Origin of the sequence: Thiovibrio frasassiensis (assembly GCF_029607905.1) — a bacterium.
In the GTDB taxonomy this organism is placed as follows: domain Bacteria; phylum Desulfobacterota; class Desulfobulbia; order Desulfobulbales; family Desulfurivibrionaceae; genus Thiovibrio; species Thiovibrio frasassiensis.
This window is the reverse complement of sequence record NZ_JAPHEH010000001.1, coordinates 2,680,889-2,738,559: the sequence shown is the minus strand read 5'-3', so window position 1 is coordinate 2,738,559 and position 57,671 is coordinate 2,680,889. Positions and strand designations below refer to the sequence as shown.

General features: G+C 57.3%; 52 protein-coding genes, 1 tRNA gene and 1 pseudogene (2 of these 54 running past the window's edge). 51 read left to right on the top strand and 3 right to left on the bottom strand.

The annotated features are described in order from the left end of the window. The 16 genes from OLX77_RS12780 to OLX77_RS12705 form a co-directional block, all read left to right on the top strand. Positions 1-229: the end of a sigma-54 interaction domain-containing protein gene (locus tag OLX77_RS12780; RefSeq protein ID WP_307633997.1), read on the top strand. 1,154 nt of this gene lie to the left of the window's left edge; only the last 229 of its 1,383 coding nucleotides appear in the window; its start codon lies off the left edge, out of view; the stop codon is at positions 227-229. 81 nt (positions 230-310) lie between these two features. After that, a complete protein-coding gene (locus OLX77_RS12775) occupies positions 311-2,398 on the top strand; it encodes a tetratricopeptide repeat protein (RefSeq protein WP_307633996.1) in 2,088 nt (695 codons plus the stop codon). After that, positions 2,388-3,572, top strand: a complete 1,185-nt coding sequence (locus OLX77_RS12770; RefSeq protein ID WP_307633995.1) for a two-component system sensor histidine kinase NtrB — start codon at positions 2,388-2,390, stop codon at positions 3,570-3,572. The genes OLX77_RS12775 and OLX77_RS12770 overlap by 11 nt, the downstream gene beginning before the upstream one ends. Further along, positions 3,565-5,004: a sigma-54-dependent transcriptional regulator gene (locus OLX77_RS12765; protein WP_307633994.1), complete on the top strand. Its 1,440-nt coding sequence runs from the start codon at positions 3,565-3,567 to the stop codon at positions 5,002-5,004. Before OLX77_RS12770 ends, OLX77_RS12765 begins: the two co-directional genes overlap by 8 nt. Before the next feature lie 260 nt (positions 5,005-5,264). Further along, positions 5,265-5,651, top strand: coding sequence for a flagellar basal body rod protein FlgB (flgB, locus tag OLX77_RS12760; protein WP_307633993.1), 387 nt, complete (start codon positions 5,265-5,267; stop codon positions 5,649-5,651). A gap of 3 nt (positions 5,652-5,654) precedes the next feature. Continuing rightward, positions 5,655-6,092 carry a flagellar basal body rod protein FlgC gene (flgC, locus tag OLX77_RS12755; RefSeq protein ID WP_307633992.1) on the top strand — a complete coding sequence of 146 codons (438 nt, stop codon included), beginning with the start codon at positions 5,655-5,657 and terminating at the stop codon, positions 6,090-6,092. A 62-nt stretch (positions 6,093-6,154) separates the two neighbouring features. Then, positions 6,155-6,454: a flagellar hook-basal body complex protein FliE gene (gene fliE / locus OLX77_RS12750; RefSeq protein ID WP_307633991.1), complete on the top strand. Its 300-nt coding sequence runs from the start codon at positions 6,155-6,157 to the stop codon at positions 6,452-6,454. Between the two features lie 137 nt (positions 6,455-6,591). Next, positions 6,592-8,205 (top strand): flagellar basal-body MS-ring/collar protein FliF, encoded by a 1,614-nt coding sequence (gene fliF, locus OLX77_RS12745; RefSeq protein WP_307633990.1) that lies wholly within the window; start codon positions 6,592-6,594, stop codon positions 8,203-8,205. Positions 8,206-8,208: 3 nt separating this feature from the next. Further along, positions 8,209-9,234 carry a flagellar motor switch protein FliG gene (gene fliG / locus OLX77_RS12740; protein ID WP_307633989.1) on the top strand — a complete coding sequence of 342 codons (1,026 nt, stop codon included), beginning with the start codon at positions 8,209-8,211 and terminating at the stop codon, positions 9,232-9,234. After that, on the top strand, positions 9,227-9,973 hold the full coding sequence (locus OLX77_RS12735) for a FliH/SctL family protein (protein WP_307633988.1): 747 nt from the start codon (positions 9,227-9,229) through the stop codon (positions 9,971-9,973). The genes fliG and OLX77_RS12735 overlap by 8 nt, the downstream gene beginning before the upstream one ends. Positions 9,974-10,014: 41 nt before the next feature. Next, positions 10,015-11,355 carry a FliI/YscN family ATPase gene (locus OLX77_RS12730; RefSeq protein ID WP_307633987.1) on the top strand — a complete coding sequence of 447 codons (1,341 nt, stop codon included), beginning with the start codon at positions 10,015-10,017 and terminating at the stop codon, positions 11,353-11,355. Between the two features lie 12 nt (positions 11,356-11,367). Continuing rightward, positions 11,368-11,817: a flagellar export protein FliJ gene (gene fliJ, locus OLX77_RS12725; RefSeq protein WP_307633986.1), complete on the top strand. Its 450-nt coding sequence runs from the start codon at positions 11,368-11,370 to the stop codon at positions 11,815-11,817. 37 nt (positions 11,818-11,854) lie between these two features. Beyond that, a complete protein-coding gene (locus tag OLX77_RS12720) occupies positions 11,855-12,349 on the top strand; it encodes a MotE family protein (RefSeq protein WP_307633985.1) in 495 nt (164 codons plus the stop codon). A gap of 457 nt (positions 12,350-12,806) precedes the next feature. Further along, positions 12,807-14,582, top strand: a complete 1,776-nt coding sequence (locus tag OLX77_RS12715; protein ID WP_307633984.1) for a flagellar hook-length control protein FliK — start codon at positions 12,807-12,809, stop codon at positions 14,580-14,582. 20 nt (positions 14,583-14,602) lie between these two features. Further along, on the top strand, positions 14,603-15,271 hold the full coding sequence (locus tag OLX77_RS12710; RefSeq protein ID WP_307633983.1) for a flagellar hook assembly protein FlgD: 669 nt from the start codon (positions 14,603-14,605) through the stop codon (positions 15,269-15,271). A gap of 41 nt (positions 15,272-15,312) precedes the next feature. After that, on the top strand, positions 15,313-17,736 hold the full coding sequence (locus OLX77_RS12705) for a flagellar hook-basal body complex protein (protein WP_307633982.1): 2,424 nt from the start codon (positions 15,313-15,315) through the stop codon (positions 17,734-17,736). Positions 17,737-18,389: 653 nt separating this feature from the next. Here the strand turns inward: OLX77_RS12705 and OLX77_RS12700 are convergent. Together OLX77_RS12700 and OLX77_RS12695 are read right to left on the bottom strand one after the other, a co-directional pair. Next, complete coding sequence (locus tag OLX77_RS12700) at positions 18,390-20,279, bottom strand: flagellar hook-basal body complex protein (RefSeq protein ID WP_307633981.1); 1,890 nt, start codon at positions 20,277-20,279, stop codon at positions 18,390-18,392. 203 nt (positions 20,280-20,482) lie between these two features. Further along, positions 20,483-21,241 (bottom strand): ATP-binding protein, encoded by a 759-nt coding sequence (locus OLX77_RS12695; protein ID WP_307633980.1) that lies wholly within the window; start codon positions 21,239-21,241, stop codon positions 20,483-20,485. Positions 21,242-21,618: 377 nt separating this feature from the next. Between OLX77_RS12695 and ileS the strand changes: the two genes are divergently transcribed. The 28 genes and pseudogenes from ileS (at position 21,619) to nadD (ending at position 51,242) form a co-directional block, all read left to right on the top strand. Next, positions 21,619-24,411 (top strand): isoleucine--tRNA ligase, encoded by a 2,793-nt coding sequence (gene ileS, locus OLX77_RS12690; RefSeq protein ID WP_307633979.1) that lies wholly within the window; start codon positions 21,619-21,621, stop codon positions 24,409-24,411. After that, on the top strand, positions 24,408-24,905 hold the full coding sequence (gene lspA, locus OLX77_RS12685; protein ID WP_307633978.1) for a signal peptidase II: 498 nt from the start codon (positions 24,408-24,410) through the stop codon (positions 24,903-24,905). Before ileS ends, lspA begins: the two co-directional genes overlap by 4 nt. 70 nt (positions 24,906-24,975) lie before the next feature. Further along, positions 24,976-25,917: an ACP S-malonyltransferase gene (fabD, locus tag OLX77_RS12680; protein ID WP_307633977.1), complete on the top strand. Its 942-nt coding sequence runs from the start codon at positions 24,976-24,978 to the stop codon at positions 25,915-25,917. Between the two features lie 428 nt (positions 25,918-26,345). Continuing rightward, positions 26,346-29,174, top strand: coding sequence for a metallophosphoesterase (locus OLX77_RS12675; protein ID WP_307633976.1), 2,829 nt, complete (start codon positions 26,346-26,348; stop codon positions 29,172-29,174). Between the two features lie 533 nt (positions 29,175-29,707). After that, complete coding sequence (locus OLX77_RS12670) at positions 29,708-29,998, top strand: nucleotidyltransferase family protein (protein WP_307633975.1); 291 nt, start codon at positions 29,708-29,710, stop codon at positions 29,996-29,998. Positions 29,999-30,026: 28 nt separating this feature from the next. Then, positions 30,027-30,335: pseudogene (locus OLX77_RS12665) on the top strand (HepT-like ribonuclease domain-containing protein). A gap of 147 nt (positions 30,336-30,482) precedes the next feature. Then, on the top strand, positions 30,483-31,229 hold the full coding sequence (locus tag OLX77_RS12660; protein ID WP_307633974.1) for an SAM-dependent methyltransferase: 747 nt from the start codon (positions 30,483-30,485) through the stop codon (positions 31,227-31,229). A gap of 325 nt (positions 31,230-31,554) precedes the next feature. After that, positions 31,555-32,919 carry a signal recognition particle protein gene (gene ffh, locus OLX77_RS12655; protein ID WP_307633973.1) on the top strand — a complete coding sequence of 455 codons (1,365 nt, stop codon included), beginning with the start codon at positions 31,555-31,557 and terminating at the stop codon, positions 32,917-32,919. A gap of 231 nt (positions 32,920-33,150) precedes the next feature. Beyond that, the gene (gene rpsP / locus OLX77_RS12650) at positions 33,151-33,399 is read left to right on the top strand and encodes a 30S ribosomal protein S16 (protein ID WP_307633972.1); all 249 of its coding nucleotides are present in this window, start codon (positions 33,151-33,153) and stop codon (positions 33,397-33,399) included. 5 nt (positions 33,400-33,404) lie between these two features. Beyond that, the gene (locus OLX77_RS12645) at positions 33,405-33,635 is read left to right on the top strand and encodes a KH domain-containing protein (protein WP_307633971.1); all 231 of its coding nucleotides are present in this window, start codon (positions 33,405-33,407) and stop codon (positions 33,633-33,635) included. Positions 33,636-33,640: 5 nt separating this feature from the next. Beyond that, entirely contained in the window at positions 33,641-34,213 is a 573-nt protein-coding gene (gene rimM, locus OLX77_RS12640) for a ribosome maturation factor RimM (RefSeq protein ID WP_307633970.1), read from the top strand. A gap of 50 nt (positions 34,214-34,263) precedes the next feature. After that, on the top strand, positions 34,264-35,040 hold the full coding sequence (trmD, locus tag OLX77_RS12635) for a tRNA (guanosine(37)-N1)-methyltransferase TrmD (protein ID WP_371877512.1): 777 nt from the start codon (positions 34,264-34,266) through the stop codon (positions 35,038-35,040). Continuing rightward, on the top strand, positions 35,037-35,630 hold the full coding sequence (locus OLX77_RS12630) for an RNA methyltransferase (RefSeq protein ID WP_307633968.1): 594 nt from the start codon (positions 35,037-35,039) through the stop codon (positions 35,628-35,630). The genes trmD and OLX77_RS12630 overlap by 4 nt, the downstream gene beginning before the upstream one ends. Before the next feature lie 149 nt (positions 35,631-35,779). Then, positions 35,780-36,127: a 50S ribosomal protein L19 gene (rplS, locus tag OLX77_RS12625; protein WP_307633967.1), complete on the top strand. Its 348-nt coding sequence runs from the start codon at positions 35,780-35,782 to the stop codon at positions 36,125-36,127. A 142-nt stretch (positions 36,128-36,269) separates the two neighbouring features. Next, positions 36,270-36,917 carry a ribonuclease HII gene (gene rnhB / locus OLX77_RS12620; protein ID WP_307633966.1) on the top strand — a complete coding sequence of 216 codons (648 nt, stop codon included), beginning with the start codon at positions 36,270-36,272 and terminating at the stop codon, positions 36,915-36,917. Further along, a complete protein-coding gene (locus OLX77_RS12615) occupies positions 36,902-37,294 on the top strand; it encodes a YraN family protein (RefSeq protein WP_307633965.1) in 393 nt (130 codons plus the stop codon). The genes rnhB and OLX77_RS12615 overlap by 16 nt, the downstream gene beginning before the upstream one ends. Then, positions 37,291-38,331 carry a 4-hydroxythreonine-4-phosphate dehydrogenase PdxA gene (gene pdxA, locus OLX77_RS12610; protein WP_307633964.1) on the top strand — a complete coding sequence of 347 codons (1,041 nt, stop codon included), beginning with the start codon at positions 37,291-37,293 and terminating at the stop codon, positions 38,329-38,331. The genes OLX77_RS12615 and pdxA overlap by 4 nt, the downstream gene beginning before the upstream one ends. Before the next feature lie 3 nt (positions 38,332-38,334). Continuing rightward, entirely contained in the window at positions 38,335-38,934 is a 600-nt protein-coding gene (tmk, locus tag OLX77_RS12605) for a dTMP kinase (protein WP_307633963.1), read from the top strand. Between the two features lie 92 nt (positions 38,935-39,026). Then, a complete protein-coding gene (locus OLX77_RS12600; RefSeq protein WP_307633962.1) occupies positions 39,027-40,772 on the top strand; it encodes a tetratricopeptide repeat protein in 1,746 nt (581 codons plus the stop codon). Beyond that, the gene (locus OLX77_RS12595) at positions 40,769-41,608 is read left to right on the top strand and encodes a hypothetical protein (protein WP_307633961.1); all 840 of its coding nucleotides are present in this window, start codon (positions 40,769-40,771) and stop codon (positions 41,606-41,608) included. Before OLX77_RS12600 ends, OLX77_RS12595 begins: the two co-directional genes overlap by 4 nt. A 77-nt stretch (positions 41,609-41,685) precedes the next feature. After that, a complete protein-coding gene (locus OLX77_RS12590) occupies positions 41,686-44,226 on the top strand; it encodes a TIGR03960 family B12-binding radical SAM protein (RefSeq protein WP_307633960.1) in 2,541 nt (846 codons plus the stop codon). A 117-nt stretch (positions 44,227-44,343) separates the two neighbouring features. Further along, complete coding sequence (locus tag OLX77_RS12585; protein ID WP_307633959.1) at positions 44,344-45,885, top strand: Rne/Rng family ribonuclease; 1,542 nt, start codon at positions 44,344-44,346, stop codon at positions 45,883-45,885. A 266-nt stretch (positions 45,886-46,151) separates the two neighbouring features. After that, entirely contained in the window at positions 46,152-46,463 is a 312-nt protein-coding gene (rplU, locus tag OLX77_RS12580; protein WP_307633958.1) for a 50S ribosomal protein L21, read from the top strand. A gap of 85 nt (positions 46,464-46,548) precedes the next feature. Further along, complete coding sequence (rpmA, locus tag OLX77_RS12575) at positions 46,549-46,827, top strand: 50S ribosomal protein L27 (RefSeq protein WP_307633957.1); 279 nt, start codon at positions 46,549-46,551, stop codon at positions 46,825-46,827. A 162-nt stretch (positions 46,828-46,989) separates the two neighbouring features. Continuing rightward, complete coding sequence (obgE, locus tag OLX77_RS12570) at positions 46,990-47,997, top strand: GTPase ObgE (protein ID WP_307633956.1); 1,008 nt, start codon at positions 46,990-46,992, stop codon at positions 47,995-47,997. 35 nt (positions 47,998-48,032) lie between these two features. Then, a complete protein-coding gene (proB, locus tag OLX77_RS12565) occupies positions 48,033-49,154 on the top strand; it encodes a glutamate 5-kinase (RefSeq protein WP_371877511.1) in 1,122 nt (373 codons plus the stop codon). A 140-nt stretch (positions 49,155-49,294) separates the two neighbouring features. After that, positions 49,295-50,551, top strand: coding sequence for a glutamate-5-semialdehyde dehydrogenase (locus OLX77_RS12560; RefSeq protein ID WP_307633954.1), 1,257 nt, complete (start codon positions 49,295-49,297; stop codon positions 50,549-50,551). A gap of 22 nt (positions 50,552-50,573) precedes the next feature. Then, positions 50,574-51,242, top strand: a complete 669-nt coding sequence (gene nadD, locus OLX77_RS12555; RefSeq protein WP_307633953.1) for a nicotinate-nucleotide adenylyltransferase — start codon at positions 50,574-50,576, stop codon at positions 51,240-51,242. A gap of 10 nt (positions 51,243-51,252) precedes the next feature. Here the strand turns inward: nadD and OLX77_RS12550 are convergent, their stop codons facing one another. Then, entirely contained in the window at positions 51,253-52,908 is a 1,656-nt protein-coding gene (locus tag OLX77_RS12550) for a Na/Pi cotransporter family protein (protein ID WP_307633952.1), read from the bottom strand. 245 nt (positions 52,909-53,153) lie between these two features. Here OLX77_RS12550 and malQ point away from each other — a divergent pair, with 245 nt between their 5' ends. From malQ to OLX77_RS12515, 7 genes are all read left to right on the top strand, one after another. Then, on the top strand, positions 53,154-54,701 hold the full coding sequence (gene malQ / locus OLX77_RS12545) for a 4-alpha-glucanotransferase (protein ID WP_307633951.1): 1,548 nt from the start codon (positions 53,154-53,156) through the stop codon (positions 54,699-54,701). A gap of 1 nt (position 54,702) precedes the next feature. Continuing rightward, positions 54,703-55,275 carry a flavodoxin family protein gene (locus OLX77_RS12540; RefSeq protein WP_307633950.1) on the top strand — a complete coding sequence of 191 codons (573 nt, stop codon included), beginning with the start codon at positions 54,703-54,705 and terminating at the stop codon, positions 55,273-55,275. A gap of 101 nt (positions 55,276-55,376) precedes the next feature. After that, positions 55,377-55,452 (top strand) — tRNA-Glu (locus OLX77_RS12535). 275 nt (positions 55,453-55,727) lie between these two features. After that, positions 55,728-56,255 (top strand): DJ-1/PfpI family protein, encoded by a 528-nt coding sequence (locus OLX77_RS12530; RefSeq protein WP_307633949.1) that lies wholly within the window; start codon positions 55,728-55,730, stop codon positions 56,253-56,255. Positions 56,256-56,312: 57 nt separating this feature from the next. Continuing rightward, positions 56,313-56,765: a CBS domain-containing protein gene (locus OLX77_RS12525; RefSeq protein WP_307633948.1), complete on the top strand. Its 453-nt coding sequence runs from the start codon at positions 56,313-56,315 to the stop codon at positions 56,763-56,765. Positions 56,766-56,862: 97 nt separating this feature from the next. After that, complete coding sequence (locus OLX77_RS12520; RefSeq protein ID WP_307633947.1) at positions 56,863-57,585, top strand: ATP-binding cassette domain-containing protein; 723 nt, start codon at positions 56,863-56,865, stop codon at positions 57,583-57,585. After that, positions 57,572-57,671, top strand: partial view of a SufB/SufD family protein gene (locus OLX77_RS12515; RefSeq protein WP_307633946.1) — the 5' end (the start) only. The gene runs 836 nt beyond the window's last position; the window shows 100 of its 936 coding nt (coding positions 1-100); the start codon lies at positions 57,572-57,574; the stop codon falls past the right edge of the window. Before OLX77_RS12520 ends, OLX77_RS12515 begins: the two co-directional genes overlap by 14 nt.

The window sequence follows — 57,671 nt, the reverse complement described above, 5'->3', positions numbered from 1 at the left end:
CTTGCTTGAAGGCGGAGTCGCTCCGCTTGAGCAGTTCGAGGAGCTTCCCGAAGAGGGGTTTTTCCTCAATGCGGTCTTGGCTGAATTTGAGAAGCGCTTGATTCTGCAAGCTCTTGAACAGACGGGCTGGGTCAAGAACAGGGCTGCCAAGCTTTTGCATGTGAACCGGACTACTCTTATTGAGAAGATGAAACGATTCAAGTTGGTTTCGTCTTCTGCCGAGGCGTAGAAAAAGGGTGTGCTTCTTCTCTTTGGGACCTTTACTGGGAAGAGGCAACAACGCTTGTCCCCGACTCCCGTGAAAGAAATCATGAAAAATATCCGTTTATCCCTTTCGCTTCATGCCCTGCCGCTCTGCTTGCTCTTCGGGCTGACCCTTTTGTGGGGAGGGGTTCGGCCCGTACCGGTCTGGGCCCAGGAAGCGGGTGTGCCGCCTCCCCCCGCCCAAGCGGCGGTGCCCGTCGAGACCCCGACCCAGGTCTGGCAGGAAGCGGTGGATGCGGTACAGGCTGGGGATCTGGCAAAGGCTTCCTCCGCTTATCTGCGCTACTACGAAAAATTCCGTGGAACAGAGCAGGCCGAGGAGGCGCTCTGGTTGGCAGCGCAAAACCTCAAGCAGCTGACGGCCAACAGCGCAGTTCCTCAGTGGGACAGGGTTCGCGATATCTTTCGGAGGTATGGCGCTGATTTTTCAAAGGCAAAAAGAGCTCCGGAGGCGTATTTCGAGGTCGGCTACGCCCATTACCGCATGCGTTTTTACCGTGAGGCGCTCATCTATTTCAAACTCTTCCTCCAGCGCTATCCCGATTCTCCTCTGCGGGATCAAGTGTTACTTGCGCAGGCTGATACCTTGTTTGCCGTTGGCAGGGTGGCCGAAGCCTTGGATATCTATAAGAAGGTCTCTGAGTCGGGAAGCGAAGATATCAAGGCCAAGGCCCTCATGGGCTTGGGGGAGATCATGGCCGCCAGCAAGGACCCTGTCGGGGCATTGCAAACCTTTGCCAGGCTATTTGAGAAATATCCCGACTATCACCACCGGAATCCTGATCTGTTGCGCAAGCTTGGTTTTGTCTATCTGCGCTTGGGTAAGGAGGAGGACGCCCGGAGATCCCTGTTTCATTATCTGAATCTTGCCGAGAACCCGCCCGACAGGGGGGAGATCCTTTTTGAGTTGGGAGAGAGTTATCTGCGCGGAGGGGATGGGCTGACGGCTCTCAAGCTTTATGAACGGATTCTTGAAGATAGCACGGTTGAGGGGCGGATCGCTCTTCTTGCCCGGTTTAGGCGGGCTGAGTCCATGGATAGTCCCGAGCGGAGAACGGTTAAGGGACAACAGGCTTCGGATCTGAAAGATCCGGAGGGGGACAAGCCGTTTTTGGCCGTGATCGAGGCGTACCCGGACGAAGCGATTACTCAGGATGCCCGGCGCGCGCTCTTTCTTCGCTATCAGGCCCGGAATGACACCAATTCTGCGGCAGATCTTGGTTGGAGCTATCTGCAGCATGAAAAGGTGGGGCTAGCCGACGGGAAAAAGGAAAATTTTTCCGGCAAGATTCTCAACTATCTTGGCGAAGGATATCTGGCGCGGAAAGAATACGACAAACTCTATCAATTGTATCTCGCGCAACATCGACATGTCGGCGGTTTGGACAACGGACGTTTTCTCTATCTGGTCGGACAGGCGCTTGAGTCGTTGTCCCTTCTTGACCAGGCCTCCGTCGTTTATTTCCGGGCTCAGGGGCTGCCTCTGTCCGATGATGACAAGGCCGATCTCTACAGCCGGAGGACCGAGGTCTATCTGCGCCTGAAAAATCTGGCCGCCGCCGAGAGGGTCCTGCGTTACGTCCAGACCATTTATAAGGATACGGAGTATCTCGGGGAATTCGATTACTTGACCGGCAAGCTCAATGAGCTTCAGGGGAAAAAGAAAGAGGCTCTTGCCTACTATGCCAAGGCAACCGCCGCTTCGCCTGTGCCGCCGAAAATAAAGGTCTATGTGGAGGCGCGTCTGCGGATGCTGGCCAGTCTCGGTCTTTATGGTGAGGGGGTTGAGGTTCTTTCCCGTTCCCGGCAGAAGCAATGGCTGGAGCCGGAAGCGTTGCAGGGGTGGTACCGGGTCTTCGGTGATGGCCTGCTCGGGCAGCAGGAGGTCAAGGCGGCCATGGATGCCTACCTGGCCGGAGTCAACGGGGGGATGCCGAAGGAGAGCAAGGCTGCTCAACAGATCCATCTGCAGTTGGGGGATCTGTACCGCAAGGCCAGGGAAATGGAAAAGGGGCGTGGACATCTCCAGAAGGCGCAGGCCGGGCCGGACGAACTGCTCAAGAAAAAAGCGAAAAACATCCTGAACCAGATCGAGATCGATCTGGACAGAAAACCGAGGATGGGTGGCCGGTGAAGACGATGAGCGGAAGATGTTGCCCGGGTCGGAGCGTCTGATGGCCCAGGCGACCTTTGATACCCCCGAGCATCTGCGGGAATTCTTTTTTGCCATGATTGAAAGTCTGCCGGGCGGGATTTTGCTTGCTGACCGGCAAGGGAATCTGCTGGCGGTAAACCAGAAGGGCTCCCAGCTTCTCGGTCTTACCGGCTCATCCCTGCAGAATAAAACCTGCTGGGGGTTGCTCTCCCAAAAATTCGGCCTGACGCAGGAACTGGCCGCCTTAAGTCTTTCCGGGGGGCGGTTGCTCTGTGAGATGCCGGCTTCGGTCGGGGGGGTGGAAAAGCGCTGCATTCTCATCAGCCGCAATGATCTGCAAAGTCCATTTCTGCATGTCTCCGGTTTTTTCCTTTCTTTAGAGGATGTGACCTTTCCGGCCATGATGGAGATGCATCTTGATCGGAACAAGCGCTTTGCCGCCATGCAGGAGATGGCCGAGGCCATGGGGCAGGAATTAAAAAATCCCTTGGGCAGTCTTGAGCTGTATGCCTCGATTCTCAGGCGGGAGCTGGCGGGAGACCCTGACAATGAGCGGGTTGTCGGCCGGATGCTGGGGGCGGTGCGGAGTATGCATCATCTGCTGGATAATTTTATGACCTTTTTCAGGTTCCCGTTGCCGCGGATGCAGGAGCTGGATATGGTCGCGCTCCTCAAGAAAAGTATGGAAACTCTCCGTGAAATGGCCGGAGAGCATGGTATACTCATGGACACCCGGATTGACGGGGAGCAGGCATATATCCTCGGAGACGAAACCCTGCTGGCGCAGCTCCTGCTGAATCTCGGGCTGAATGCCATTGAGAGTATGCCGGTGGGCGGCACGTTTTCCTTGGGCTTGCGGACGCTGCCGCCGGACAGGGAGCACGGTCCTCTGGTGGAAATCAGGGTGCGGGATCGCGGGGAGGGAATTGCTCCGGAAAACCTGCAGAAGATTTTTGATCCCTTTTTCTCGACCAAGGGCAGGAATCGCGGTTTGGGTTTGGCTATCAGCCATGCCATTGCCGAGGCGCATCATGGATTGATCGAGGTAGAAAGCGAACCGGGCCAGGGCGCAACCTTTAGGGTGCTGTTGCCTGCGAAGTCCGGGCCGGCAAGAAAAACCAGTCGAAAAAAAGATGCCAGAATCGATGCCTGAACAGACGCAGAAGATATTGATCGTGGACGATGAGCAGAATATGCGCGTTGCCCTTTTTGAGGCGTTGAGCCGCAATGGGCACGAGGTCGCGGTTGCGGAAAATGGTCAGATGGCCCTGGAGATGATTGCCAGGCAGCGGCCTGATCTGGTGGTTACGGATATAAAGATGCCGGGCATGGACGGCCTCGAGCTTTTGCGCCAGGTCAAGGCGCTCTGCCCTGAGCTGCCGGTGGTGATCATGACCGGGTTTGCCACGGTGGATACCGCGGTGGAGGCGATGAAGCAGGGGGCCTTTGATTATCTTTTGAAGCCGTTCCCCGTGGAGGTCATTGAGGAAACGGTGGCCAGGGTCTTTGCCCTTGAGCGCAGGCTGGTGCAACCAAGCGCCAAGTCGTTGGGGCAGAGGGTCGGGGAGCCGGTCGCCCTTGATAAACCCATCATCGGCCAAAACCCCAAACTGCTGCAGCTCATGGCCCGGGCCAAAAGCGTGGCCTCCAGCAAGGCCACCGTGCTCATCCTCGGCGAATCCGGGACGGGCAAGGAAGTTTTTGCCCGCTTTATCCATAATGAAAGCGACCGGCGAAACGGGCCCTTCGTCGCCTTAAACTGCGCCGCTCTGCCGGAAGGGCTTCTGGAAAGCGAGCTCTTCGGCCATGAGAAAGGGGCATTCACCGGGGCCATTGTCACCAAGAAAGGGAAATTCGAGCTGGCTGACACCGGCACCTTGCTGTTGGACGAGATCGGAGAGATCCCCGTGCATCTGCAGGCCAAGCTCCTGCGGGTTCTCCAGGAGGAAGAGGTGGATCGTTTGGGAGGGAGAGCCCCCTGTAAAATAGATGTGCATGTGCTGGCCACCACCAATCGTGATCTTGCGCAAGCGGTTAAGGAAGGCACTTTCCGCCAGGATCTCTACTACCGCTTAAACGTTATCCCCCTCAAGCTGCCCCCTCTGCGTGAGCGGAGGGAGGATGTCGGGTTGCTGGTGGACTTTTTTATTAAGAAGTATGCCGCGCAATACGGTAAGCCGATGAAAAAGCCGTCCTCCGCCGTGTGGGCCAGATTTGCGGATTATGACTGGCCGGGGAATGTGCGGGAGATGGAAAACCTCATTGAGCGGGCCATGCTCCTTTCCCAGGGGGGTGAGCTTGAACTTTGGGATTTCTGGGACGACGTCGAGCCGCCCACCAGGCTTGAATCCGCCGCCGCTGCGGCGACTCCCCCTGCCGGCTCTTCTGCGGTTGCAGCGGCCAATGCCTCGGCGGCCATGGAGATCGGGACCCAAACCTTGCGGGAGGTTGAGCGTCAAATGATCTTGCAGGCTTTACAGGCAAACGACAATAATCGGACACATGCGGCCGAGATTCTCGGGATCAGTGTTCGCACCCTGCGCAATAAACTGCATGAATATCGTTCCCAAGGCATAATCGAGTAAATTTTTTATTTTGTCCGAGGAGTATCATCTGTTTTACTCTTCGTGTCTCTTTTTTTCTTTCATTTCAAGATGTTGTCGTTTGTTTCTTCCTCCGGTTCCGTAAGTTTTTCCCCGGGCATATCCTTCTTTTTTTCTCTTCTTCGCTCTAGGAATGGACATTGTGGCCATTGTTTCTCCAAAACAGGCAACGAGTCTGTGTTTCTGGCATCAATTTTGCATTAAAATCAGACAGGTTGTTTGATTGAAAAAAGGAGGAAGCTATGCCCATAAATAAATTGTTCGGCGGCAATATCGAAACCATGCGTCAGGCCTTGACCCTGCGTCAGGAGCGGCAGGGGCTGATCCAGTCCAATGTCGCAAACCTCGAAACTCCGGGCTATACGGGTCAGGATTTTAATTTTGCCAAGGTCATGCAGAGTGTGATGACTGGTCAGGGTGAGTTGGCGAGGACCGATAAAGGGCACATGCAGCTTGATGCCATGGAGGCCAGCAAAACCAGGGAGTTCGCCAATGAGAAAAGGCCGGTGGATCTGGATCAGGAGATGGTGAAGATGGCTGAGAACCAATTGATGTTTCAGGTGCTTGCCAAGAGTATCGGGAAAAAATTCGATGGCTTGCGGTACGCCATCGACGAGGGAGGGAAATAACGGATGGATACCTTAACAGCTATGCAGATCAGCGGCTCCGCTCTCAAGGCGGAGAGGGCTCGGCTCAATATCGCGGCCATGAATCTGGCCAACGCCAATACCACCCGGACCATGGAAGGCGGACCGTATAAGGCCAAGTCCGTGGTTTTCGCGGCCAAGCCTTTGGAGGGCGTGAATTTTCAGGACGCGCTCAATTCCAGTAACGAACGCCTCCGCAAGGTGGAGGTGGTGCGGATCTCGGAAGACAAGGCGCCTTTTAAGGAGGTTTATGATCCTTCCCATCCGGATGCCGATGGTAACGGGATCGTCCGTTTCCCCAACGTCAACGTGGCCGAGCAGATGGTGGATATGATGAGTGCAAAGCGTTCCTATGAGGCGAATGTAACGGCTCTGGATGCTGCCAAAAGCATGGCGCTTAAGGCCCTGGAGATCGCCAGGTAGCATCTGCCAGCGGGATGTAAGTTATTTGTCCAGTAAACCATGAGCAACTGGAGGGAGTATAGATGAAAGAGATCACCATGCAGCCGGTAGCCCTGCCCGGGGCATCACAGCTGAAGTCGCCCGGAACCCCAGGCGTTTCCGGTTCGGGGTTTTCCGAGATCCTCAGCCGCTCTATTGCCGAGGTCAACGGCCAGAGCCAGGAGGCGGATCTGCTTGTGAAAGGGCTTGCCGCCGGGGAACACGCCAATATTCATGAGACCATGATCGCCATGGAAAAGTCCGGCATTTCCTTTCGGATGATGACCAAGGTGCAGCAAAAGGTTATTGATGCATACCGCGAGATCATGAGAATGCAGCTTTAGCAGGTGCATGGAAAGCCGTGAGCGGCAGCAGTGCTAACGGCGGCAGTGCTTACGGTGTAAGGAGCCGTAACGAAGCAGCGAAAGCGGTGATGGTTATTCAGGAACGGCGCCTAAACTCTTAGGCAAAGGAACAGAACATGGCTACCCCAAAAGAAATTCTTGAGCAGATCGCTTCCATCGTCAAGGGCCTGAGCATAACCCAGAAGATTCTCGGAATCGTGGTGATTGCCGTGGTGGTTGGCGGACTCTTGACCCTGACCACCGCCAGCAAGGAAACCGCCTACAAGGTCCTCTTCTCCGGACTGACCCAGGAGGATGCCGGCGAGGTGGTGACGAAACTCAAGGATCAGCGTATCCCCTATAAATTGTCCGAGGACGGCGGGGCCATCATGGTTCCGGCCTCGCAGGTGTATGAGATCCGGTTGAGTCTGGCCGGCGAGGGGTTGCCCAGGGGCGGCGGCGTTGGATTTGAGATCTTCAACGAGACAAGCTTCGGCCAGACCGATTTTGTTCAGCGCTTGAACTATCAGCGCGCCTTGCAGGGAGAGCTCGCCAGAACCATCAGGACTTTCCAGCAGGTTACCGAGGCCCGGGTGCATATCGCCACCCCCAAGGAGTCGGTGTTCATCGAGGATGAAAAGCCTCCCACCGCCTCGATCAGTGTCCGCTTGCGCGGCCGGGAAAAACTCAACCAACATGAGATTCAGAGTATTGTCAATCTGGTGGCCAGCGCGGTTCCCGGGCTTACCACGGAAAATATCACCCTGGTTGATACCAGCGGTCGATTGCTCTACCGGAAACAGGGGGATGGCGAGGGGATCCTCACCGGCAATCAGTTGGAGTACCAGATAAAGATTGAAGACACCATGCGGCAGAAGGTGGAAACCATGCTGGAGGAAGTGGTTGGTGTCAATCGGGTCAGGGCGCGGGTCACTGCGGATGTCGATTTCAATAAGGTTGAACGGACCGAGGAAACCTTTGATCCCGAGGCTCAGGTGGTGCGCAGCGAACAGATGCTCACTGAAAACGATCAACGTGGCGGTGCCAATGCCGAAGGAATACCGGGGGTTAAGGGCGAGCTTGCTACCTATGCCGAGGAGGGTGGCGGGGGTGGTGCGGCCGCGGCCGGATACAATCGGAACAATGTTACCCGTAATTATGAAATCAGCAAGCAGACCAAACATGTTCAGGATAAGGGCGGGGCTGTCAAAAAATTGTCCATTGCGGTTATGGTCGATGGTACCTACGAAAAGAGCGTTGACAAGGATGGGAAGACAAGTCTAAAATACCAGGCGCGCAGCCCTGAGGAAATGCAGAATCTTGACAAGTTGGTTAAAAACGCCATTGGCTATAATGAAGAGCGGGGCGATCAGGTGGAGGTGGCGAGTCTGCCCTTTGCCCTTTCCTCTGTTCCTGAGCCGGAGGTGGATAGTATGGAAAAATGGCGGGCAATGACGGAATGGCTGGCCATGCCCCTGGTCTATCTGCTGGTTGCGTTTTTGGTGATCCTCTTTGTCGTCAAGCCGTTCTTGAAGCTTCTCGCCGCCAAACAGATGGAGACCCGCGCCGGCGGAATCGTCTCCAGGCTTGGCGGCCATGGTCCTGCGGTCGGCGAAGGTGTCGTCGAGGAAGAAGACTTTACCCTTGCCCCTCGTGGGCTCACCGACCAGGAGCGGATTTACCGCCTGGCCCAAAGCGATCCTGATCGGGCTGCGGATTTGGTCCGCCGCTGGTTACGTGAAGAGGCCTGATCCATGAGTAAATCTGAAAAAAAGGCCGGTGAATCCCTCACCGGCCCGGAGAAAGCGGCGGTTTTTCTGCTCACCGTGGGCGAGGATTTTGCCGCCCAGGTATTCCAGCGGCTCGATCCCGAGGATATCAAGCATGTCGGTCGGCAGATGGCCAGGATCGACAAGGTTGATAAAGACGACCTGACCGCCCTGGTCAATGAGTTCAAGAGCGACAGCGGCGATACCGATATCTTTCTTTCCGGCAACGAGCTGCTGGAGGCCGCTTTGAAGCGGGCGATGACCAGCGACAAGGCCAGTGAGATCCTTGAAGAGATTCGCTCAGATTGGAAGCTGACTCTTTTTCAGAAGGCGCGTAAGCTCGAGCCCAAGGTGCTGGTCAACTTTCTCCGCAACGAACATCCCCAGACCGTGGCCCTGGTCCTCTCTGTTCTGGAGCCGACCCAGGCAGCCCAGATCCTCATGGAATTCAATGAGGATATCCAGGTGGAAGTCATGATGCGCATGGCGGAGCTCGACAAGGTAAGCCCCGAGATCTTGGTCGATGTGGATCGGGTCCTGCAGGAGGAGCTGCTTTCCGTCGAAGGCATGGAGGGCCAGCGTCTCGGCGGGGTCGAGGCGGTGGCGGAAATCCTGAATAACGCCGATCGCGGCCTGGAGGCCTCTATTCTTGAAGGGATTGAAGAGCAGCGCGAAAATTTGGCCGATGAAATCCGTCGCCTCATGTTTGTCTTTGAAGATCTCCTGACCGTCGATGATCGGGGTATCCAGGCTGTTCTTAAAGAGGTCAGCACCGATGACCTGAAGCTGGCCCTCAAGCTCGCCTCCGAAGATCTCAAGACAAAAATATTTGGCTGTATGTCTTCCCGTGCCGTGGAAATGCTCAAGGAAGACATGGAAATCATGGGCCCGACCCGGGTCAAGGATGTCGAGGGAGCCCAGCAGGCCATAATCAAGATCGCCAAACGTCTCGAGCAGGAAGGCAAGATCCAGCTGATGACCGGTGGCGGCGGCGAGGACGAATTTGTCTAAGGTTATCAAGTTGCAGCAGGAGAGTGCGGTGCAGGTGGCGCCAAGCATGGAAACCGACGAGTTTCTCTCCTTTGAGGATTTCTGGCAGGCCAAGCCCGGCAGTGCCGCAGCCAAGACGCTTGAGAAGCCAAAGTCGCCCCAGGAAATTGCCATGGAAGAAGCCGCGGAAATTCTGCGTCAGGCCGGGGATCAGGCGGACGCCCTCAGGCAGGAGGCGTATGCCGAAGGGCTTGCCAAGGGGGAGGCCGAAGGTAAGGCGACAGGTTTGGCCCAGTACGAGCAGCAGCGGGAAGAGCTTGCCGCGCTGTGTGGTGCCTTGGAGGGAGAACGGGCAGCCGTCCTTCGTCAGCATGAGGAAAGCATGCTCGCCCTGATTACCGCCATGGTGGATCGGCTGGTCTATCATGAGGTTTCCGTGAATCCCCTGGTTATCCAGGCCTGTCTCAAGCAGGCCATGGAATTTGTCGTGGAAAACTCCACGGTGCGGATCCATCTCCACGGAGACGATTTTCTGCGCTTGAAAAAGGCGAGCCTGGAGGATTCCCGTCTGATCGAGGGCAAGAACCGGATCCAGCTTGTCGAGGATCCGAACATTGCGGTGGGCGGCTGTTTTTTGAAAACAGACTTCGGTGAGATCGATGCCACCTTGGAAAACAGCAAGGCCAGGCTCTATGCCGCGGTTGAGCAGGCCTTTCTCGCGGCCATGGCTGCGGATATCACAGACCGGGAAGGGGCTTAAGTGTCGGCGCTCTTTCCGAGACTTTTATTGGGGATGACTCCATGAATCTTTCCCACTGCCTCCAGGTTGCGCGGGATACCTCGCTGGTCAGTGTGGGCGGCCGGGTGAACCAGGTCATTGGTATGGTTTTGGAGAGCCTGGGACCCGGGATCCCGGTGGGCAGTATCTGCGAGGTTTCGGTTTTTAAGGGTAAAGGCACGGTGCTGGCCGAGGTGGTTGGCTTTCGGGAGGGCAGGGTCCTGCTCATGCCACTGGGTGAGATGCGCGGGGTTGAACCGGGCAGCGCCATCCGTCTGGTCGGCGGCCAGGCCGGGGTGCCGGTGGCAGAATCCCTGCTGGGTCGAGTTATTGACGGGTTGGGGAACCCCATGGACGGCAAGGGGCCGCTCCAGCCTGAGTCCTATTATCCCCTCTATGCCGAGCCCTTAAATCCCATGGAACGGGAGCGGATTTTTGAGCCGGTGGACGTGGGGGTGCGGGCGATCAACGGTCTGCTGACCCTGGGTAAGGGGCAGCGTATCGGGATTCTTGCCGGTTCCGGGGTGGGGAAAAGTACCCTGCTCGGCATGATCGCCAAGCATACGGCGGCCGACATCAGCGTTATCGCCCTGATCGGTGAGCGCGGCCGCGAGTTGAAGGATTTTATCGAGCGGGATCTCGGCCCCGAGGGGCTGGCCCGTTCCGTCGTGGTGGTGGCTACCTCGGATCAGCCGCCCCTGGTGCGGATGCGCGGGGCCTATCTGGCCACGGCCATCTCCGAGTTTTTTAGGGATAGGGGCCGTGATGTGATCCTGATGATGGATTCCGTCACCCGTTTTGCCATGTCCAGCCGGGAGGTTGGTCTGGCCATCGGCGAGCCGCCCACTTCCCGCGGCTATACCCCCTCTGTTTTCGGGCAGCTCCCCAAGTTGCTGGAACGGGCTGGAACCTGCATGGGCAAGGGGAGTATCACCGGCATCTACACGGTGCTGGTGGAGGGCGACGACATGAACGAGCCCATCGCCGATGCGGTGCGCTCCATTGTGGACGGCCATATTATTTTGAGTCGTGATCTGGCGAGCCAGGGGCATTACCCCTCCATCGAGGTCATGGGCAGCGTCAGTCGGTGTATGACCGATGTGGTTCCCAAGGAGCAGGTGCGCACCGCGCATAAATTCCTGGAGGTTATGTCCACCTACCGTCGTGCTGAAGACCTGATCAATATCGGCGCTTATGCCAAGGGCAGCAATCCGAAAATCGACAACGCCATTGTCATGATCGACCGGTTGAATGGCTATCTCAAGCAGCAGGTGGAAGAAAAGGTTTCCTTTGCGGAGAGTGCTCGGCAGCTGGCGGCGATTTTTACCCCGGAAGGCCAGAGCGTTCCGGGTGCGGGCGAATGATGAGAGGGTGCCATGGCGTATCATTTCAAGCTTGAAACGATCCTTGGCTTGCGGCGCAATCTCGAAGAGCTTGCCCAGCAGAAACTTGCCAAGGAGATCACTCGCCTGGAGGAATACCGGCGGGGGCTTGCCGCGCTGAAGCAGCAGCGGCAGAAATTGATTGCTGAGTTTGAAGAAGAAAAGCAAAGGGCTATGGTTGCGCCTCTCTTCGCCCTTCGTGTGGAAGGGATCTTTCACAAAGAGGAGGAGATCGAGGCTGGGACCAGCGTGGTCGAGGCCCAGCAGGGAGCAGTTGCCCAAGCGAGGGATGAGTTGGCTGCCAAGATGCGGGATAAAAAGGTGATGGAAAAGGCCAGGGAGCGGGATTATCAAAAATACCTTCAGGCCGCATTGAAGAAAGAGCAGAACGAGGCGGACGAGCAGATGGTGCTTCGTTTCGGCCGCAAGGGTAATCTCCACTGAGCAGGGAAGAGGGGCCATTGAACCCCCGGATGATATCATGAAAAAACACCACCGCAGGTACCTCATACCATTTCTCATTGTGCTGCTGATCTTGGCGGCTTCCATTCCTGCTTTTACCGAGCAAAAAACTCCGGTCAAACTTTCGCCCCAGGAGATCACCGTTTCCGCCAGTCTGAAAGAGCGGGAAGACGCCTTGGCGGCAAAAGAAAAGGCGTTGGCCGAGAAAGAGAAGGAGCTCAACGCCCTGAACAAGGAGGTGGATGAGAAGTTCACCCAACTCAATGCCCTGCAGGAGGAACTCAAGGGGCAGCTCGGTCGGGCGGGTGCGGGCAAGGACAAGGAGTTTAAGAATCTGATCAAGATTTATAGCGTCATGAGTGCCTCCAAGGTGGCTCCCTTGCTTGACAAGATGGAGGATGGTGAGGTGGTGGAGATTTTGCGAGCCATGAAGGCTGAGGCGGTGGCAAAGATTATCCCTAAGCTTACTCAGGATAAGGCGGTGCGGGTGAGCAGGCTTCTTGGCCTGCCCTGAGGAGTCTTTGGCCGCTTTGATGTTTTTTTGCCCTTCCGGCATTGCGCCGGAGGGGCTTTTTTTTACTTTTTTTTCTCTAGAGCCAGGTTTCGTTATATCCGGGGTTTTCCTCGCCGCGAGAACTGCGTGAAGCAGTTATTCCCCTGTCTTTAGGGTATTCTTGCACCCATTTCCGCGAATTCCCGGCAATTCTTTCCTCTCCCAGTTCCCGCATCCCTCTAACCGTTTTTCAGGGCGGAATTCTTTTCCTCTCCCGCCTCTCCCAAGGGGCATTATCAGGGTAAGCCTCTTTCCGGGCTGTTGTCTTAACTGACTGTTTTTTGGTTTAAAAAAGAGTTTTTCCGGCCGGTTGTTTTCGGCGTGGCACACCTTTTGCTATATCTCATTGGCAAGCGCGTTCCCTTTGAGCGCGCAGGCAAGATCAATCTTTCAGTGAGGAGATTACGTGGACGCACTCATGAATCCTATTGTGCAGGCCTCCAAGGCAACGGCGACGGTTGAAGTAAAAAGCTCCGTCGGCAAGAAGGCCGGCTCGAATTTTTCCGATTATATGGAAAAGAAGATGGCCACGGAACGTCGGGGCAAGAGCAATCTCCTCGGCATGCAAAAAGCGAAGGGTGCTGCTAACTCAGCCGCCGAGCGGAAGGAGTCTGCCGCCGCTTCGGTGCAGAAGGAAGCTCCTGAGGAAGCAACCACGATAGCCGCCCTGTTGGGTCAGTTTGTTCAGGACCTGCAGAAGGCCGCAGGTGATCAAAAACAGGGGGTCGGTGAATGGTCTTTTCCGGTACCCGACCCGGAGCTTCTGCAGAAAATCGCCCAGGATGCCGGGATGAATGAAAGCCAGCTGACCGCGCTCCTTGACAAAATGAAGAACCAGGACGGCAAGGTGTCTCTTACCGATTTTCTTGCCTCTTTTTCCCGTCATTTCCAATCCTTGCAGGATCAAGTGCCCGTGACCACGCCGGAAACCGATCTGCCGCTCCTCCAGAGCTTTCTCGAGCGCCTTGGCGTGCCTGTCCCGGAAGTAAGCAAGATCAGCGAAGCTGCGGTGCGTGGGGATAACACCCTTGATCTGCAAAAGTTCTTATCCGAACTGCAGGCGGTGACTGGCGATGGAATCACCGATATCACTTCTTTGGAAGCGGAAGAGTTGCAGAATCTTCTTGCCAATGCCGGGGTGTCGCAGCAGTTGCAGCGAGCCCTGTTGCCGGAGCGGCTCCCGGTTGTTGAGGGCTTGGTGGAGACCGGGCCGCCGGTAACCCTCACCTTGAGCCGGTTGAAAGAAATGCTGGCGCAGGCCATTCAAGAGGTAAAGGGTAACAGGCTGCAGGCGGACCCGGTTTCATTTCTTACCGACCTCCAGGAGGTCCTGACCAAATCCGGTTTTGAAACCAAGGGCCCGAGCCTTAATTCCGCCGTGCAGGGCACGCTGGTTTCTGTTTTTGAAAAGCTCATGGAAAGCGTGGACTTTTCCAAGGTCAAGGTCCAACAGGGAAATGGTCAGGCGGCTGCGGCTTTGGAGAAAAAATTGGCCCAGGCGGAGGAGTTGGTTGCCGCGCAAAATGCGGAGGCCGCACCCCTCCTTGAAGGGGAAACCGCCGCGCCTATTCTTGGGATGGGCCGGGACGCGATGGGTGCAAAAGAAAACAAAAACGGTCCTGTCAGCGGTGAACTTTTTTCGGAAAACAGCACCATCTTCCAAAGTGAAGGGGGGGTATCGGCCAAGACAGAGGCTGTTTCTCCGGCTGCTGTTGCAAGCCAGGCGGCCAGGCCGTTTGTCCATATTCCCAATCTCCCTTCGGCCCTCCAGCAGCAAAGTTTCGCCCAGCTTTCCCAGGGCGTGCTCCAGGGGCTGCGCAATCAGGAACATCATCTGGTTCTCAAGCTCTATCCCAAGGAGCTGGGTGAGGTCAAGGTTGAGATGACGGTGCGTGACAATCAGGTGGCGGTTTCTTTTGCCATGGAGAATTCCCGGGTGAAAGAGGTGCTGGAAAGCAACCTGGAGCAGTTCAAGGAAAACATGGAAAAGCAGGGGTTTGCCCTTGGCGAATGCATGGTCTCTTTAAATAAGGACACGGACAGCAACGAAACCTGGCAGCAGTCCCAGGCGGCTTCATTGATAAAGGGGGCAAGCCAGCGGCGGACTTCCTTGGCGGATCTACCTGAGGATATTCTCTACCAGCGGGCGCAGCCGAAAAACAGCCGGGAAAACGGCGTTGATCTGTTTGCCTAAGCATACAAGAGGAACAAACAATGACCACCATAGCAACCACTAGTTCGACGCTCCCCACCCAGGATGCCACGGCCTTGACGACCGTGGGCAAGAGCTCCTTGGACCGTAACGATTTCATGACCCTGTTCATCACCCAGATGCAGCATCAGGATCCTCTGGAGCCCATGGACAGCACGGACATGGCCTCGCAGCTCGCCCAGTTTTCCAATATGGAAGCAACGATGAAGATGTCCGATAACCTGGAGAAACTGCTTGGCTACCAGGTGTCCCAGAACAATCTTCAGCTCCTGACCCTGATCGGCAAAGAGGTGCAGGGCGGCGGCAATACCATGGGCGTGGTGGAGGGCAAGGTTTCCACTACCCAGTATATCCTGGCCGATGCCGCCGAATCCTGCAGGATTGAGATTTATGACGCGGCCGGCAAAATGGCGGACACCGTTGAACTCGGCTATGCCGCCTCCGGGAGCCATGATTTGACCTGGGATGCGACCACCCCCAGCGGCACCGTGGTCGCCGATGGATTGTACACCTACAATGTGGTGGCCATCAATGCTCTGGGGCAGAAAGTAGATGTGGATTACCGTTCAACCGGCACGGTTACCGGCGTGAATTTTGATGGCGCCACGGCCCAGGTGACTGTGGATAAATCCATCCCCATGAATGTGGCAGATATCTTGGTGGTGAAGTGAGACCCGCAAGAAATTCAGAACAAGTAAACAGGAGGTAGAGTATGGGTGTTTCAAGTTCGTTGTACGCAAGTATCAGTGGTCTCAGCACCATGGGCAACGCCATGAGCGTTTTGGGTGATAACGTTTCCAACGTCAACACCATCGCCTTCAAATCGAGCCGGGCCACCTTTCAGGACGTTCTCTCCCAGTCCGTCGCCACCGCCGCGGGCGCGGCCCAGGTCGGCCGTGGTGTGACCATGACCACCATCGACGGCATCTTTGCCCAGGGCTCGTTTGAGTCCACCTCCACCGCCACCGATCTGGCCATCGGCGGCCAGGGCTTCTTTATGCTCCGGGCCGCGGGCAGTGCCGAGGCGGATATGTATACCCGGGCCGGTGAGTTCCGTTTCGACAAGGAGGGATTTCTGGTCAACCCCACCGGCAACTTTGTTCAGGGCTGGACCCTGGATACCACCTCCGGCGAGCGGCAGGGCACCATCGGCGACATCAATATCGGCAAGACCACTCCGCCGGTTGCAACCACCAGTATCCAGGTTATCGCCAACGTGGATTCCCGGAAAAACAACGAGGCCACGGAGCTTCGCCTCTATGACGCCTGGAATGGCACCAACCCTTCCTTGCCGGTGCCTGTTTCGCCCATCGATGCCAATGCCTACGAGTATACGACCGCCATCAAGGTCTATGACTCCGTGGGAGCGAGCCATGATCTTACCGTCTATTTTGACCGGACCACCAAGGATAACCAGTGGGAGTATCTGGTGACCTGCGAGCCCAGTGAAGACCAGCGGGTGCTGAGCACCGGTCGGGACGCAGCGGGCGCCCTGGACGGGACCAATGACGAGGCCTCCATCTATACCCCGGACAGCGCCTACAATTTTCTGAATCATAAGGGCGCCGGAGCCCTGCAGTATGGGGTGATTGATTTTTCCACCTCCGGTGCGATCAGTAACATTTCTGCCTGGAACGTGCCGCCCGACGGCGCGGTGGATCCGGCCCAGGATACCAACCGTCTTTTCCTGGGCAATACGGAGCAGTACTATATGTTTGAGGCGAATTTCACCGGCGCCGCAACCAACCAGCAGGTAGCCCTGAATCTCGGCGCCCGTTACAGCGGTCAGGCCACCGAGGTCCAGCAGATACTGGTTACCGACGGTGCCGCCTATTCCAGTGCCGGACAATCAACGCCCATCACCAAGGAAACCCTGTGGAACACGGTGTATGACAGCGCCGGAACCTTGGTGACTGCCCCGGCGAATGTGACCTTCGGCGGCTATAATCATGTCGGGGCTGTGGTTGCTCCTACCGTCTATGCGCTTACTGCGGGCGGCAAGGTCCAGGATCTGCTGGACGCCATGGATACGGCTTTCGGCTGCACCTGCACCATCGATGCGGCGGGCAAGATCAAGATGACCGACGATACCGGCGGTCCCAGCGGCATGGCCGTGACCAGGTTTGATTTTTCTGCCGGGGTAAATCCCTTTGGGGACACGTCTCTCATTGCCAATACCTTTAATGTCGCCACCTCGAAACGGCAGGCGGTCTCTCCGGCTCGGGCCGTGACCAGTTCCGGCGGGACAACACCGATCACCTCTAGCACCCCCTTGACCAGCGTATGGGACACTAAAGGGGTACCATCGGCTCTTGTGGTCGGGGATGTGATAACTTTTACCGGAACGCGTGGCGACAGCACCCCGGTTGTCGCAGCCTTTACAGCGGGCACCAGTTTCGGCTCCCCGCTCACTGCGCCCAACAATCCTCCCACCATGCAGGATTTGCTCTCTTTCCTGGAAGAGCAGTTTGATGCCGAGGCCTCCGTTGATGCCGCGGGTCGGCTGGTGCTTACCGACCGGCGGGCCGATGATGTCGCTGCCGCCGGATATCAAAGTGTGCTGACCATTACCGATGTTTCGACTCCGGCTTCGGGAACCCGACCTTTCTCTGTGCTGGCGACGGACGATTTCACCAGTGTTCTCTCTGATACCACCAACGAGGACGGGAGTCGGGTCGGCGGTACGGAGTCCATCAATTTCAGCACCGAGGCGCTCTCCACCACCCAGTACGCCAACAGCTCCACCACCATCTTCCAGGATCAAAACGGATTTGCCGCGGGCTTTCTCCAGTCGGTTTCCGTGGACACCGGCGGGGTTATCACCGGCAATTACTCCAACGGCCAGGTTCTGGAAAGAGCCCAGGTGGCGCTGGCCAGCTTCAATAACCTGGCAGGGCTTCGCAAGGAGGGCGGCAATGTCTTCCGGGAAACCACCGCTTCCGGCGCGCCCATTACCGGTCCTCCCGAGACCAACGGCCTGGGTTCCATCTCGCCCAACTCGCTGGAGCAGTCCAACGTGGATCTCGGTGCTGAATTCGTCAAGCTGATCACCACCCAGCGCGGTTTCCAGGCAAACTCCAAGATCATCACCACCACCGATGAGATGCTTGCGGATCTGATCAACATCAAGCGGTAAGCAGTAGTTCACAGGGTTCCTGCCTGTATCGGCTGTTCGGAATATTCCGGACAGCCGTTTTTTTTGTGCGGTGCAGGGGAAATGGGCGGTGAGCAACGATGTTATGGTGACGGACTGGTTTGTGAGCCATTCCTGGCAATTACCAGAAGAGTATTTCTCAATACGGTGGCAGTGCTTCTCTCTGTTTGATGTATGCATTGACGCAAAGATGCGGTTGATTGCGTGTTTGGTTTGTAAGCCAGAGGGCCTGATACTCTCTTGTCAAGATGGGAAGACTTGGGTGACAACGTTGCGTAACTGTCCGGAAAAACCGGGAAGAGAGCCGTTATTCTTGTCAAGTGAGGAGTGAAGAAGAGTGGAGGAATGCCGGGTTTGGGCGCTGTTTGAGGTGCTATGGGTTTCTTGATTTAAGAGCGGACGGGCAGGTAATGCCAGGGGTGAATTATCGCCAAGTGTGGAGGGACGTAACTGTTCTCGGGGAGATGATGAAGGGCCGAAAGTATATCTGTTGGCAGTGGCGGGCAGAAGTGTATCTGAGCGTTCGATGTGAATAGCTGGGTGTGGGGGAAGCGATCTTGGTAAGCAGGGGCGGATTGGACAATGGTGGTGGGGGCTAAACGGGGAGACTTCCCTGTTTAGCCCCCAGAGGCGGGTTATCTGATCATTTGGATCAGTTTTTCGTACATATCGTCGGCGGTGGAAAGGCTTTTTGCGTTGGCCTGGAAGGCACGCTGGGTGGTGATGACATCCACCATTTCCCGACCGAGATCGACGTTGGAGGATTCCAGGGTATAGTTGCTGGCGGTGCCGAAGGAAGAATCGCCGGCTGTCCCGATCATGGCAATGCCCGCCTCATCTGTTGCGACGAAGTTGTTGTCGCCCATATTTCGCAGCCCTTGCAGGTTCATGAAGTTGGCCAACACCAGCTGGGCCTGGGTGATGTTCTGCCCGTTGGAGTATTGCCCGGTGACAAAACCCTGACTGTCCACGCTGATATCCTGCAATCTGCCCTTGCCGTAGCCGTTTTGGCTTTGATAGAGCATTGAGGAAGAACTCGCATAGTTGGTGGTGGTAAGGCCCGAGGTTTGATACAGGTCCCCGAGACTGGCGGTGAAGGATGCACTCTGATCGCCGAAGATCTGGGCAATAGTCGGATCGGTGAGCGGGGTGGCTCCGCCGGCGTTGGTGTGGGTAAGCGAGGAGATCGCCAGCTGGCTCGCTCCCACCTCGGTGTCGGTGAGGGTGAGCTGGCCGTTGACGATGCTCGCCGTACAGGCAAACTGGTTCTCCAACCCGGTCAGGAAATCCGCCACCGTCTCGGTGGCATCCACCGTGTATGAGTATGCGGCGGCGGTTCCGTCTCCGGTAGTGCCTTGGAGGGTGATGGTGTCGCCGACCTGCACGGTGTTGCCCAGAGCATCGGAAACAGTGCTCCAGGGCGAGGTTGCGCTGACAAGAGACGAGGTCGTGGCGGAGCTGAAGGCTGCGGCGGGACTGACCACACTCTGTGGCTTCGGGGTATTGCCGAAGCTCAGGGTGGAAGAGTTGTTGGCCGGTGTGCCGGTAAAGTTGAAGTCGAAGCTGTAATAGGATTCGCCCCTGGCAAGGGTGAGCAGATTGGCTGGGGTGGTCGGATCGACATTGCCGTCGGGCGGCACGTTCCAGCACTGGATGTTGTTCAGAGCGCCGTTGTTGGAAAAGGAGAGGACGCCATAGAGCAGAGCCCCGGCGCCCTGTGTGTTGGTGTAGCTGGTGCCGCTCGTGCTCAGCCGCTGATCCAGCGCGGGGTTGCAGGTAACAAGAAATTCCTGTTCGTTGGGATTCGCGGTTGCGTCGAAATAGACGGTCAGATCGTAAGTGTCCGAGGGGGTGCTGAATCCTGCACTCTCATCGCCGGGGCCGTAAATCTTCAGTGATGTTTTATAATCGTAATTGGAGGTGGCAATGGGCTGGGCGGTGTTGGTGCCGTTCCAGCTGTCAAAGAGGCTGACCGGACTGGCGGCGGGTTCAACCAGCGCCGGATTGTTCTGCAGATTCAGCACAAGCTGTACCGCGCTGGTTGCCGATTGGGGTGCAATACTCTTGACCAGGATATCGCTGACCGTGGTGGGTGAGCCGGTGCTGGCGCTCAGGTTGTAGCCCTGCACAAATTGCCCGGTTGGCGTGACCAGATTGTAGGCGTTGGGCTCTGTACCCAGATGATCCACCAGCTTGAAATTGCCCGAACGGGTGTAGGTGTCCGGCGTTGTGGCATCATCCCTGCGCACCATGAAGAAGCCGGGGCCGCTGATGGCCATGTCCGTTGCCTTACCGGTGGTTTCGAGCATGCCGGAGGTAAAGGAGGTGCCGAGTTGGCCGAGCTGGACGCCATGGCCAAAAGAGAGGGAGCCAAGGGTGGTTTCAAAGACATCCGCGAACAGGGTTTGTCCTGATTTAAAGGCATTGGTGTTGACATTGGCGACATTGTTGGCCGTAACGTTGAGCTTTTGGCCCATGGCGTTGACGCCGCTGAGTCCGTTGTAGAAAGATGCCAGTAATTCCATGGTCTGCCTCGTGTGATATTTGGTATGGAGCTGCCGCACTGATGTAAAGCAAGACCCATGCCAAATGAAATATCGAGGCGAATTTTATATATATATGTATTTATTTTGGTGAGTTAGGTGTTTTTTGCGGCCGGACCATTGTTTCCCGACCGGGTAAATTTTTCCGCCGGTCGGGGAAAAAGAGGAGGATTGCCCCTATCAAGCTATTCCAGAAACGTGTCGAAGATGGCAAAGGCCTTTTGTAGTACGGGAACCTCAGCCTCAAGCTTCAGGTAGGATTTGCCGGCGATCTCCTGGGCCACCAGTTCGTTGCTCGCGGGCAAAAGGCCGCCCAGGGGCAGGTCGGTGGATTCCACCGTCTCCTTGATTTTGGCCAGCAATTCCGCACTGGCCGGTTCCGGCACCCGGTTGACGATGAGGCATTTTTTCTTGATCTTGACGCCCAGCGGGCCGGTGAGTTCGGCAATCCGTTTGGCGGTCATGATCCCTCGGGCCGAGGGATCTGAAACCACGATAAGATAGTCGATATCCCGCAGGTTCATGCGGCTTAAGTGCTCCATGCCGGCTTCGTTGTCCACCACGATGTATTGGTAGTTGTCGGCCAGATGATCCATGGTCATGGCCAGATGCTGGTTGGCCGCGCAGTAGCAGCCGGGGCCGTCGGGCTGGCCCATGGCCATGAGGTCGAAGCCGCTGGCTTCCACCAGGGACTGGTGCACCTTCATCTCCATGTACTGGTCCCGGGTCATGTTCGGCGGCATGTCGCCCTTGAGTTCCTTGCGGATCTGGCCGATGGTGGTGTTGACCTGTAACCCCAGGAGTTCATTGAGGTTGGCGTTGGCATCGGCGTCCACGGCGAGGATGGGGGTCATGCCCCTTTCGGTCAGGTATTTGATGAGCAGGGCGGAAATGGTGGTTTTGCCGACCCCGCCCTTGCCTGCGAGGGCAATGATTTTTGGCATCTGTGTTCTCCAGGGTGAACGGATGGTGCATCCGGTTTGCTGTTAATTTTGTATTTGTACCGTCCTTCGACAGGCTCAGGACGAACGATCAATTGGTTGCTTCCGCTCGCCCTGAGCCCTTCGGCAAGCTCCGGAGAGCCCTGTCAAAGGGTGTCTTGCTTACCATGCGCGAAGGTGTTGATCGCTTAGCAAGGAAGCAACCCCAATATAGGAAGCAGGACCGGGAATGTCAAACCCAAAGCCGGCCGATGGGGCGAAGCGCCCGAAATCCCGGCGATTTTACCCTTGCAACTTGCGGGTGAGCTGGTATGTTTGTCTGCTTGACCTCAGTCCTTACGAGAGAGACCTTAAGTCCTTAAAATAGATGGAGATCACCCATGGATTATCGGGCGACACTGAACCTGCCTCAAACCGATTTCAAGATGAAGGCCAACCTCTCCCAACGGGAGCCGGAGTTTCTCAAGGGTTGGGAAGAAGCCAATCTCTACGCCAGGGTGCAGGAACAGACCGCGGACAGGCCCCTCTACGTATTGCACGACGGCCCTCCCTATGCCAACGGCAATATCCACATGGGTCACGCCTTAAACAAGATCTTGAAGGATATCATTCTCAGGGCCAAGCGCATGGCAGGCTTTCGCTGCCCCTACGTGCCGGGTTGGGATTGCCACGGTCTGCCCATCGAGCTCAACGTGGATAAGGAGCTCGGTCCCAAGAAGCGCGAGATCGGCAAGCTCGCCTTCCGGGGCGCCTGCCGGAACTATGCCGGAAAATGGATCAAGAAGCAGAAGGAGGGGTTCAAGCGCCTCGCGGTGCTGGGCGATTGGGACTCCCCCTATCTGACCATCGATTTCAAGTACGAGGCGTCCATTGCCCGCGAGTTCAACCGCTTTCTCCTCTCCGGCGCGGTGACCCGCAGCAAGAAGCCGGTGCATTGGTGTTCTTCCTGCCGGACCGCCCTGGCCGAGGCCGAGGTGGAGTATTACGACCACACCTCGCCCTCCATCTATGTGAAGTTTCCGGTGGCCGAAGATCTCGGCGCGGTTATTCCCGCTCTGGCCAATGAGAAGGTCTCGGCCGTGATCTGGACCACCACCCCCTGGACCCTGCCGGCCAACCTGGCTGTGGCCTTTCATCCGGATTACCCCTATGTCGGGGTGCGGGTGGGCGACGAGGTGCTGATCCTGGCCGAGGGCTTGGCGGAACAGGCCTTGGGAGCTTGGGGTATCAGCGATTATGAGATTATTGCCACCTTTTCCGCCAAGTTGCTGGAAGGCAAGAAATGCCGCCATCCCTTTCTGGAGCGCGAGTCGCTCATGGTCCTGGCCCATTACGTGACCCTGGACACCGGCACCGGCTGCGTGCATACCGCTCCGGGCCACGGCCGGGAAGATTACATGACCGGGATCAACTACAACCTGCCCGTCCTCTCGCCGGTGGGCAACGACGGCCGTTTCACCGAGGAGGCCGGGCCCTATGCCGGGCTCTTTATTTTCGAGGCCAACCCGCAGATCACCGCGGATATGGCGGCGCAGGGCTCGCTCATCCAGGAGACCAAGATCTCCCACAGCTATCCCCATTGCTGGCGCTGCAAGAAGCCGGTGATCTTTAGGGCCACCGAGCAGTGGTTCATCTCCATGGAGGCAAACGACCTGCGCGATAAGGCCTTGGCCGCGATCAAGGACGTGAAGTGGATCCCCCAATGGGGCATGGAGCGCATCCTCGGCATGGTGGAAAATCGGCCGGACTGGTGCTTATCGCGCCAGCGCGCCTGGGGCGTGCCCCTCACCGTGGTCTATTGCGGCGAGTGCGGCGAGGTGCTCAACGACGAGACCATCATGGACCGGATCACCGCTCTCTTTGAAAAAGAAGGGGCCGACGCCTGGTTCAGCCATGAACTGGCCGATTTCATCGGAACTGACGCCAAGTGCAAAAAATGCGGCTCCACCGACTTTATCAAGGAAGAAGACATCCTCGATGTCTGGTTCGATTCGGGGGTGAGTTATGCCGCTGTTTTGGAGGCACGGCCCGAGCTCGCGGCCCCGGCCGATCTCTATCTGGAAGGCAGCGACCAGCATCGCGGCTGGTTCCAAAGCGCGCTTCTGGCCTCAATAGGCACCCGGGGGATTCCCCCGTACAAGGCCGTGCTCACCCATGGCTTTGTCGTGGATGGCCAGGGCAAGAAGATGTCCAAGTCCATCGGCAACGTCATCGCCCCGGAGGAGATCATCAAGAAATATGGGGCCGAGATCTTGCGCCTCTGGGTGGCCTCCGAGGATTACCGCGACGATATCAAGATCTCCGACACCATTCTCCAGCAGCTGGCCGATGCCTACCGCAAGATCCGCAATACGGTGCGTTTCATCCTCGGCAATCTCTACGATTTTGATCCGGCCACGGACCTGGTGCCCGACAGCGAGATGGACGAGTTGGACCGCTGGGCCCTCTATCAGTTTGAGCTCTTGAAGATGAAGGTGCTCAAGGGCTACGATGGCTTTGAGTTCCATCCCGTCTTCCACGGCTTGACCAATTTCTGCACGGTGAGCATGTCCGCCCTCTATCTCGATGTGCTCAAGGACCGGCTCTACACCCTGCCCGCCAATTCCCGCGAACGGCGGGCCGCTCAGTCCGCTCTCTACGAGATCGCCGATGGCTTGACCCGGCTCATGGCCCCGGTTCTCACCTTCATGTCCGCCGAGCTCTGGGAATTTCTCCCCGGGAGAGCCCAGCGGGAGGACAATGTCTGTGTCGCTCTCTTCCCGGCATTGAAGCCGGAACGGGTTGCGGACAAAGCGCTGGCCGAGAAGTGGGATAAGGTCTTGCGGGTGCGGGGCGAATTGACCAAGGCGTTGGAGATTGCCCGGCGCGACAAGGTTATCGGCCACTCCCTGGAAGCGGAGGTGGTGGTGGCCGCATCCGGCGAGCTGGGTGAATTCCTGGCAGCCAACTGGGAAACCCTGCAGAGCGTGGCCATTGTTTCCCGCATGGAGCTGATGGGGGTTCTGCCGGAGCCTGGTTTTGTCAGCAGCGAACTGCCTGAGCTTTCCGTGTTGGTCCGCTCCGCCAGGGGAGAAAAATGCGAGCGTTGCTGGCTGCGTTCCGAGGCCTTGGGCAGCGATGTTGAGCATCCCAGCCTCTGCCCCCGCTGTACCAGTGTGGTGGTGGCCATTTGAACAAGAACGAATTGCCCATTATTCCGCTGGCCTGGCTGCTGGCAGTGGTGCTCCTCGATCAGTTGAGCAAGGGTCTGGTGATGGCGTATTTCGCCATGTATGAGTTGCGCCCCGTCATTCCGGGTCTGTTCAACCTGACCTATCTCACCAACACCGGGGCGGCCTTCGGCATGCTGGCCGGGGCCCAGAGTATCTGGCGGCAGGTCTTCTTTGTCGGGGCGGCCGTGGTCGCCATTGGGATTATGGTTTTTTCCTACCGGCAATTTCGCAGTCAGGGCAAGATCTTTGCCCACGCCATCGGCCTGGTTGCCGGTGGGGCGGCGGGCAATCTTATCGACCGGCTGCGTTTCGGGGCGGTGGTGGATTTTCTGGATTTTTATGTCGGCACGCACCATTGGCCGGCCTTTAATGTGGCGGACTCGGCCATCACCGTCGGGGTCGGCCTGTTCATTCTTGGCACCATTTTGTATCCACCGAAAGAAAGTGAAAAATGAAGCGGTGCGGGGGATTTCTGCACCCTTTGGCAGTGATCAATATTAAAAAAAGAATTTGGGGATTTCGGGCATGGCAGAGGCAAAGATAGCGGTTCTTTTTCCGGGGCAGGGCTCCCAGTTTTTGGGCATGGGCAAGGAATTTTTGGAAACGGACGCTGATGCCCGCGCCCTCATGGGTATGGCGGAAAAAATCAGCGGCTTCCCGCTCACCCGCCTCTGCCAGGACGGTCCCATGGAGGAGCTGACCCGCACCGTGCATCTGCAACCGGCCATGACCGTGATGAATCTCATCTGCTGGCAGGCCCTGGCTAAGGCCGGGGTGAAACCGGCATTTTTTGCCGGTCACAGCCTGGGCGAATACGGAGCGCTTGCTGCCGCCGGGATCGTCAGTCCCGAGGAGACCCTGGCTCTGGTCACCGAACGCGGCCGCTTGATGGAGCGCGAGGCTGCCGCAAATCCCGGCGGCATGCAGGCCGTGGTGAAACTGCCCATCGAGGCGGTGCGCGGGATCGTGGAAAGCGCCAAGGCTGCCGGCAAGATCACCGTGGCCAACCACAACTCCGCCGAACAGGTCGTGATCTCCGGCGAGGAAGCGGCCCTTGCCGTTGCCGCGCCCTTGGTCAAGGAGAAGGGCGGCAAGGCGATTCCCCTCAAGGTGAGCGGCGCCTGGCACAGCGAGCTGATCGCCGGCGCGGTCCCGGATTTCGAGGCGGCCATGGCCAAGGTGACCTTCAACGCCCCGGCCACGCCGGTCCTCTTCAACGTCACTGCCGCTTCCGAGAGCGATCCTGCCGCGATCCGGCAGATCATGGCGCGTCAGATCGCCTCCACCGTCCGCTGGTTGGAGATTGTGGAGAAGCTGATGGCCGAGGAAGTGCGGGTCTTTATCGAGGTCGGCCCCAAGACGGTGCTCACCGGGCTTTTGGGCAAGATCATCCCGCCTGACTACGAACACCGCTGCTTCCAGTTCGACACCCCCGAGGGGCTGGCGAAGATGCTGGAAGCGCTGTAAGAAAACCGCAAGTCCGAAGGGGGAAAGGCGGGAAATCCTGTTCGGGTTCCCGCCTTGTCTGCCTATCCATTCAAATCCCCCCTGTTTCTCCCCGGCCATACCAGTAATATCCGTATTTTTTCTGCATTGACAATCTGTTAGGTGCATGCGATTGTAGCTGTCGGTGCATATGCTGGCCAGAAATTGCGGCGAAACAGCGGATGAATAAGAATTCGCACGATTTATCCGTATTCCGCATAACATCCCACATTGCCCCGCAATCAGGAAAATTCGAGCATGCAATGCGTCAGGATTAGCCTTGTTTCCCCTTTCTTGGGGTAAGCAAGACGATAGCCAGGGGCAAAAGAGGAAATCCGTATAATATTAATGTTCGATAACCACGTGACAATTTGACTGCATAAATAAATTCCAAAGGCATTCCGGGAAAAATGACTTCACTAATTCGCTGGCTTCATCTATCAGATTTTCACGTTGGGAAGGATGACTATGCTGGCAGAAAAATGTTCGACTATATTATTGAACACGTCCGCCAGAGAAAAGATGAAGGCTTTGTCCCTGATTTTATATTTTTTACCGGCGATTTGACAGATAAGGGGAAAGCCTGCGATTACGAAACATTTTGGCTTGAGTTTGTATCTTCTCTACAGGAAGTAATAAGCGGTGATATCTCTTCCCGGACTTTTGCGGTACCCGGAAATCACGATGCAGACCGCGACTATCATCAAGCTTTCAGTCGAGAAGAAATGTCTGCCCCCAAAAGTCGCTATTTCGATCCTAACCAAGAAGGCAACAAACTTCGTGAAATACTATTCCCGCGATTCAACGCATTCGTGGAAAACGACTTTAGTCCAACCAAGGGTGATTTGCTTAAAGAGCAGGGAGCCTTTGCCCATCAGCTTGACATCCGCGGTAATAGAATTGGAATCGTCGGCCTCAACACGGCATGGCTGAGTAAAGACAATCACGATGAACGGAAGCTTACCCCTGGCAAAGCTTTGCTCGAAGGAGTCTTGGATGAAATTAGCGAGGCTAAAGTTCGTATCGTGTTGGGACATCATCCCATCGACTGGTTTATTCCAGCAGAACAGAAGCCTCTCAAAAGTCTTCTTGGGAAGAGCCATGTCTTGTATCTGCATGGTCATCTGCATGATGCCTGGGCGGAACCAACATATGGAGGAGGCCACCAGTTTTTAGCCATCCAATCCGGTGCTGCTTTTCGGGCGAGAGAGGGTGAAATGTGGCGTAATGGTCTTGTTTGGGCCGAACTGGATTTGGATGCGCAAGAATTACGCCTTCAACCTCGGAAGTGGGAGCCAAACCAACAAGCGTGGATTCCCGCAACCGATGCTTTTCACGAAAATCACCGGAAAGGAGACTGGTGGATTTATCCACTTCCAGATACGTCGCGGGCTTTAGATATAGTTAAAAGCGCGGCACAACCAAATGTACAGCCTCCTCAAGGATGGGGTGTCTTTGACCCCAAAGTATTGAGCCAATACTTTAAACCCTTAGAAGAAGAGAGGGCTATTAGATTTTTTAACGGTGCAGTTCCTAGTTGGCCCATGGCCCTATCCACTTCTGTTCCCAGGCGAAAAATTGTCGGGGCGCTTGCTGCGCATCTCCAAGAGGCCGAAGGCTCTGCTCGTCCTATCGTCACTCTCTTGCTGGCTGCGGGTTGTGAAGGAAAAACCACAGCTCTGCTCCAAGCGGCTTGGGAGATGACAAAGGAAAAACCCGGATGGCGTATCTTACAACGGACAGACGATGCGGCTCCAATGGAATGGAATGCCCTCGTGCCTTTGTTGGCCGCGGAATATCGCTGGTTAGTTTTGTTGGACGAGGCCGATCGTATCGCGAAAGATCTTTTCGTTATTCTCCAGAAAATTCCCGCTGAGCTCCAGGGAAGGGTTCACTTTTTACTGGCCTCCCGGGATACAGATTGGCTAGCGTCGAGAGCCAATCTGGAAAACTGGACAAGTGTATGTACCTTTCAACAGGAGCGCCTTGCAGGTCTTGACGGAGAGGATGCAGAAGCAATAGTCAAAGCGTGGAATGTCTTTGGTGCCCGAGGGTTGGGCGATCTTGCCAAAATACCTGAAGAACAGCGTGTCGATATTCTCGAACGGCAAGCCCGAGAAGAAGCAAGGTCAAATCAAGGTGCTTTCTTCGGAGCGCTTCTCGCTGTCCGTCACGGGAGTGATTTGCACAACCATGCACGTCTGATGCTGGAAAGGCTTGGGCAGCGAAAAATACCAAGCGGTGGCACCCTGAGGAATGCTCTTGCCTTTATTGCCGCCATGCACTCTGAAGGATTGGAATTCTTGTCCCGTCCCGTGTTGTCCCAAGCACTATCTTGTCCTTTAGAAAAATTACATCGGCATGTGCTCGCCCCACTTGGACAGGAGGCAGCGGCTACAGGCACATCATTGTTTATTTTTACTCGACACAAGCGAATAGCAACCGCGCTGGTTTCCGTTCTTGAAAATGATTTTTCTACAGATATTGGAGCGCTTTTTAAAACTCTTGCAATGTCGGCTATAAATAGTTTCAAGGAGGGTATCCGTGTTCCGCAGCTCGGCGACTGGCGTTACAGTTTGCCGCAGCATTTTTTTAACAAAGAGAGAATTGAATTGGCCGTGGAGATAGCCCGCGATGTTCTCTCTTGTGAACCGGAAAATCGCATGACGCTTACAAGTCTGGCAAACTTCTATCGAAAAGCAGGAGATCCAGAGTCGGCCGTAAAGTTATTTCGTGAGTCACAGGGCAAACTTGAGAAAAAAGATCGGACTTTCTTCTGTGAGTGGGCAACTGCTGAAGGCGCCAAGGATAATCAAGTGGAGGGTGCATTACTTGCGGCTTATGCAATTAGTGATAACGTCCCTAACCAAAGCCGTGTAAATAATGACGATGCGAAAATGAACTTGGCAGGTCTAGGAGTAAGCTTCGGGGAATTGTTTGTAAACTATCATGAAACAGCTTTCCGCGATGCACAGATAGCAGTTGCAGTTCTTGGTCAGCAGCTCCATCTTGACTCAGAGACGAGTGGTTATTTCCAAAATCATATCAAAGAAGCCTTGGCGGATGGGGCGATAGAGCCTGATGTGGATAACGCGTTCAATTTGTTCCGGCAAGGTGTTATTGCAGCAGAAGCCATAGGTGTTGATGCTGAAGTTGCTTCTACGCTCCCGTCAACGACTACCCTTACTTATGATGGCTTGCGGAAGTTGGTTTTCGCAACCATGTCGGCCTCTGGATAAAAAGTGGCCTGATCTCGTCACTGTCTTGAGTGTTGAGTATTGATAAAGATGAATATCGAACCAGTCGGTTAACCTGACGCCGGGAATGTATATGACGCTGGCGCGGTAAGGTTTTTGGCGGCGCAAGTAACCTTAGCGTTAGAAATACTCACAAACCGCATTGGTATGGCGGCAACAAATTCCGGGGACATAATACCTATTTCCCGCGAACATCACGAAAAATCTCATCCGGGCAACTAAGGGGTCAAATCTTTATTCTTGGCACTTGCCATTAAAGTGGAACGGGGAACGGGGTTGGCCAAGCTACTTGTCTGATATCTCAGTATAATCTTCCAAAAAGATAAGTGCTTTCTTCGCTTAATCCTTGGTTTTCTCTGTCAAAAATCATGCTTATAGAAGAGTTGCGGCTCCCTTGGTTCGGATGAGGGGGGTAAGTTGCAGGAGGCGTTTCCCTCCCCCGTTTGCTTGACGCTTGTCCCTGACCCTGTTACCTTATTTCAGGCGGAGACATTACAGGCCGAGGAGGTGTAATTATGAAACGCAGCGATGCCTTGCGGGTGCTTGCCAGGGCCAAACCCGAACTGGCGAAACGCTTCGGGGTTGTCCGGCTGGTTTTGTTTGGTTCCATGGCCCGTGATGAAGTGCGTCCAGGCAGTGATGTGGATGTGTTGGTTGCCTTCGATGGCCCGGCTACTTCGCAACGCTATTTCGGGGTGCAGTTTTATCTTGAAGACGCTCTGGGTTACTCGGTGGACCTGGTTACCGAAAAGGCTTTGCGCCCGGAACTGCGGCCGTTCATTGAGCGGGAGGCGATCAGTGTCTGAACGGGAATGGCGATTTTATCTGGACGACATGATCGACTTTGCCGAAAAGGTGCTTGCCTAAACGGCAGGACTTGATCAGCCGGGTTTCGTCTCAAGCGGCCTTACCTATGACGCCACGGCGCGGAACCTTGAGCTGCTTGGCGAGGCGGCCTCCCGCATTCCCGCTGAAATCCGCGAATCCGCGTCCGAGATCCCCTGGCGCCAGATCATCGCCACCCGCAACCGGTTGATCCATGCCTATCTCGGCATCGACAACGACATCCTGTGGAACATCATCGAGCAGGACATCCCCCTCCTTCTCCCGCAACTGAAGAACTTGAAAAGCCGTTTCGCGTAATAAGGAAAACTAGCGGCAACTAAGGGGCCAAATCTTTATTCTTGATACACGCTCGTCTCTTTTCTAGTGGCAAGCAAAGATTTGACCCCAGAAGATGCAGACCCCAGAAAGCGAGAATCTTTCACCCCCGTTAGGAAATTTTCCACAATGGACATCCCGCGGATATTCAACATCACTGAGAGTGCTCATCGCATCCACAACCCGATCACCCCCGAAAAGCTCGCCACTCTCGGCGCGGCGTTGCGTCTGGAATCGGGAATCCGAGTGCTCGACCTCGGCAGCGGTTCGGGGGAGATGCTGTGCACCTGGGCACGCGATCACGGCGTCATCGGCACCGGCATCGACATGAGCCGGTTGTTCACCGAGCAGGCGAAACTCCGTGCTGAAGAACTCGGCGTCGCCCATCAAGTCACGTTCATCCATGGCGATGCTGCCGGCTATATCTCCGGCGAGAAGGTCGGTGTGGCAGCCTGTGTCGGCGCCACTTGGATCGGTGGGGGCGTCGCCGGCACTATCGAGCTTCTGGCGCGGAGCCTGCGCAGTGGAGGGATCATCCTCATCGGCGAGCCCTTCTGGCGGCAGTTACCGCCGACGGAAGATGTTGCCAAGGGGTGTCTTGCCAACTCAATCTCCGACTTTCTCATGCTGCCGGAACTTCTCGCCTCTTTCGGCCGCCTTGGCTACGACGTCGTGGAAATGGTTCTGGCTGACCAAGACGGCTGGGACAGATACGAGGCGGCAAAATGGCTCACCATGCGCCGATGGCTTGAAGCCAATCCCGGCGACGAGTTAGCCAAAGAGGTTCGAGCCAAACTGACCTCGGAACCCGAGCGCTACGCCGCTTACACCCGTGAATACCTGGGCTGGGGCGTGTTCGCGCTGATGCCCCGGTGATGGGGGCAACTCTGTATTCTTGGCACCTGCTCGTTCTCTTTCGCTAGACCAGGCCGCTGCAATCGCCCGCGGATTTTTTGCTTGCCCAAGGATGAAATTCTTGCTCCTTCAGGAAAGAAGCTCGAGACCTTGCTTGCCGTCTTCTCAAAAGATTCAGATTCGTACAGGGTAAGGTCGGTTGTCGGCAGATTTGTTGCTTGACATCCTGGCTTTGGCACAGTATCTTTGTCCGTTTTCCGGCCCGGAGAGGGTGAGGTGTGTCTTTTTTCAGGAATTATCGCGGCTGCCGGGCGTTCCCCGCAGGCTGCTTGAGTGATTGATAGAAATGTTTGAGTCGCTTTCAGACCGATTACATGATGTTTTTAAGCAGCTTCGCGGCCATGGCAGGCTGACCGAGGAAAATATCCAGGAGGCGTTGCGCGAAGTGCGCATGGCCCTGCTGGAAGCCGACGTCAATTTCAAGGTCGCCAAGGAATTTGTTGCCACTGTCGCTGAGAAAGCGATTGGCCAGGAAGTGGTTGGTTCGCTGGCCCCGGGCCAGCAGGTGGTCAAGGTTGTGCACGACCAGTTGGTCGAGCTGTTGGGCGGGCAGACCGCCACCCTCGATCTCAGCGGCCGCCAGCCTGTAGTTATCATGATGGTCGGTCTGCAGGGGTCCGGTAAGACCACCACTTCCGGCAAGCTGGCCAAGATGCTGCAGGGCAAGGGCCGTAAGCCCTACCTGGTTCCGGCCGATGTCTATCGGCCTGCGGCTATTGAGCAGTTGACCATTCTCGGCCAGAGTCTCGGGGTGGGGGTGCATCCCTCAGCCACCGACCAGGATCCGGTGGCCATCTGTCGTCAGGCCGTGCATGCCGCCCAGAGCGGTGGCTATGACACCCTGATTATCGACACCGCCGGCCGGCTCCATGTGGATCAGGAGCTCATGGCTGAGCTGGGCCGGATCAAGGACGCGGTGCAGCCTGCCGAGATTCTCTTCGTGGCCGATGCCATGACCGGTCAGGATGCGGTTACGGTTGCGGAAAAATTTAATCTCGATCTTGCCATCAGCGGCGTGATCCTGACCAAGATGGATGGCGATGCCCGCGGCGGCGCGGCTCTCTCCATCAAGAAAGTGACCCAGCGGCCCATTAAGTTTGTCGGTATGGGCGAAGGGCTTGATGCCCTGGAGCCCTTCCATCCGGATCGTGTTGCCTCCCGGATTCTCGGGATGGGCGATGTGCTCACCCTGATCGAAAAGGCTGAGGCCGTTGTTGATAAGGACAAGGCGGAAAAACTCGCCAAGAAGCTCAAGAAAGAAGGGTTTTCCCTGGAAGATTTTCTTGAGCAGATCCAGCAGATCAAGAAGATGGGCAGCCTCGAGCAGATCATGGGCATGATCCCGGGGATGAGCCGGCTCAAGCAGCTCAAGGATATGCCCAAGCCCGATGAGAAGGAACTGGGCCGGGTGGAGGCGATCATCAACTCCATGACCATCAAGGAGCGCCGCAACCACGCCATCCTCAACGCGAACCGTAGGACGCGCATCGCCAAGGGGAGCGGCACCACGGTGCAGGATGTGAACAAGGTCATCAAGAGCTACACGGACATGCTCAAGATGATGAAGCAGATGAGCGGCAAGCCCGGCGGACTGGGCGCCTTTGTCGGCGGAGCGAAGAAAAAGAAGCGGCCCAAGGGGCTTGCCCGATAGATATATGTTTGAGCAGTTGTCTTAAAAAAAGAAAACGCGGAGACGCACAGGGCGCAAAGAGAAGAGCTTGCTCATGAAAACCAAGCTTCCTTGCTTCTTGGCGTTCAGTGCGCCGTTGTTACGATAAATACTATTGTTATTTGGCAGAACAAAACGGCATAAAGAGCCGTAACGAAAGGGTCAAGATATTTCGTAACGGCTCTTAAATATCTCACAGGAGGAAACAACACCATGGCTGTACGGATTCGTTTGACCAGAATGGGCCGCAAGAAAAAACCTTTTTACCGCATTGTCGTAGCCAACGCCGAGGCTTCTCGCGACGGCCAGTTTCTTGAAGTGGTCGGCACCTACGACCCTTGCAAGCAGCCCGCCGAGGTTATTGTCAAGCAGGACAGAGTCAAGGTTTGGCTCGATAAGGGCGCGCTCCCTTCCGATACGGTGAAGAGCCTGCTTGCCAAAGCCGCCAAAGTGGCGGAATAAGACCCATGAAGGATCTGGTGACATTTATAGCCACCTCGCTGGTGGATGAGCCTACTTCTGTTCAGGTTACCGAAACGGAAGGGGAGGGCACCGTTGTTCTTGAGTTACGGGTAGCGAAAGAGGATCTCGGCAAGGTTATCGGCAAGCAGGGCCGGACCGCCAGGGCCATCCGTTCGCTGCTTACTGCCACGGCAGGCAAGGACAACCGCAAGGCCCGCCTCGAGATAGTGGAGTAGGATTTTTGGAAATCCTTGATGTCGGGGTTGCCCAGAACGGGCAGATTTCTGTGGGCAAGGTTGTCAAGGCCCATGGCATCAAGGGCGAGGTCAAGGTCTACCCTTTTTCCGGCAACCCCGATGACTTCCGCGACTACCGGCGGCTGACTCTGGTCGATCCGAGCCATGATCTGGCCAGGTCGTATGTTGTTGAGCAATGCCGGCCTCTGGAGAGCTTGGTTATTCTCCAGCTTGCAGGTGTTGCTGACAGAACCGCTTCCGAAGGATTGCGCGGTTGGGAAGTGCGGATTGATCAGGAAGTTTTGCCGCCCCATGCTCCGGGGACCTTCTACTGGCATGAACTGGAAGGGATGGAGGTGATCACCGATACCGGGCTTGCCCTTGGCCGGATCACCTCGCTTTTGGCCACCTCCGCCCACGATATCCTGGTGATTACCGGGGGGGGCGTTGAGTATTTGATTCCTGCGATTGATGCGTGTGTTGCCGGTCTTACTCCGGATGGGAAGAGACTGGTGGTTACTCCCCCTCCTGGCTTGTTGGAGATGAATGCGGGCGGGGTGCCGGGCGATGCGAGCTAGGGCAATTGCCACAGGCACACCCGGTGAGTAATGCTTCCGTGAGCGAGACCATCAGATTTGACGTATTGACGATTTTTCCGGAGTTGCTGGATTCTCCGCTCAAGGAGGGGATAATCCGCAGGGCCCAGGAGGCCGGGCAGATAGGGGTTTTCTGCCACAATATCCGGGATTACGCGCTTGACAAGCATGCCATGACCGATGACCGCCCCTTTGGCGGCGGGGAAGGGATGGTCATGAAGCCGGAACCCCTGACCGCTGCAGTGCAGGCGGTGCAGTCCATGGCGCAGCCGCCAGGGCGGGTGATTCTCCTGAGCCCCCAGGGCCGGCCGTATACCCAGGCGGTTGCCGAAGAGCTGGCCGGGTACGCGCGGCTGCTTCTGGTCTGCGGGCGCTATGAGGGGGTGGATGAACGGTTCGCTGCCCAGTATGTGGATGAGGAAATCTCCATCGGTGACTATATCCTCACCGGCGGCGAATTGGCGGCGATGGTCCTCATCGACTCCATTACCCGGCTCCGGCCGGGGGTTTTGGGATGTGCGGATTCGGCAGGTTATGACACCTTCAGCCGGGGCGGGCTCAAGTATCCGCAGTATACGCGGCCCAGGCTTTTTGAAGGAGTAGCAGCGCCGGAGGTGCTTTTTTCCGGGGATCATGGAGCAGTTGCCGAATGGCGGCTGGTTGCCGCGGTTGAGCGAACCATGGCCAAGCGACCGGATCTTGTTGCCGGGATGCGTTTTAATGCCAACGAGTTGAAGATTTTACACCGGCAAGGACTCTTTGCCAGGCTGCGGGAATGCGGCTGGAACAGCCGGCCGGAGGAGCAGTGATTCAAGAAGATAGGCAAGGTGCGGATCGACCGGTTATCCGGCTCGATCTGGCTCTGGTCCATTACCCCGTCTGTAACAAGCACGGGGAGACCATCGGCTCGGCGGTGACCAACCTGGACCTGCATGATATTGCCAGGGCAGGCCGGACCTTTGGCATCGACACCTTGTATATCGTCACTCCTTTCGCGGATCAGCAGGCGCTGGTCAAGGATATTCTCGAGCACTGGCAGACAGGACACGGGGCGAGCTATAACCCGAAACGCAAGGAAGCCCTCTCCCTGGTGCGGATCTGTCATGACCTGGCCGAATTGTATGCGCTGGTAGAGGCCAAGTGGCAGCAAAGGCCGGCGGTTCTTGCCACCAGCGCCAAACCGCAGGCCAGAGCGCTTGGTTTTGCGGAAGCGCGGCAGCGGATTCTTGCCGGAGAGCCGCATCTGATTTTGTTTGGCACCGGCTGGGGTATGACCCCGGAAGTATTGGCCGACGTAGACGGCCTGCTTCCCCCCATTGCCGGGTTTAGCGAGTATAATCATCTCTCTGTTCGCTCGGCTGCGGCCATTGTGTTGGACAGGGTGTTGGCCAGGCAGTAGCAGCAAAAGAACCTTGCCGTTTCTCTGACCGGAACGGCAGCATAGCCGCTTACCCGGTGGGCGCGGCGCATAAAGATTGAAAAAACAGTGTGGGCGTGTATAATGGCCCCGTGGAATCCGTTACTTAAGGGATTGAATGAGGAAAAACTATGAACATCATTGAGCAGATGGAACAAGAGAATATGCGGCATGACATCCCGGACTTTCGTGCTGGGGATACCGTGAAAGTGCATATCCGGATCATTGAGGGCAATAAGGAAAGGACTCAGCTTTTTCAAGGGGTTGTCATCCGCCGTCGCAAAGGGATCATGGGGGCCAGTGTTACCGTCCGCAAGATCTCCCATGGAGTCGGCGTGGAAAAAACCTTTCCCTTGTGTTCTCCCAGAGTCGACAAGATCGAGCTGGTGAGCGAAGGCCGTGTTCGGCGTTCGCGTCTGTACTACCTGCGCAATCTGCGCGGCAAGGCAGCGAGAATCAGGGAAAAAGGCATCAACTAGCCTTTGCGTATTACCCGGAGCAGGAACGGCCAAGCAGCCTTCGTGCTCCGGTTTTTTTTATATTGCCGCCATTGCTGGGCCACGGGAAACCGTGGCCCTTTTATTCGTGGTCCTTACGGCTTATCCGACAAGGTGGTGCGTTTTGCCCAAGGCGATAACACTCTGGCCGGCGTCTTCCGTTGGAGACACCTTCGCCATTGAACGATCTCTGATCAGCCAAGGCTACGCCACCGTAGCCGGGACCGATGAAGCCGGCCGTGGGCCGCTGGCCGGACCGGTGGTTGCCGCCTGCGTCATTCTTCCGCCCCTCTGCGAGTATCAACATTTCCAGGATTCAAAAAAACTGAGCGCTAAAGCCCGGGGCGAGCTCATGCATCGCCTGGTTGCGCTTCAGGCTCCAATAGGGGTGGGCATCGTTTCTCCGGAGGAGATCGACCGGCTCAATATCCTACAAGCATCCCTGCTGGCCATGCGCAAGGCGGTGGAAAAGTTGCCCGCGCTCCCTGATTTTCTTCTGGTCGACGGCAAGTTCACCGTGCCCATGGCGGTTCCGCAACAGGCCCTGGTCAAAGGCGACTCGCGCAGCGCCTCTATCTCCGCCGCTTCCATTGTCGCCAAGGTGACGCGGGACGCAATCATGGAGCAGTACCATCTCGAATACCCCCAGTATAACTTTGCCCAGCACAAGGGGTATCCCACGGCCGAGCACCGTCGGATTATCCGGGAGATTGGCCCCTGTCCCATCCATCGCCAGAGTTTTAAGCCGGTGCGCGATTGTTTGGTAAGATAAAAGAGGCGAGCACCATCTCCCTCGGTCAGCAGGGGGAGACCCTTGCCTGCCGGTATCTTTCCCGGCAGGGCTACCGGGTGCTGGCGAGAAATTATCGCACCAAGCAGGGGGAGATCGATATCATTGCCGAAGAGCGGAACTCCCTGGTTTTTGTCGAGGTGAAGACCAGGCGCGGCCATCAATGCGGTCATCCTTTTGAGGCGGTCACCCCCGCCAAGTGCCGGCAGATTTCCAAGGCGGCCCTGCAGTATCTTGCCGAGACAGGCAGGGAAGGGCAAGCGGCCCGCTTTGACGTGGTGGCGATCAGTATCGCCGGAGAGGGTGCGCCGGTGGTCGAGCTGGTGAAAGATGCCTTTGACCTGAGCTATGGAGCATGAACGTGCAGATGGGAACGCAAGCTGCTGCATTACCTCCCTTGGCGATTACCATGGGGTGTCCGGTGGGGATCGGTCCGGAGATCATCCTGCGTTTGTTTGCCAAGAGCGGGTTCGCACCGTCTCTGAGTCCTGTCGTTATCGGGGATGGTGGGGTGTTGCGCCGCTGTGCTGCCGCCCTGGGCATCGACCTTCCGGTGGTTGACTGGCAGCCGGGCGCACTCTGCCGGCCCCAGGCGCTCAATGTCCTTTCCCTTTCCGATCTTGGCGATGGTCTCTGCTGGGGCAAGCCCACCCCGGAAACAGGCCGGGCCATGGGGGGGTACATCGAAGAAGCGGTCCGCTTGATCCGGCAGGGGCAGTTGGCCGGGTTGGTGACCTGTCCCATCAGCAAGGGGGCGCTGAAGGCCGGAGGTTACCGCTTCCCCGGGCATACGGAGATGCTGGCCGATCTCTGTCAGGCAAGGGATTTTGCCATGATGATGGCGGGCGCTACCCTCAAGATCACCCTGGTCACCATCCATCAATCCCTGGCAGAGGTGCCTGGTGCCATCACCTTTGAGTCGGTGCTGCGGATGATCTCCATCACCGGCCGGGCCCTGCGTGATGATTTTAATCTGCCCCACCCCCGTCTGGCGGTGGCGGGTTTAAACCCGCATGCCGGGGAAGACGGCATGTTCGGCGATGAGGAACATCGGATTATTGGACCGGCTGTGGCGGCGGCCCGCCGGGACGGCTGGCTGGTCGAGGGGCCTTTTCCCCCGGATACGGTATTTCATAAGGCAGCGGCCGGTCGGTTTGACGCGGTGGTGTGCATGTACCACGATCAGGGTCTGATCCCCTTCAAGCTCCTGCATTTCAGCGACGGGGTGAATGTGACCCTCGGGCTGCCCATTGTCCGGACCTCGGTGGATCATGGGACTGCCTATGACATTGCGGGCAAGGGGGTGGCTGATCCGGCGAGTCTGGCCGCCGCGGTCTTTATGGCCGAAACCATTGTGGCCAACAGAAGAAAATTAGCGCGTGCAACAGGGTGTTAAGGGATGGCTGAAAAAGGAGTGCTCATCGCTTTTGAGGGGATTGACGGGACCGGTAAGACCACCCAGATCGAGCTGCTGGCCGAGGTCTTGCGTCGGCGAGGCTTAAGCGTGGTTACGACCCGTGAGCCCACCGATGGGCAGTATGGCCGGAAAATCAGGGCGTTGTATAAAAACCGGCAGAGCGTGACCCCGGCAGAGGAATTGGTTCTGTTTCTTGATGACCGGCGCGAGCATGTGGCGCAAGTCATCGCCCCGGCTCTCGCCTGCGGCCGGGTGGTGCTTACCGACCGCTACTATTATTCCACTGCGGCCTATCAGGGTGCGGCCGGCCATGATCCGCAAAAGATCATTGCCGCAAATGAATTGTTTGCGCCGGTGCCGGATATGGTTATTATGCTTGAAGCGCCTGTCTCTCTTGGGGTACACCGGGTACAGAAGCTTCGGGGCGAGACCCTGAACGATTTTGAACAGGAAGGGGCCTTGGCCCGGGTGGCCAGGATTTTCGCCGAGCTCAAAGGGGCCAATATCCACCGTATTGACGGAACAGGGGATGCCGCGGCCGTGCATGCTCTGATCATGCAGGCCGTGGCCGAGCTTTTTTGAGCGGCAAGGGAATCGTGTCTGTGGATGATACAACGCTGGGCAACAAAATCATGGGTTGGCTCACGGTCCTGGGTCGAAAGGGAGAAACTGTTATGCTGAAGCGTCTGCTGATTGCCGGTGGTTTGGCTCTCTGCTGCCTGTCATGCGCCCCGACCATTCGGGGGGTGCCGGGGCAGCCGCCCTTTGCCGCAGATCTCGAACCCTATGAAGAGGCGGTGGACAAAGGCTGCGCTTATTTTCATTATCTTTGGGGCAAGTCGGCCGAGCTTGAAGACCATTACGATGAGGCGATCTACGCCTACAAGCAGGCCCTGGTTTGTGACCGTCTGGCCGGGCATGTCATGCGTTCCCTGGCCACGCTCCTCGTTAAGACCGGGCGCCAGGAAGAGGCGGTTGAGTGGGTGAACAAGCTCATCGACCTCAATCCCAAAGATATCGAAGCCCGGGCGCTCCTGGCAAATCTCTACAGCATCATGGAGCGGTTCGATGAGGCCATCGGCATGTATCAGTCCATCTTGGCCGAGGATCCGCAAAACTTCAATGTCCGGTTGTTGCTGGGCAGCCTCTATGCCCGTTTGCGCGATTACGAAAAGGCGCAGGTGGTTCTGGAAAAACTGACCGAACTCAATCCGGATTCCTATGCCGGGTTCTATTATCTGGCCAAGCTGTACCAGGAGATGCGTCTCTTCGATAAGGCCTCGGAGGCTTTTGAGAAAGCTCTGGCCCTCAACTGGTCGCCGATGCTGGCTCAAGAGGCGGCGGAATTGTATGTGCAGGAAAAGCAGTATTCCCAAGCCATCGCCATCTACAACCGGATTTTGGCAGAGGACCCCTCCGATGAAAGGGCGAGAAGCTTCTTGGCCAATGTTTATTTTCGTCAGGGAGAGATAGCGAAGGCCCTGACGGAGATGGAGAAGCTCCGGGAGATCTCGGCCAACCCGGACAAGGTTGAGCTCGCCATCTGCCGGATTCTGCTCGATGCCGACCGGCGTTCGGAGGGTGTCACCCGGCTGAAGGCACTCCTCAAAAGAGATCCCCATTCAGACGCGGCCAGGGCACTCTTGACCCTGGCCTATTACCAGCAGGGCGACCTTGCGGCGACCAAGAAACTGCTCCGTCAGGTGGGTCCCCCCAGCCCGGCCTATGAGGAATCGGTGCTCATGCTGGCCAGAATCCTGCAGCAGGAAAAGGATTTTCCCGGGGCGGAGAAGGCCCTGCAGCAGGCCATGGCGGACAAGCAGCATCGGCGGCTCAATTTTTATGTGGCCCTGGCAATGCTGTATGCCGGCGAGGACAAGATTGCTAAGGCGCACGGGGTGTTTACCCAGGCCTTTGTCGATTTTCCGGACACTGTGGAGGTGCATTACGAGTATGCCCTGTTTTTGCACAAACTGGATGACATGGCCGGGTCCATGCGCGAGATGGAAGAGGTGCTGAAACTTGACCCGCAACATGCCCGGGCGCTCAATTATGTCGGCTATACCTGGGCCGAGGAGGGGCGGAACCTGGAAAAGGCCAAGGCGTATATCGAGCAGGCCGTAGCGCAGCTCCCGAAGGACGGCTTTGTTCGGGACAGTCTGGGGTGGGTCTACTATCAGTTGGGGGATTTTTCCGCCGCGGTCCGGGAATTGGAGCAGGCGGTGGCGCTTTCTCCCGATGACCCGACCATTTACGAGCATCTTGGCGATGCCTATCTGAAAAACAGTGACCGGTCGAAAGCCAGGAAGGCGTACGAAAAATCACTCGCACTCCACGAGGAGGAAGAGAAGAAAGAGGTGGTTCGCCGGAAGCTGGAGTCTTTCTCTTCCGGGGATGAGCGGCCCGGCGGCGCACAATGAAGCCTCTGTTTTTCCGGGTCTTGCGGGCGGGGCTGCTCGGTTTTCTCTTCTTGGCCGGTGGTTGTGCCACCCTGCCCGCCACCAGGCCTCTTGGTGCGTTGCAGCAAGAGCAGGGGGTTGCCCTGTTCCGCGAGAGCATGGCGCAGCAGCAGAAGTGTCCCAGCTGTATTGATGCCCAGGTGCGGCTTTCCTTGAAATCACTGGTGCAGAACGGGACGATTTCCGGCTTTATTCAGGCGAAGGCCCCCGCTTTTTTGAAATTTACCGGCCTAAATCCCCTGGGCCAACCCATGATGTTCTTGGCCACGGACGGGAATTTCTTTAGGTATGTCGCGGTGCCGGAAGGCAAGGGGTATGAGGGGTTGGTCACTGCTGCCGCTTTTAAAAAATACGCCCCTCCTGGGTTTGCCCCGGAGCAAGGGTTCTTTTGGCTTACCGGCAGAATGGCTTCGGCAAGGGTGCGGATTTTTTCCGTGGCGGAGGACCCGGAAGACCATGGCCTCTGGCTGGAGCTCGCCTACGCCGATGACGCCGCGGATGGGGAACCCCTTCGCCACCATGTCTTATTTGACCCGGGCCAACAGGTGATCCGCCGGCATCTGGTGGTGGATGCCGAGGGACGGATCATGGTCGATGTTTGGTACGAGAACTATACCACCCCTTCCGAAAGCGGGGAGGATACCTGTCGGCTGCCTGGCTTAGTCAGGATTCATGCCAACAATAACGGCGCGGTCATGGAGCTCACCCTGGGGGATTGGCTGTATGAGGCCAACTTCAGCGCGGGAGATTTCCGGGTGGATCTGCCTGCCGGCTTTCAACTGGTTCCTGTAGAGTAGTCTTTTTCTGTTTGAGCCCCCGTTACAACTTTAACGATCAACCGGTCCACTTGGCCGGTTTTGTTCAGGAATTACAGATGAATAGTGAGATAGACGCCCTGCTGCCGCAGGTGAGACAGCCCAGCAGGTACGGCGGCAATGAGCTGCATGTGGTGAAAAAGGCGTGGGACTCCGTTTCCCTGCGGATGGTTCTGGCCTTTCCTGATCTGTATGAACTTGGCATGTCGCACCAGGGGCTGCAAATTCTCTACCACATCGTCAATGCGCAGAAGGATATGCTGGCCGAACGGGTCTATACCCCGGATCGCGATTTGGAAGAGCTGCTCCGCGCCCACCGGCTGCCCCTGTTTTCCCTGGAATCCCAGCGGCCGCTGGCTGATTTTGATATCCTCGGCATCACCCTGCCCTATGAGCTCTGCTATACCAATATCCTCACCATCCTTGCCCTGGCCGGGCTACCCTTCCGCAGCGCGGAACGGAGTGCCGCCCATCCCCTGGTGATCGGCGGCGGTCCCTGCGCCTTCCATCCCGAACCGGTGGCCGATTTCTTTGACGCCATTCTTCTTGGAGACGGGGAGGAGGCGGTGCTGGAGATGGCCGAGGCGGTACGCCTTGGGAAGGAAAACGGGGAAGATCGGCCCGCGCTGCTTGAGCGGCTCAGTCGGATCGAGGGGGTCTATGTCCCTTCCTTTTTTGCGCCGGAGTATGATGGCAACGGTAATTTTCTCGGCATGCGCACCCTTTCCGGCACAGGCCAGGTTCGGCGGCGGATCCTTGCCGACCTCGAAGGGGCCAGCATCGAACAGCCTCCCCTGGTGCCGCTTACCCGGATCGTCCATGACCGCTTGGGGTTGGAGATCGCCCGGGGCTGTACCCGGGGCTGCCGCTTCTGTCAGGCGGGCATGATCTACCGGCCGGTGCGGGAGCGCACTCCGGAGAAGATCTTTGCCATGGCGGAAAAAGGCATTGCCGAGGGCGGTTTTGAAGAGCTGGCCTTGTTGTCGCTCTCCACTGGCGATTATTCCTGCTTAAGCGAGTTGCTGGTTCGTTTGATGAACCGTTTTGCCAAGGAGCATGTTTCCGTCTCCCTGCCTTCCTTGCGGGTCGGCACCCTCACTCCGGCGATCATGGAGCAGATCAAGCGGGTGCGCAAGACCGGTTTTACCCTGGCTCCTGAGGCAGGCTCCGACCGGCTGCGGCGGGTGATCAACAAGGGGATCACCGAGGAAGATCTGCTGAGTACGGCAGAGGCGGCCTTTGGCTTGGGCTGGAAATTGATCAAGCTCTACTTCATGTTCGGTTTGCCCACCGAAACCGAGGAGGATGTGGCCGCGATCCCGGCCCTGGCCCAGAAGGTGTTGAAGGCCGGGCGGGGCGGCAACTGCCGGGTGAACGTGAGCGCCGCCACCTTTGTCCCCAAGCCCCATACCGTGTTCGAACGGGAGCCGCAGCTTTCCATGGCCGAAGGGTATGCGCGGATGGATGCGGTCAAGAAACGGCTCTATGGCAAGAACTGCACCATGAAGCGCAATGATCCGCGGATGAGCTTTCTGGAAGGGGTCTTTTCCCGGGGCGACCGCCGTTTGAGCCGCTTGCTTGAGGAGGCCTGGCAGCGGGGCGCCCGCATGGACGCCTGGTCCGAGCATTTTGATCTCACGCGCTGGCAGGAAGCCGCTGCGGCCTGCGGTCTGGAGCTGGAGCATTACCTGCGCCGGCGGGAAGTCGATGAGCCTTTGCCCTGGCAGCATCTTGGCGTTGGGGTCCGGGATGATTTTTTTGCCGAGGAATACGGTAAGGCGTTGCGGGAAGAGTATACCCCCGACTGCCGGGTGCATGGCTGCCAGCAATGCGGGGTTTGCGACCTGAAAACCCTCAAGCCCGTGGTGCATCGTTGCAAGCACGACGACGCAGTCCCGGATCCGGCCGGAGCAGAAGCGCCCCCGGCGGAGAGTTCCTCCGGTAAACCGATCCTCCGCCCCCACTTTCTCTACAAACTCACCTATTCTCGGCTCAACAATGCCCGGCTGCTCAGCCATCTGGAACTGCTTCAGGTGTTTTTCCGGGCCTTCAACCGGGCCAAACTGCCGCTGAATTTTTCGCAAGGGTTCAATCCGACCCCCAAGGTCTCTTTCAGTCCGGCCCTGCCCCTGGGTACGGAAAGTCTGGCGGAATTTGTCCTGATTGATCTTTTTGAGCCGCTGGCTGATCTTGGCGCCTTTGTAAAGGAAATGAACCGGCAGCTTCCCGAGGGGCTCTTCGTGAGCCAGGCCGTGCTGGCCGGCAAAGAGCATGCCGGCACCATGCTCACCACCTACCATCTCCGGTTGGCGCGGCTGCCCGTGCAAGAGGAGCTGGACCGGGTCATGGCCCAGGAGAGTCTGCCGGTGGTGGTGATGCGCAAAGGCCTGGAACGGCAGCTCGATCTGCGGCCGCTGCTCTCCGGCTTGCGGCTGACCGAGGAGGGCCAGCTGGAGCTTTCCCTTTTCAACGCGCCGGGTCAGCCGGGCGGCAAGCCGGTCGAGGTGGCGGCCAAGCTTTTCGCCTTGTCCGAAGAGGAGATCCGGCGGGCTCGGGTTGTGAAGATCGCAAGCGAGCCTTATGTGGTCAGGGAAAACTGAACGATCGCATCTCCTGTGCAGAGCATGGGGAGATGCTGAAAATATTGGCCTTGGCGCCTTTTCTGCGCTGGGTCATGCATGGAGCTAAATTGTACCTGAACCTGTCTGGTGAGAATCATGTCTACTGAACTACTGATCAACGCCACGCCCTATGAGATTCGGATTGCCCTGGTGGAACACGGCAATCTGGTGGAATTTTATCTGGAGCAGCCTCGGGAGAAGGGGCTGGTCGGCAACATTTACCGGGGTAAGGTTGTCCGGGTGCTCTCCGGCATGCAGGCGGCCTTTGTCGATATCGGCCTTGAGCGCACCGGTTTTCTCTATGTGGATGATGTCCATATCACCACCGACGATTTTGAAAAGCGGCTGGCCAAAAGCGACCGGCCCGAGGATTGCGGCGGCGGCTGTTGCGGCAACGAGACTCCGGATTCCCTCTGCAGGCGCACCCCCGGTCTGAATATCGGCGATCTGCTCAGCGAGGGGCAGGATATCCTGGTGCAGATCTGCAAGGAGCCTCTCGGCACCAAGGGCGCCAGGCTGACCTGCAATATCACCCTGCCTTGCCGGAACCTGGTTTTCATGCCCATGACCGATCATATCGGGATCTCGCGCAAGATCGAAGACGAAAACGTGCGCAAGCAGCTCCGTCAGGATATCGAAACCCTGCGGCCGGCCGGCACCGGTTTTATCGTGCGGACCGTGGCGGAGAACGCGACCAACGAGGATCTGGAAGCGGATATGGAGTTTCTCCTCCATACCTGGGGGGAGATTCAGGATATCGCGGTCAAGGCCCCGGTGCCGAGCCTGGTGTATGAGGATCTTGATATCACCCTGCGGGTGGTGCGCGATATCTTCTCGCCGGAGGTGGAGCGGGTGGTGGTCGATGACCTGAAAACCTTCAACCGGGTGCAGCATTTTGTCGAAACCTTTGCCCCGAAGCTCCAGGGCAGGGTGCACCTTTCCGATAGTCCGATTCCCCTCTTCGACAGCCACGGGGTCGAGATGGATATCAACCGGGCGCTGGACAAAAAGATCTGGCTCCGCTGCGGGGGCTACATCATCATCGAAACCACCGAGGCCCTCACGGTGATCGATGTCAACACCGGTCGCTATGTCGGGAAAAGCGGTTTGGAGGAAACCATCTTCAAGACCAATATGGAGGCGGTGAAGGAAATCGCCTACCAGCTCCGGCTGCGCAATATCGGCGGGATCATTATTGTGGACTTCATCGACATGGATGAGGAGATCCACCGGGATGAGGTCTTTTCCGCCTTTAAGGAGGCGGCCAAAAAGGATAAGAGCCGGATCAACATCCTCAGGGTTTCCGAGTTCGGCCTGGTGCAGATGACCCGCAAGCGTAACCGCGAGGATCTGCGGCACATGATGTGCGAGCCCTGCCTCTATTGCCACGGCGACGGGATGCTGAAGTCGGGCCGGACCATCTGCTATGAGATTTTCCGCAAGGTGGAGCGTGAGGCGAAAAAGGCCTCGGCGGACAATGTCGTCCTCCGGGTGCACCAGAGGGTGGCGGCCATGATGCTCAAGGAAGAGGCGTCCACCATCGATTATCTCCAGGGCTCCACGGGCAAGCAGATCATTATTGAGCCGGTCAAGGATGTGCATCTGGAAAAATACGAAATTCTCTGGGGCAGGGAGTAATCTCCCCGAGAGCAAATTAGCAAAGTGCGATGCTGGGATGGGTTTTGCTGGGATATGGGAATATTCTTGCTTGACAATGTAGCCCTGTATGGTATTAAGATCGGTTTCACGCACTAGGCGAGATTGGCTTGTTGGCTCATTCTTGTTCGGTGGTTTTCGTCGTGAGGCGAAGCTATCCTGGCGCGGGTCAAAAAAAGAAGTATTGTTCATCGAGTCGGCTGACATCAGCCGTTTGTCTGTTGAAGAGTTCAGTTGTTGGAGGAATTATGTACGCAATCATTCGTACCGGCGGTAAACAGTATCAGGTTGCACCTGGCGAGCGCGTCCGGGTTGAGAAACTTGCCGGCAATATTGGTGATACCATTGAATTGTCCGATGTTCTTCTCATTGCCGATGGGGAGGAGGTCAAGATTGGCCAGCCCGTTCTTGCCGGAGCCAAGGTCATGGCCTGCATCATTGAGCAGGACAAAGCCAAAAAGGTTTTGATCTTCAAGAAGAGACGGCGTAAGGCCTATCGCGTAAAAACTGGTCATCGTCAGCCGTTTACCTCCCTTGAGATCAAGGAGATTTCCGCCTAATCAGGCAGGAAACGGTGTGGGCAGTCGAAAAAAAACTGATGCGGGTTTAACGCTCCATCAGCCTTGAAACACACGAGGTGTTATTGTGGCACATAAGAAAGCGGGCGGTAGCTCAAAAAACGGTCGTGACAGTAATTCACAGCGGCGCGGGGTGAAGAGATTCGGCGGACAGATTGTCCGGGCCGGTAATATCCTGGTCCGCCAGGTCGGCACCGTGATCCATCCCGGCAAGAATGTTGGCCTGGGTCGCGATTACACCCTGTTTGCCAAGATTGACGGCGTTGTGAAATACGAAGAGTTCGGTCGTAACAGAAAAAGGGTCAGCATCTACCCGGTTGAAGCCAAGGTAGAGGTAGCTGCGTAAAAAGCCGTAACCAAGCAGCGGTCCTTGAGGCTGCTGTTAACGGCGAGAGTAGGAAAGCTGTGGTACTTTGCAACGGCTTATTCATGGTGTGTATCCGCGTTTGCGTTTGCACTGTAACTTGCCGTAGCAGTCTCTGGCAGCAATCCTTTACTGGCGGCGACGATGGCTTTTATCGATGAAGCAAAGTTCTTTGTCAAGGCCGGCGACGGCGGCAATGGGTGTCTGAGTTTCCGACGGGAAAAATTTGTTCCCAAAGGCGGCCCCGACGGGGGTGATGGCGGCGATGGGGGCTCGGTGACAATCGAGGCCTCACGCAAGCTTGCCTCCCTTCTTGATTTTCGTTTTAAATCCCATTTTCTCGCGCAGAATGGCACTTCCGGTCGCGGCAAGAGGATGTACGGCCGCAAGGGGGAGAGCTTTACCCTGTATGTGCCCCTCGGTTCCATTCTCAAAGACGCGGAAACCGGTGAGATCCTCGCCGAACTGCTGCACGAAGGCGACAGTTTTGTTGCCGCCAAAGGCGGCGAGGGCGGCAAGGGCAATGTCCATTTTGCCACGGCCCAGAACCGGGCGCCCCGTATTGCCACCAAGGGCGAACCCGGCGAAGAGCGCTGGTTGCGCATCGAGCTGAAGCTGCTGGCGGATATCGGTCTGATCGGCCTGCCCAACGCCGGTAAATCTACGCTGCTTTCCAAATTGTCCGCCGCCAACCCCAAGGTCGCGCCCTATCCCTTCACCACCCTGGAGCCGCAGCTTGGCGTCATGAATCTTCCCGATTCCGGTGCTTATATCATTGCGGACATTCCTGGGTTGATCGAGGGCGCACATACCGGGGCAGGTCTTGGCCACAAATTTCTCCGCCACATCGAACGCACCCAGATCCTCCTCCATGTCATTGACGCCTCAACCCCGGACGAGCAGCCTTTGGAGGAATACCGCACTTTGGAAAACGAGTTGCGTGTATACAATGAAGAGTTGATGGACAGGCAGCGGTTGGTGGTGCTGAACAAGGTTGATCTGTTGGAAGACGAGCAACGGCTTACTGCCTTGCAGGAGCTGTTTTTTAAAGCGGAAGGAGTCAGGCCGCTTGCCATTTCGGCGCTTACCGGGCAAGGGCTCGTGCAGTTGCAGGAAGCGTTGGGAGAGATGCTGACAGAAAGAGAGGCGTGATGACCACAGCGATGGAGCATGACGAAGAGCTGGCGCTGCGGCGTCGGTTTCTCGACCGGGCCAAAAGGGTCGTGATCAAGGTGGGCAGTGCCGTTCTCACCACCGGTGAAGGGCTGAACCTGCCTGTCTTGGACGCTTTGGCCAAGGAGATATGTACCCTTCGCCAAAGTGGTCACCAGGTGATCCTGGTCAGTTCCGGGGCTGTTGCGGCCGGCCGGCGGAAGATGGGCCTTGGCGACCGCGCCTTGACCCTGCGGGAAAAACAGGCTGCCGCCGCCATCGGCCAGAGCAGCCTGATGCGCTCCTATGAAAAGATCTTCGAACAGCTGGGCCAGAAGGTGGCCCAAGTGCTGCTTACCCACGACGCCCTGTCCCACAGGGACCGTTATCTCAATGTCCGCAATACCCTCTTTACCTTGCTGGACTGGGGCTTGGTCCCCATCATCAACGAAAATGATACCGTCTCCGTCGAAGAGCTGCGCTTTGGCGACAACGACGCCCTGGGCGCCATGGTCACCAATCTCACCGAGGCGGACATCTTTGTCTGTCTCACCGATGTGCCGGGTCTCTTTTCCGCCAATCCCCTGACCAATCCCGAGGCCAAACCGGTCCATACCGTGGCCAAAATCGACGCGGCCGTGCAGGCTATGGTCGGCAATGTGCAGAGCGCTCTGGGCACCGGTGGTATGGGGAGTAAGGTCAAGGCCGCAAAGATGGTGGCGGCGCGGGGCGGGTGTTCCTTCATCGGTCCGGGGCGGGAACCGGATACCATCTCCCGTCTTTTTGCCGGGGACTTGATCGGGACCTTCTTTTTGCCTGAGAAGGAAAAAATGGCGAGTCGCAAGCACTGGATCGCCTATACCCTGCGGCCCCAAGGCTCGCTGGTCCTTGATGGGGGTGCTTGCAAGGCCCTGTTGCAGGGGGGGAAAAGCCTGCTTCCTTCCGGGATCATCGAGGTTCGGGGCAAGTTCGGCATCGGAGCTCCGGTGCATTGCTTAAGCGAGAAGGGCGACCCCCTTGCCGCCGGGTTGGTCAACTATGCTTCCACCGATATCGACCGGATCAAGGGCGTCAAGACCAGTCAGATCGAAGCGGTGTTGGAACGGCCCAAGGATAGCGATGAGGTCATCCACCGCGATAATCTTGTCATCCTGTAACGGTTAAGCAGCACCACATCTGCTTTGTCATCGCCCTGCTCATGTGCAATAGCACACTTCGCAGGCCTCTTTCGCGCATCTGCGGCACTGCTTAACCGTTACCTGTAATCTTTTTTTTATTCAACAGCTGGGGGTATGTGATGTCCATCCAGGAAACGATCAAACAGATGGCGGTGGCGGCTAAAAAAGCGTCCCGGAATATGGCCAATCTTTCCACCGTGGCCAAGAATAATGCTCTGCTGAAGATGGCTGAGGCGCTTCTTGCCCAGAAGCCGTATATCCAGCAGGAGAATGAAAAGGATCTGGTTGCGGGCCGCACCAAGGGGCTGTCCAGCGCCATGCTCGATCGGCTGGCGCTCACCGACAAGGTGATCGACAGCATGGTCGGCGGTTTGCGCGAGGTTGCGGCCCTGCCCGATCCGGTGGGGGAGATCGACGAGATGGCCAAGCGGCCGAGCGGCATCACCGTCGGCCGGATGCGTATTCCTCTGGGTGTTATCGGCATGATCTACGAGTCACGCCCCAATGTGACCGTGGATGCTGCGGCCCTCTGCCTCAAGGCGGGCAACGCCATTATCCTGCGGGGCGGTTCCGAGGCCATCCATTCCAATCTGGCCCTGGCCAAGGTGCTGCAGGAGTCGCTGGCCGCCGAGCAGATCGAGGCCGCGGCGGTGCAAGTGATCCCGGTCACCGACCGCGAGGCGGTAACGGCGATGCTTGCCCTGGATGATCAGATCGATCTGATCATCCCCAGAGGGGGCGAGGGCTTGATCCGTTTCGTGGCCGAGAACTCCCGTATCCCGGTGCTCAAGCATTACAAGGGCGTCTGCCATGTCTTTGTCGATGGGAGCGCGGATCTGGAGATGGCGGTGAATATCGTCATGAACGGCAAGGTGCAGCGGCCCGGGGTGTGCAATGCCCTGGAGTGTTTGCTGGTCCACAAGGATATTGCCGCGGCATTTTTGCCCAAGGTCTGGAGTGCCTTGAAAGGAGCAGGGGTCGAACTGCGCGGCTGTCCGCAGAGCAAGGCGATCCTGCCTGAGATCACTGCGGCCCTGCCCACGGATTTCGGCATGGAGTTTCTTGAGCTGATCCTGGCTGTACGGGTGGTGGATGATCTGGATGCGGCCATGGCCCATATTATCCAGTACGGTTCCCAGCATACCGAGGTGATCGTCACCAATAGTTATGGGAACGGGCAGCGTTTTCTCCGCGAGGTCGACGCCTCGGCGGTGATGATCAACGCCTCAACCCGCTTCACCGACGGCGGCCAGTTCGGCCTGGGTGCAGAGATCGGCATCAGTACCACCAAGCTGCATGCCTATGGCCCCATGGGCCTCAAGGAATTGACCACCAGGAAGTTCATCGTCTACGGCGAAGGGCAGGTCCGCGCTTAAGCAGGACTTGGGAGAGAGTAGGGTGGAACTTCCGCGCAATCTCGGCACCCGGGTCGGTATTCTGGGCGGCACCTTTGACCCGGTGCATAACGGCCATCTCGCTGTGGCCGAGGCGGTCCACCAGGCGTTGGCCCTGTCGAACATCCTTTTTGTCCCCGCCTTTCTTCCCCCCCATAAGCCGACCTATACCATTTCTCCCTTTGTGCATCGGGCCGCCATGCTGGAGCTGGCGGTGGCCAATACTCCCGGTTTTTCCGTCTCCCGTCTCGAGGCGGAGCGGGTCGGGCCATCCTACAGCATCGATACCCTGCGCACCCTGGCCCAGAGTCTTGGCAATCAGGTGCATCTCTTTTTCATCATCGGCATGGATGCCTTTGCCGAGATCCACACCTGGAAGGCGTACCGCGAGTTGCTGAACTACGCCTCCTTCGTGGTAATCGGCCGGCCCGACCACTGTCAGCAGTCGTGCGGCCAGACCGTGGCCGCGAATTTTCCCGGCTATACCTTAAACGAAGCCCAAGGCTTTTGGCAGGGCGAGTCCGGCCAAGGGGGGATCCATCCGGTGGCCATGGCGCCGGTCAAGGTCTCTTCCACCGAGATCCGGGAAGCAGTCCGGCAGGGCAAGGAGATCGGAACCCTTGTCCCCTCGGCGGTCGCGGACTACATTGCGGCCCAGGGTCTCTATCGGTGATGTCCCTTGCTTAGGGCGCACTCTCGTCAGGCACGGTCTCTTTCTCATCCTCTTCCGGGGTAGCCTTGGTCAGGGTGGTCAGGTAGATGGCCCCTTTTTCGATCTGGTCGGCAATGCGCCGCACATCGCTCATCAGGTCGATGAGCGACACCATTAGCCCCACCGGCAGAAGGTTCTTGGTTCCCGCCTTGAGCAGGCTTGATTTGAGGTGGCGGTACATTTCCTCGGTTTCCTGAAACAGCGCGGCACACTCCTCTGGCGCATAGTCTTCCTTGGCCACATCGGTCAAATCAAGCAGTTTCACCACATGCTGTTTGTACAGACCTATCTCCTGGGCGAGGGCTGTATTCGCCAACAGGCGGCTCTGTTGCTGCATCTGGGCAATCCGCAGGGACACGTCCGCAACTTCGCGGTAGTAGCTGGTGACCCGCAGGGCATTGGGCAGGACATGGTCGAGTTCCTCCGGCAGGTTGCCCCTCCGGATCAGGTTGATGAAATTTCCCACCTCGATCTCCAGTTTGAGCAGAACCTGACGGTCGGTGTCAAGTTGGAGGCTGGGACCGGATTCGCTGCTTATAGCGCCCTTGGCCATGCGGCGGGCAATGTTGCCGATCCGTTCAATTTCCTTGGCCAGGGCATGGAAGGCGAGCACCGGGGTGGCGGCGATATTTTTGTCCAGATAGAGGGGGAGGGCCTCGTTTTCTTCATGGGAGCGGAACCACCCCTTGAGCTGTTTTGCCAAGCTGCGGCTAAACGGCCACATCAGGCAGACCCCGAGAATGTTGAAGACGGAATGGAACAGGGCCAGCAGGAAGGTGGCGTTGCCTTGTACTTGCAAGAGCTCGGGGAAGATGGTCAGGAGCTTAAGGAGAAATGGGAGCAGCAGAAGGGCCACGCCGCCGGTTACCAGGTTGAAGATGACGTGGGCCGTGGCGACCCGCTTGGCATTGGGGGTGGCGCCCAGCGCAGCCAGAGCGGCGGTAGAGGTTGAGCCGATGTTGGCGCCGATAACCAGGACGGCCCCGCTGTCAAAGGGGATGAAGCCTCCGGCCGCGGCGGTGAGGGTGATGGCAATGGCCGCGCTGGAAGACTGCATGGCCACGGTGAGCAGAAAGCCGAGGGCCAGGAAGGCGAAATTGCTCCCCACCCCCCCGCCGAGAAGAGCGAGGGGCAGGTTGACGCCTGTCCCGATAAAGGTGGTGCGAAGCAGGTCGATGCCCATGAAAAAAACACCGAAACCGGCAAGCGCCTCGCCGATGGCGCCGGCGCGGCTGTTGCCCTTGCTGAGGCGCAGAAGCATGCCAAAGCCGATGAGGGGCAGAGCAATGATTTTGATGTCGAATCGAAAGCCGACCAGGCTCACCAGCCAGCCGGTCATGGTGGTGCCGATATTGCTCCCATAGATAATGGTGATGGCCTGCATGAGATCCACGAGCCCGGCGTTGACAAAGCCGATGGTGGCCACGGTCACTGCGCTGGAGGATTGCACCAGGGAGGTGATGAGGGCGCCGGAAAGGATGCCCTTAAGCGGCGTCGCGGTGGAGCGTTCCAGAATGGCGCGCAGGGTGTTGCCTGCGGCGATCTTGAACCCCTCGGTCATGAGCTGCATCCCGAGGAGAAAAAGACCGATGCCCCCGATAAAACTGCCAAGGCTGGAAAGGTTCATGCCATGCGCTCCTTTTTTTCACAGGATGTTTTGTCCTATCATACCTGGAGTACGAGGGATCGGCAATTGCTTGATGATATTGAAAATATTTCCTGCCCCCCGTTTGCTCGGTTGGCCAGGAGTTTTTTCCTTGGAGCCGGGAGTGCCCTTTCTGTATGATAAGAGCTGCCTGCCCGTGTCTCCCGAAGCGAACAGCAGAACGGTTCGCTTCATAACAGCCAGTCAAAAAAGAGCGGTTTACAACCATGCACACCCAGCGCAGCAGCGGCCTCCTTCTCCATCTCACCTCCCTGCCCGGCCCTTTTGGCATCGGCACCCTGGGCAAGGGGGGGTTCGAGTTCATCGATTATCTGAAGGCGGCCGGTCAGTCCCATTGGCAGATCCTGCCCTATGGCCCGGTGACCGAGATCTCCGGCAATTCCCCCTATATGAGTCTCTCCGCCTTTGCCGGCAACCCGTTGCTCATCGATGCAGCGCAGCTTGTTGGCGCAGGCTTTCTGCGGCCGGAGCAGGTGGAGATCCCCGCGACATTTTCCGAATACCTGGTCGATTTTTCCGCTGTGCGTGATTTCAACGAGAAGATCCTGGCCCGCGCTTTTCTTGCCTTTCGTGCGGCCGGAGCGTCATCCCCCTTCGCCGCTTTCTGTCAGGCCATGGAGTGGCTGGACGACTATGCCCTCTTCATGGCGCTGCGGGAGGAGTTTCATTTGCAGCCCTGGTTTGCCTGGCCCGAGGATATTGGCCGCCGCAAGCCGGAAGCCCTTGCTTTGTGGCGGGAAACCCTGGCGGAACGCATCCTCTTTCATAAGTTTGTCCAGTTCTGCTTTTTCTCCCAATGGCAGATCCTCTGGGATTACGCCCATTGCCATGGCATCCGGCTCATCGGCGATATCCCCATCTATGTCGCCCTGGACAGCGCCGATGTCTGGGCGAATCAGGAGTGCTTTCTCCTTGATCGCGAAACCGGGCAGCCAACCCATGTGGCCGGCGTGCCTCCTGATTATTTCAGCGATACCGGCCAGCGTTGGGGAAATCCGCTTTTTAAGTGGTACAGCGATCGGGGGGTGCTGAATGCGTCCCTGCTCGCCTGGTGGGGGCAGCGGTTCCGCCATATCTGTCAGACAGTGGATGTGGTCCGGATCGATCATTTCCGCGGCTTTGAGGCATACTGGCAGATCCCGGCCAGTGAGGAAACCGCCGTCAATGGGGAGTGGATCAAGGGGCCGGGATTGCCATTTTTTAACGAGATGAAAAAACATCTCGGTGCGCTGCCCATCATCGCCGAAGACCTGGGGGTTATCACCCCCGAGGTGGAATTGCTCCGCGACAACCTCGGCTTTCCCGGGATGAAGGTGCTGCAGTTCGCCTTTGATTCCGACGAGCATAACGCGTATTTGCCCCATAACTATACGACGGTCAATTGTGTGGTCTATACCGGGACCCACGATAACGATACCACCCTGGGCTGGTATTTCAGCGATACGGTGATGCAGAGCAGTAAGGCCAGGGCCCTGCGTTATGCCCATAGCCAGCCGGGCAGCGCCATCCACTGGGATTTTATCCGTCTTGCCTATGGCTCGGTGGCCGATCTGGTTATTGTCCCGCTCCAGGATGTCTTGGGGTTTGGCAGCGATTGCCGGATGAACATCCCCGGCACCTCCGAAGGGAACTGGCGCTGGCGGTGCGCGGCCAGATTTATGAACGATACCGCGGCACGAGCGTTACGCGATGAGGTGGTGTTTTATAACCGGCGGCCTGCCGCACCTGTTGTTTCTTGTAATAAGGGGAAATAAGATGAAGGTTCTGGCCTTGAGCGGCAGCCCGCGAAAAAAAGGGAACTCCGAAACCTTGCTCCGCACTGTCTTGCAAGGGGTGGCGGCGGCTGGGGGCGAGATAGAGATGATCCGTCTCTGCGATCTCCGTATTCAGCCCTGTATCGGTTGCGGCGGCTGCGACAAGGCAGGGGAATGTGTGCTGGAAGACGACATGCAGGAGCTGTATCCGAAGATCCTTGCCTGCCAGCGGCTGATTCTTGCCTCGCCCATCTATTTTTACGGGATCACTGCCCAGGCCAAGGGATTTGTCGACCGCTGCCAAGCGTTGTGGAACAGGAAACGGCTGCTCACCGAAAAAGGAGAGTGGCGCAAAGATCCAAGCCGTAAGGGTTTTTTGCTGGCGGTATCCGCCACCCACGGGGAAAGGGTTTTTGAGGGCGCGATTCTTACGGCCAAGTATGCTTTTGACGCCATGGGCATGGGCTATGGCGGTGAGTTTCTCGTTAAGGGCATGGATGGCCGCGGGGACATGGCAAAGGACGCGGCCACCCTGACCCGGGCGGAAGAGGCGGGGAGAAAATTTATGGATTGAAACAGGATGGTTGCGATGTTTTCCCCTGGTTGGAAGAGCATAGGCGCGGAATAAAAGATTGACAAATTCCCTCCCATCATTTAGATAATGGCGCACAGCATGGCCCCTTCGTCTAGTGGTCTAGGACGCTGGCCTCTCACGCCGGTAACACGGGTTCGAGTCCCGTAGGGGTCACCAAGTGAGAATATAAGGAGTTACGTCATATGACGTAACTCCTTTTTTCGTTTTGGGGGCGGCGGCCAGTGCGCTTTTCCGGCAATCGTGCGTTGTTGGTTCGAGAACCCGGGGGAAAAATCTCCGTGGAATACAGGGGGGAAGATGTGATAGGCTGATTATGAACCGAGATCCCCATCGGCGAGACCGGGTGTTTCGGTCGAAGGGGTCGGGATTGAGAAGCGGAGCGGAAGGTCTCGGGCGGATGACCCGAGCCGATGCGCAGCGGAGGTTTTTCCATGGCGACAGTGCTGATGATCATTGCCCCGGAGCGATTCAGGGATGAGGAGCTGTTCCTTACCCAGGCGGAGCTGGAAAAGGAGGGGCATAAAACGGTGATCGCCAGTCTGGTCAAGGGGGTTTGCCCTGGTTCGCTTGGCAGGGCGGCCACCGCCACCCTTACCCTGGCCGAGGTGAAGGGTGCTGCATACAAGGCGGTGGTTTTTGTAGGGGGGCCCGGCTCCAAGCTCTATTTTAGCAACCCCGAGGCCCTGCGGATTGCCAAAGAGTTCTCTGGCCAGGGCAAGGTTGTGGCGGCCATCTGCGTGGCCCCGGTAATCCTGGCCAATGCTGGCTTGCTCGCGGGCAAGCAGGCCACGGTTTTCTCCAGTGAGATCAAGGGGATTGAGGGCAAGGGCGCGCATTACACCGGGGCAGAGGTCACGGTGGACGGTAATCTGGTCACCGCCGATGGTCCCAAGAGCGCCCGCTTGTTTGGCCAGAAAATTGCCGAACTTTTGCAACGGTCCGGCACCCCAGAGAAATAGTCAAAGAAAGAAGAACGGCGCGCATCAAGCTATCGGGCGATCGGGAGGAATGAGACTATGCCTATTGGAGAGTTTTGCAACCGAGAAGTCGTTTTTGCCACCAGAACAACCAGCATCATCGAGGCGGCGGAACTCATGCGCCGGTATCATGTGGGCGATCTGGTGGTGGTGGATGAGATCGCGGGAAAACGGGTGCCGGTGGGCATGGTGACCGACCGGGATATCGTGATCGAGATCGTGGCCAAATCCTTGCCGGTTGCCGACTTCAGCGCAGGCGAGATCATGGGAGGGCAGCTCGTCAGTGTGCAGGAAACAGCGGGGGTGGTGGAAACCATTCGCCTCATGCGGGCGCACGGCATCCGCCGTATCCCGGTGATCGGTCAGGATGGCGGCTTGGTGGGGATCATGTCGGTGGATGACCTGCTCGATCTTCTCGCCGAGGAGCTTGCCGCGCTGGCCAAGGTTGCCCCCCGCGAACAGGCCCGTGAAGCCCGAACCAGGGAGCGCTGAAACCGATTTGTCCCGGACTTTCGGCCTTGTCCCGAGGCGGAAAAATAAGAGAAACCTCCCCCCTGTCTTGTTTTGATTCTGGAGCTGGCAAAGCAAAATGGCGCTGCTTGAGATAAAAAACCTTTCCTTTCAGGTGGACACGACAAAGATTCTCGATGACTTTTCCCTCTCGGTTGAGGCGGGAGAGGTCCATGCCCTGCTGGGTACCAACGGCACCGGCAAGAGCACCCTGGCCTATCTCATCGCCGGCTGCGAGGGATACCGTCCCACCTCCGGGACGATCCTCTTTGCCGGTAAGGCCATCCAGACCTCTAAGATCCATGAAAGGGCGCAACTGGGCATCACCATGGCCTGGCAGGAGCCGGTACGATTTGAAGGCATCTCCGTGGCCCAGTATCTGACCCTGAAGCAGAGGGATCTGGACCCGGCCCCCTACCTTGCGATGGTCGGTCTTGAGCCCGGCCGTTATTTGGCGAGGATGGTGGACCGATCGTTGAGCGGCGGGGAAAGAAAACGGATTGAGCTTGCCTCCATCCTGGCCTTGCATCCCAGGCTCGCCATCTTCGATGAGCCCGATTCCGGCATCGACATGCTCTCCATCCAAGACATCATCAATGTGATCGCCGCCTGCAAGGAACACGGCTCGGCGGTGCTGCTCATTACCCACCGCGAGGAGATTGCCCTGATTGCCGACCAGGCGTCGCAGATCTGCCGGGGGAAAGTCGTCTGTTCCGGAACTCCGGCAGAGGTGGCGGCATATTACAAGTCGCGGCAATGTTCGGGTTGTGCAACCGAGGTATGTGTCGATGAACGCCCTTGAGCAATTAATGAAGGCCTTCGGCAATGCCGGCGGTGACCGGGCGATCCTGGCGGACAGCGCCACTGCCCATCTGGTCGCCGACGGGC

Excerpts from the sequence above, each read along its gene's own strand:
- OLX77_RS12775 (WP_307633996.1), top strand. The coding sequence starts at position 311 with ATGAAAAATATCCGTTTATCCCTTTCGCTTCATGCCCTGCCGCTCTGC.
- OLX77_RS12765 (WP_307633994.1), top strand. The coding sequence starts at position 3,565 with ATGCCTGAACAGACGCAGAAGATATTGATCGTGGACGATGAGCAGAAT.
- flgB (WP_307633993.1), top strand. The coding sequence starts at position 5,265 with ATGCCCATAAATAAATTGTTCGGCGGCAATATCGAAACCATGCGTCAG.
- flgC (WP_307633992.1), top strand. The coding sequence starts at position 5,655 with ATGGATACCTTAACAGCTATGCAGATCAGCGGCTCCGCTCTCAAGGCG.
- fliE (WP_307633991.1), top strand. The coding sequence starts at position 6,155 with ATGAAAGAGATCACCATGCAGCCGGTAGCCCTGCCCGGGGCATCACAG.
- fliF (WP_307633990.1), top strand. The coding sequence starts at position 6,592 with ATGGCTACCCCAAAAGAAATTCTTGAGCAGATCGCTTCCATCGTCAAG.
- fliG (WP_307633989.1), top strand. The coding sequence starts at position 8,209 with ATGAGTAAATCTGAAAAAAAGGCCGGTGAATCCCTCACCGGCCCGGAG.
- OLX77_RS12730 (WP_307633987.1), top strand. The coding sequence starts at position 10,015 with ATGAATCTTTCCCACTGCCTCCAGGTTGCGCGGGATACCTCGCTGGTC.
- fliJ (WP_307633986.1), top strand. The coding sequence starts at position 11,368 with ATGGCGTATCATTTCAAGCTTGAAACGATCCTTGGCTTGCGGCGCAAT.
- OLX77_RS12720 (WP_307633985.1), top strand. The coding sequence starts at position 11,855 with ATGAAAAAACACCACCGCAGGTACCTCATACCATTTCTCATTGTGCTG.
- OLX77_RS12715 (WP_307633984.1), top strand. The coding sequence starts at position 12,807 with ATGAATCCTATTGTGCAGGCCTCCAAGGCAACGGCGACGGTTGAAGTA.
- OLX77_RS12710 (WP_307633983.1), top strand. The coding sequence starts at position 14,603 with ATGACCACCATAGCAACCACTAGTTCGACGCTCCCCACCCAGGATGCC.
- OLX77_RS12705 (WP_307633982.1), top strand. The coding sequence starts at position 15,313 with ATGGGTGTTTCAAGTTCGTTGTACGCAAGTATCAGTGGTCTCAGCACC.
- OLX77_RS12700 (WP_307633981.1), bottom strand. The coding sequence starts at position 20,279 with ATGGAATTACTGGCATCTTTCTACAACGGACTCAGCGGCGTCAACGCC.
- OLX77_RS12695 (WP_307633980.1), bottom strand. The coding sequence starts at position 21,241 with ATGCCAAAAATCATTGCCCTCGCAGGCAAGGGCGGGGTCGGCAAAACC.
- ileS (WP_307633979.1), top strand. The coding sequence starts at position 21,619 with ATGGATTATCGGGCGACACTGAACCTGCCTCAAACCGATTTCAAGATG.
- fabD (WP_307633977.1), top strand. The coding sequence starts at position 24,976 with ATGGCAGAGGCAAAGATAGCGGTTCTTTTTCCGGGGCAGGGCTCCCAG.
- OLX77_RS12675 (WP_307633976.1), top strand. The coding sequence starts at position 26,346 with ATGACTTCACTAATTCGCTGGCTTCATCTATCAGATTTTCACGTTGGG.
- OLX77_RS12670 (WP_307633975.1), top strand. The coding sequence starts at position 29,708 with ATGAAACGCAGCGATGCCTTGCGGGTGCTTGCCAGGGCCAAACCCGAA.
- OLX77_RS12660 (WP_307633974.1), top strand. The coding sequence starts at position 30,483 with ATGGACATCCCGCGGATATTCAACATCACTGAGAGTGCTCATCGCATC.
- ffh (WP_307633973.1), top strand. The coding sequence starts at position 31,555 with ATGTTTGAGTCGCTTTCAGACCGATTACATGATGTTTTTAAGCAGCTT.
- rpsP (WP_307633972.1), top strand. The coding sequence starts at position 33,151 with ATGGCTGTACGGATTCGTTTGACCAGAATGGGCCGCAAGAAAAAACCT.
- OLX77_RS12645 (WP_307633971.1), top strand. The coding sequence starts at position 33,405 with ATGAAGGATCTGGTGACATTTATAGCCACCTCGCTGGTGGATGAGCCT.
- rplS (WP_307633967.1), top strand. The coding sequence starts at position 35,780 with ATGAACATCATTGAGCAGATGGAACAAGAGAATATGCGGCATGACATC.
- pdxA (WP_307633964.1), top strand. The coding sequence starts at position 37,291 with ATGAACGTGCAGATGGGAACGCAAGCTGCTGCATTACCTCCCTTGGCG.
- tmk (WP_307633963.1), top strand. The coding sequence starts at position 38,335 with ATGGCTGAAAAAGGAGTGCTCATCGCTTTTGAGGGGATTGACGGGACC.
- OLX77_RS12600 (WP_307633962.1), top strand. The coding sequence starts at position 39,027 with ATGCTGAAGCGTCTGCTGATTGCCGGTGGTTTGGCTCTCTGCTGCCTG.
- OLX77_RS12595 (WP_307633961.1), top strand. The coding sequence starts at position 40,769 with ATGAAGCCTCTGTTTTTCCGGGTCTTGCGGGCGGGGCTGCTCGGTTTT.
- OLX77_RS12590 (WP_307633960.1), top strand. The coding sequence starts at position 41,686 with ATGAATAGTGAGATAGACGCCCTGCTGCCGCAGGTGAGACAGCCCAGC.
- OLX77_RS12585 (WP_307633959.1), top strand. The coding sequence starts at position 44,344 with ATGTCTACTGAACTACTGATCAACGCCACGCCCTATGAGATTCGGATT.
- rplU (WP_307633958.1), top strand. The coding sequence starts at position 46,152 with ATGTACGCAATCATTCGTACCGGCGGTAAACAGTATCAGGTTGCACCT.
- obgE (WP_307633956.1), top strand. The coding sequence starts at position 46,990 with ATGGCTTTTATCGATGAAGCAAAGTTCTTTGTCAAGGCCGGCGACGGC.
- OLX77_RS12560 (WP_307633954.1), top strand. The coding sequence starts at position 49,295 with ATGTCCATCCAGGAAACGATCAAACAGATGGCGGTGGCGGCTAAAAAA.
- OLX77_RS12550 (WP_307633952.1), bottom strand. The coding sequence starts at position 52,908 with ATGAACCTTTCCAGCCTTGGCAGTTTTATCGGGGGCATCGGTCTTTTT.
- malQ (WP_307633951.1), top strand. The coding sequence starts at position 53,154 with ATGCACACCCAGCGCAGCAGCGGCCTCCTTCTCCATCTCACCTCCCTG.
- OLX77_RS12540 (WP_307633950.1), top strand. The coding sequence starts at position 54,703 with ATGAAGGTTCTGGCCTTGAGCGGCAGCCCGCGAAAAAAAGGGAACTCC.
- OLX77_RS12530 (WP_307633949.1), top strand. The coding sequence starts at position 55,728 with ATGGCGACAGTGCTGATGATCATTGCCCCGGAGCGATTCAGGGATGAG.
- OLX77_RS12525 (WP_307633948.1), top strand. The coding sequence starts at position 56,313 with ATGCCTATTGGAGAGTTTTGCAACCGAGAAGTCGTTTTTGCCACCAGA.
- OLX77_RS12520 (WP_307633947.1), top strand. The coding sequence starts at position 56,863 with ATGGCGCTGCTTGAGATAAAAAACCTTTCCTTTCAGGTGGACACGACA.